The organism is Mycobacterium sp. NGS24 (assembly GCF_059813065.1).
Genome location: NZ_JCALDW010000027.1, coordinates 1 through 57,671 on the forward strand (window position 1 = coordinate 1; position 57,671 = coordinate 57,671).

General features: G+C 66.9%; 40 protein-coding genes and 1 pseudogene (1 of these 41 running past the window's edge). 14 read left to right on the plus strand and 27 right to left on the minus strand.

Annotation, left to right across the window (positions count from 1 at the left end; translation table 11 throughout):
• Together AC5Y6Y_RS23825 and AC5Y6Y_RS23830 are read right to left on the minus strand one after the other, a co-directional pair.
• A partial coding sequence (locus AC5Y6Y_RS23825) for a ComEC/Rec2 family competence protein (RefSeq protein ID WP_499930590.1) occupies nt 1-1,480 on the minus strand: 1,480 nt, incomplete at its 3' end.
• A 74-nt stretch (nt 1,481-1,554) separates the two neighbouring features.
• Nucleotides 1,555-2,406 (minus strand): helix-hairpin-helix domain-containing protein, encoded by an 852-nt coding sequence (locus tag AC5Y6Y_RS23830; RefSeq protein ID WP_499930553.1) that lies wholly within the window; start codon nt 2,404-2,406, stop codon nt 1,555-1,557.
• A 190-nt stretch (nt 2,407-2,596) separates the two neighbouring features.
• Between AC5Y6Y_RS23830 and AC5Y6Y_RS23835 the strand changes: the two genes are divergently transcribed.
• Genes AC5Y6Y_RS23835 through AC5Y6Y_RS23845 form a run of 3 tightly spaced genes read left to right on the plus strand, consistent with a single transcriptional unit; the run spans nt 2,597 to nt 5,296 of the window.
• Nucleotides 2,597-3,754 carry an acyl-CoA dehydrogenase family protein gene (locus AC5Y6Y_RS23835; protein ID WP_499930555.1) on the plus strand — a complete coding sequence of 386 codons (1,158 nt, stop codon included), beginning with the start codon at nt 2,597-2,599 and terminating at the stop codon, nt 3,752-3,754.
• A 7-nt stretch (nt 3,755-3,761) separates the two neighbouring features.
• On the plus strand, nt 3,762-4,868 hold the full coding sequence (locus AC5Y6Y_RS23840) for an acyl-CoA dehydrogenase family protein (protein WP_499930557.1): 1,107 nt from the start codon (nt 3,762-3,764) through the stop codon (nt 4,866-4,868).
• A 5-nt stretch (nt 4,869-4,873) separates the two neighbouring features.
• Entirely contained in the window at nt 4,874-5,296 is a 423-nt protein-coding gene (locus AC5Y6Y_RS23845; protein WP_463824826.1) for a PPOX class F420-dependent oxidoreductase, read from the plus strand.
• Nucleotides 5,297-5,300: 4 nt separating this feature from the next.
• Here AC5Y6Y_RS23845 and AC5Y6Y_RS23850 read toward each other — a convergent pair whose 3' ends face one another.
• A complete protein-coding gene (locus tag AC5Y6Y_RS23850) occupies nt 5,301-16,367 on the minus strand; it encodes an SDR family NAD(P)-dependent oxidoreductase (RefSeq protein WP_499930559.1) in 11,067 nt (3,688 codons plus the stop codon).
• Between the two features lie 216 nt (nt 16,368-16,583).
• Between AC5Y6Y_RS23850 and AC5Y6Y_RS23855 the strand changes: the two genes are divergently transcribed.
• From AC5Y6Y_RS23855 to AC5Y6Y_RS23880, 6 genes are all read left to right on the plus strand, one after another.
• Complete coding sequence (locus AC5Y6Y_RS23855; protein ID WP_499930561.1) at nt 16,584-18,005, plus strand: condensation domain-containing protein; 1,422 nt, start codon at nt 16,584-16,586, stop codon at nt 18,003-18,005.
• 139 nt (nt 18,006-18,144) lie between these two features.
• Nucleotides 18,145-21,132 (plus strand): MMPL/RND family transporter, encoded by a 2,988-nt coding sequence (locus AC5Y6Y_RS23860; protein ID WP_499927915.1) that lies wholly within the window; start codon nt 18,145-18,147, stop codon nt 21,130-21,132.
• A 52-nt stretch (nt 21,133-21,184) separates the two neighbouring features.
• The gene (gene pe / locus AC5Y6Y_RS23865) at nt 21,185-22,285 is read left to right on the plus strand and encodes an acyltransferase PE (RefSeq protein ID WP_463824943.1); all 1,101 of its coding nucleotides are present in this window, start codon (nt 21,185-21,187) and stop codon (nt 22,283-22,285) included.
• A gap of 25 nt (nt 22,286-22,310) precedes the next feature.
• Nucleotides 22,311-23,357: an NAD(P)H-dependent amine dehydrogenase family protein gene (locus AC5Y6Y_RS23870; protein ID WP_463824830.1), complete on the plus strand. Its 1,047-nt coding sequence runs from the start codon at nt 22,311-22,313 to the stop codon at nt 23,355-23,357.
• A 249-nt stretch (nt 23,358-23,606) separates the two neighbouring features.
• A complete protein-coding gene (locus AC5Y6Y_RS23875) occupies nt 23,607-24,026 on the plus strand; it encodes an MmpS family transport accessory protein (protein ID WP_499927928.1) in 420 nt (139 codons plus the stop codon).
• Complete coding sequence (locus AC5Y6Y_RS23880) at nt 24,023-26,929, plus strand: MMPL/RND family transporter (protein ID WP_499927912.1); 2,907 nt, start codon at nt 24,023-24,025, stop codon at nt 26,927-26,929. The genes AC5Y6Y_RS23875 and AC5Y6Y_RS23880 overlap by 4 nt, the downstream gene beginning before the upstream one ends.
• 98 nt (nt 26,930-27,027) lie before the next feature.
• On the opposite strand, the gene AC5Y6Y_RS23885 is transcribed toward AC5Y6Y_RS23880, so the two are convergent.
• From AC5Y6Y_RS23885 to nadD, 5 genes are read right to left on the minus strand one after another with little or no spacing between them, the layout of a single operon-like run.
• On the minus strand, nt 27,028-27,858 hold the full coding sequence (locus AC5Y6Y_RS23885) for a DegV family protein (protein WP_499930563.1): 831 nt from the start codon (nt 27,856-27,858) through the stop codon (nt 27,028-27,030).
• 49 nt (nt 27,859-27,907) lie between these two features.
• Nucleotides 27,908-28,672: a diglucosylglycerate octanoyltransferase gene (gene octT, locus AC5Y6Y_RS23890; RefSeq protein WP_499930565.1), complete on the minus strand. Its 765-nt coding sequence runs from the start codon at nt 28,670-28,672 to the stop codon at nt 27,908-27,910.
• Nucleotides 28,662-29,333 (minus strand): glucosyl-3-phosphoglycerate phosphatase, encoded by a 672-nt coding sequence (gpgP, locus tag AC5Y6Y_RS23895; protein WP_463824834.1) that lies wholly within the window; start codon nt 29,331-29,333, stop codon nt 28,662-28,664. Before gpgP ends, octT begins: the two co-directional genes overlap by 11 nt.
• Nucleotides 29,330-29,710, minus strand: a complete 381-nt coding sequence (gene rsfS, locus AC5Y6Y_RS23900) for a ribosome silencing factor (protein WP_463824835.1) — start codon at nt 29,708-29,710, stop codon at nt 29,330-29,332. Before rsfS ends, gpgP begins: the two co-directional genes overlap by 4 nt.
• The gene (nadD, locus tag AC5Y6Y_RS23905) at nt 29,707-30,372 is read right to left on the minus strand and encodes a nicotinate-nucleotide adenylyltransferase (RefSeq protein ID WP_499930567.1); all 666 of its coding nucleotides are present in this window, start codon (nt 30,370-30,372) and stop codon (nt 29,707-29,709) included. Before nadD ends, rsfS begins: the two co-directional genes overlap by 4 nt.
• 44 nt (nt 30,373-30,416) lie before the next feature.
• Here nadD and AC5Y6Y_RS23910 point away from each other — a divergent pair, with 44 nt between their 5' ends.
• From AC5Y6Y_RS23910 to AC5Y6Y_RS23920, 3 genes are all read left to right on the plus strand, one after another.
• A complete protein-coding gene (locus tag AC5Y6Y_RS23910) occupies nt 30,417-30,650 on the plus strand; it encodes an AbrB/MazE/SpoVT family DNA-binding domain-containing protein (protein WP_499930569.1) in 234 nt (77 codons plus the stop codon).
• The gene (locus AC5Y6Y_RS23915) at nt 30,634-31,062 is read left to right on the plus strand and encodes a type II toxin-antitoxin system VapC family toxin (RefSeq protein WP_463824838.1); all 429 of its coding nucleotides are present in this window, start codon (nt 30,634-30,636) and stop codon (nt 31,060-31,062) included. Before AC5Y6Y_RS23910 ends, AC5Y6Y_RS23915 begins: the two co-directional genes overlap by 17 nt.
• Before the next feature lie 114 nt (nt 31,063-31,176).
• The gene (locus tag AC5Y6Y_RS23920; RefSeq protein WP_499930592.1) at nt 31,177-32,169 is read left to right on the plus strand and encodes a class I SAM-dependent methyltransferase; all 993 of its coding nucleotides are present in this window, start codon (nt 31,177-31,179) and stop codon (nt 32,167-32,169) included.
• Nucleotides 32,170-32,171: 2 nt separating this feature from the next.
• Here the strand turns inward: AC5Y6Y_RS23920 and AC5Y6Y_RS23925 are convergent, their stop codons facing one another.
• The 6 genes from AC5Y6Y_RS23925 to AC5Y6Y_RS23950 all read right to left on the minus strand — a co-directional run bounded on the left by AC5Y6Y_RS23925 (nt 32,172) and on the right by AC5Y6Y_RS23950 (nt 41,691).
• A complete protein-coding gene (locus tag AC5Y6Y_RS23925) occupies nt 32,172-33,614 on the minus strand; it encodes a vWA domain-containing protein (RefSeq protein WP_499927899.1) in 1,443 nt (480 codons plus the stop codon).
• A complete protein-coding gene (locus AC5Y6Y_RS23930; protein WP_463824840.1) occupies nt 33,614-34,489 on the minus strand; it encodes an AAA family ATPase in 876 nt (291 codons plus the stop codon). The genes AC5Y6Y_RS23925 and AC5Y6Y_RS23930 overlap by 1 nt, the downstream gene beginning before the upstream one ends.
• Before the next feature lie 16 nt (nt 34,490-34,505).
• Nucleotides 34,506-35,765, minus strand: a complete 1,260-nt coding sequence (locus tag AC5Y6Y_RS23935) for a glutamate-5-semialdehyde dehydrogenase (RefSeq protein ID WP_463824841.1) — start codon at nt 35,763-35,765, stop codon at nt 34,506-34,508.
• A 101-nt stretch (nt 35,766-35,866) separates the two neighbouring features.
• Nucleotides 35,867-37,273, minus strand: coding sequence for a mechanosensitive ion channel domain-containing protein (locus AC5Y6Y_RS23940; protein WP_463824842.1), 1,407 nt, complete (start codon nt 37,271-37,273; stop codon nt 35,867-35,869).
• Nucleotides 37,270-39,453 (minus strand): adenylate/guanylate cyclase domain-containing protein, encoded by a 2,184-nt coding sequence (locus AC5Y6Y_RS23945; RefSeq protein ID WP_499930571.1) that lies wholly within the window; start codon nt 39,451-39,453, stop codon nt 37,270-37,272. Before AC5Y6Y_RS23945 ends, AC5Y6Y_RS23940 begins: the two co-directional genes overlap by 4 nt.
• Before the next feature lie 195 nt (nt 39,454-39,648).
• Nucleotides 39,649-41,691, minus strand: a complete 2,043-nt coding sequence (locus tag AC5Y6Y_RS23950) for an NAD(+) synthase (protein ID WP_499930573.1) — start codon at nt 41,689-41,691, stop codon at nt 39,649-39,651.
• 139 nt (nt 41,692-41,830) lie between these two features.
• Here AC5Y6Y_RS23950 and AC5Y6Y_RS23955 point away from each other — a divergent pair, with 139 nt between their 5' ends.
• Nucleotides 41,831-42,664 (plus strand): NAD-dependent protein deacetylase, encoded by an 834-nt coding sequence (locus AC5Y6Y_RS23955; RefSeq protein ID WP_499930575.1) that lies wholly within the window; start codon nt 41,831-41,833, stop codon nt 42,662-42,664.
• Here the strand turns inward: AC5Y6Y_RS23955 and AC5Y6Y_RS23960 are convergent.
• A complete protein-coding gene (locus tag AC5Y6Y_RS23960) occupies nt 42,648-42,812 on the minus strand; it encodes a hypothetical protein (RefSeq protein ID WP_463824846.1) in 165 nt (54 codons plus the stop codon). The genes AC5Y6Y_RS23955 and AC5Y6Y_RS23960 overlap by 17 nt on opposite strands.
• A 205-nt stretch (nt 42,813-43,017) precedes the next feature.
• A complete protein-coding gene (locus AC5Y6Y_RS23965; RefSeq protein WP_463824847.1) occupies nt 43,018-44,280 on the minus strand; it encodes a cytochrome P450 in 1,263 nt (420 codons plus the stop codon).
• A gap of 82 nt (nt 44,281-44,362) precedes the next feature.
• On the opposite strand from AC5Y6Y_RS23965, the gene AC5Y6Y_RS23970 reads away from it, so the two are divergent.
• Entirely contained in the window at nt 44,363-45,007 is a 645-nt protein-coding gene (locus AC5Y6Y_RS23970) for a TetR/AcrR family transcriptional regulator (RefSeq protein WP_463824848.1), read from the plus strand.
• Between the two features lies 1 nt (nt 45,008).
• Here the strand turns inward: AC5Y6Y_RS23970 and proB are convergent.
• The 11 genes and pseudogenes from proB to AC5Y6Y_RS24025 all read right to left on the minus strand — a co-directional run.
• Nucleotides 45,009-46,127, minus strand: a pseudogene (gene proB / locus AC5Y6Y_RS23975) (glutamate 5-kinase).
• Nucleotides 46,124-47,560 carry a GTPase ObgE gene (obgE, locus tag AC5Y6Y_RS23980; RefSeq protein WP_499930578.1) on the minus strand — a complete coding sequence of 479 codons (1,437 nt, stop codon included), beginning with the start codon at nt 47,558-47,560 and terminating at the stop codon, nt 46,124-46,126. Before obgE ends, proB begins: the two are co-directional and overlap by 4 nt.
• A gap of 52 nt (nt 47,561-47,612) precedes the next feature.
• Nucleotides 47,613-47,873, minus strand: coding sequence for a 50S ribosomal protein L27 (gene rpmA, locus AC5Y6Y_RS23985; protein WP_463824851.1), 261 nt, complete (start codon nt 47,871-47,873; stop codon nt 47,613-47,615).
• A gap of 13 nt (nt 47,874-47,886) precedes the next feature.
• Nucleotides 47,887-48,198, minus strand: coding sequence for a 50S ribosomal protein L21 (gene rplU / locus AC5Y6Y_RS23990; RefSeq protein ID WP_463824852.1), 312 nt, complete (start codon nt 48,196-48,198; stop codon nt 47,887-47,889).
• Between the two features lie 183 nt (nt 48,199-48,381).
• Nucleotides 48,382-51,300, minus strand: a complete 2,919-nt coding sequence (gene rne, locus AC5Y6Y_RS23995) for a ribonuclease E (protein ID WP_499930580.1) — start codon at nt 51,298-51,300, stop codon at nt 48,382-48,384.
• 316 nt (nt 51,301-51,616) lie between these two features.
• A complete protein-coding gene (gene ndk / locus AC5Y6Y_RS24000) occupies nt 51,617-52,027 on the minus strand; it encodes a nucleoside-diphosphate kinase (RefSeq protein WP_499930582.1) in 411 nt (136 codons plus the stop codon).
• A gap of 34 nt (nt 52,028-52,061) precedes the next feature.
• Nucleotides 52,062-52,391, minus strand: a complete 330-nt coding sequence (locus tag AC5Y6Y_RS24005; RefSeq protein ID WP_463824946.1) for a DUF4233 domain-containing protein — start codon at nt 52,389-52,391, stop codon at nt 52,062-52,064.
• Between the two features lie 50 nt (nt 52,392-52,441).
• Nucleotides 52,442-53,878 carry a bifunctional tetrahydrofolate synthase/dihydrofolate synthase gene (folC, locus tag AC5Y6Y_RS24010; RefSeq protein WP_499930584.1) on the minus strand — a complete coding sequence of 479 codons (1,437 nt, stop codon included), beginning with the start codon at nt 53,876-53,878 and terminating at the stop codon, nt 52,442-52,444.
• On the minus strand, nt 53,875-56,535 hold the full coding sequence (locus tag AC5Y6Y_RS24015) for a valine--tRNA ligase (RefSeq protein WP_499930586.1): 2,661 nt from the start codon (nt 56,533-56,535) through the stop codon (nt 53,875-53,877). Before AC5Y6Y_RS24015 ends, folC begins: the two co-directional genes overlap by 4 nt.
• A 60-nt stretch (nt 56,536-56,595) precedes the next feature.
• On the minus strand, nt 56,596-57,237 hold the full coding sequence (locus tag AC5Y6Y_RS24020; protein ID WP_463824857.1) for a LysM peptidoglycan-binding domain-containing protein: 642 nt from the start codon (nt 57,235-57,237) through the stop codon (nt 56,596-56,598).
• 142 nt (nt 57,238-57,379) lie between these two features.
• Nucleotides 57,380-57,671: the final stretch of a DUF937 domain-containing protein gene (locus tag AC5Y6Y_RS24025; RefSeq protein ID WP_499930588.1), read on the minus strand. It continues 296 nt past the right edge of the window; only the last 292 of its 588 coding nucleotides appear in the window; its start codon lies off the right edge, out of view; its stop codon occupies nt 57,380-57,382.

Here is a 57,671-nt window from a genome sequence, read left to right on the forward strand (position 1 = left end):
CGATCGCCACGGAAACCGACCAGGCCGTGAGGGAAAGGGCGCCGGCCAGCGCCCCGCAGACCGCGGCAACCCGAAACCAATGCCATCGCCACATCACCACCACCAGCACGCTGGTGCAGCCGACCACCAACAGGCCCGCGACGCCCGTCGGCACTGGCACCGCGGCACCTGGCACGCCGGCGGCCCAGTGCGCAACGCGTAGCGCCCACCACACCTCGGGCCCGGTGAACCGGATCAGCAGCTGCGACGCCGCCGGCCAGCACACCGCCAGCACCGCCGCGGCCGTGCCCAGCACAGTGATCGCGGCTATGACCGGCGCCACCACCAGATTGGCGACCACCGCGACCAGGCTGAACCGGCCGGAGATCGCTGCGACCAGTGGCGCGGTCACCACCTGAGCCGCCGCGGCAACGGCCAACGCGTCGGCCAACGGCTTCGGACAGCCGCGGGCGGTCAACCGGCGCGACCAGGCGGGCGCGACGACAACCAACGCGGCGGTGGCGATCACCGACAGTGCAAAACCGACGTCAACAGCCAGTTGCGGTGCCACCACCAGCAGCAACAACACCGTGGTGGCCAAAGCCGGAATGGCTTGCCGGCGTCGCGAGGTCAGCATCGCGGTCAGCGCGATCGCGCCCATCACGGCCGCCCGCAGCACGCTCGGCGTCGGCTGCACGACGATGACGAAAGCGATCAGTGCCAGCCCGGCCAGCGCCACGGCGGCCCGGGGCCCGATCAACCGTGCCGAAAGCAGCACCGCCGCGCAGACAATCGTGACGTTGGCCCCGGAGACCGCCGTGAGGTGCGTCATGCCGGCCGCGCGGAACTCACCGTTGGTTGCGGCACTGACCTGTGAGGTGTCGCCCAGGACCAGCGCGGGCAGCATTGCGGCCTCGTCCGCGGGCAACACCTGGTGTACAGCCACGCTGAAACGACGGCGGACGGTGTGTGCGGCCTGTTGCACAGAATTCGCACTGCCGACCGTCGGATGGCCCGTGGCAGTTAGCACCGCAACCGTCAGGTCACGACGGGTGGGCTGAGTGATCCGTGCGGTGAACCGCACCGGCTGGCCCACCGACAGCTCGCCGAACCCACCGTCGGATTCTGAAGCGCGCGCGAAAACGACTGCACGGCCTGATATTTCGGCGTCGCGCAGCCGCAGCAGGGTGGCTCGGAACATCAGCCGGCCGGACCGCAGCAACAGCGGGCTCTCGCTCGGGCTGACCGTCACCGGCTCGACGGTGCCGAATGCCGCGGTGATCGGGTGGTGACCGAGCGCGTCGGTACGCAGCGCGATCGCCAGCCCGTAGCCGGTACCCACCACGCCGACCGCGACCAGACCGGCACCGACGAAAGTCGTTCCGCGACCCCGCCGCCACCACACCAGACCCGCCGTCGCCGTCAACATCGCGCAGCAGCTGGTCAGCGCCGCACCGATGGGCCAGACGATCCCACCGGCCGTCACGATCCAGGCGGTCATGGCAGCCGGCACCAGCCGCACGTCCAGGCGCGACGCCGGGTCCGGCACCAACCCCACGGTCGGACGCTGCCGAGTCAAACACGAACCAGGGCGCGCAGTTTGTCCAGCCGCGCCGGCCCGATCCCGTCGACCTCCCCGAGCTGGTCGACGCTGGTGAACCTGCCGTTGGCCAGGCGCCCGGCCACGATCGCGGCCGCGGTGACCGGTCCGACCCCGGGCAGGGCGTCCAGCTGTTCCACGGTCGCCGTGTTCAGGTCGAGCGCCTGCTTTGCAGTACCGGGTTTGCCTGAGGTGGTCGCGACCTGCGATGGCACCGGTCCGGCTGGGCTGCCCGTGCCGACGGAGCTGCCGAGCACCGACGGTTTGCCCGACGGTGGCGCCAGGCCGACGACGATCTGTTCGCCGTCACCGAGCGGGCGGGCCATGTTGAGCCCGATGGTGTCTGCGCCGTCGACCGGCCCGCCGGCGGCCTGCAGTGCGTCGGCGATACGCGCACCTGGCGCCAAGGTCACCAAGCCGGGCTTGCGCACCAGGCCAACGACGCTGACCACGACTGGACCCACCGGTGGGCCGGGGCTGCCCGAGGACCTCGGCCCGGTCGACGAAACCCGTTCCACCGGCGGCAGTTTGGCCGAAGTGACCGGCGCCGGCCGGTCACGCACCAACGTGAAGACGGTGATCAGCACCGCCAGCGCGGCGATCACCGCCAACCCGACGGCACCGGCACGACCCGGATCGGCGCGCACCCGTTCCATCCAGCCGCGTCCACCAGAGGGCTCAGGAAGCCAGCGCGGCAACAACGAGTTCGGGTCGTCTTCGGTACCTGCTTCGCTGTCTTCAGCCTCGGATTCGGCTGCGTCGGAGTCGGTACCCGGGCCGGACCCGAACCGCCGGTGCAGTCGCTCCGCGGGAGGTTCTGTTCGCATGCGCCGACCGTAGGCGCGCCCACCGCCACACCAGCCCGAAAATCGGCACCTCAACACCCGGTTGTGGACTAACCCGAGGCTGTGCACGGGCGCCGGAACGGATGGGTCAAGATGGAACCGGCGCGAACGATCCGGGCCGGACGTCCACCGTCTCTCGACGAGCTCACGTTCACCGACACAGGAGGCTGCAATGAAGCTGGCGCTCACATCCGAGGAAGCCGCGTTCCGCGACGAACTTCGTACCTTCTTCACCACCGAAATCCCCGCCGAGATCCGGGACCGGGTTCGCCAGGGCGGATCGCTGACGCGCGAGCAGATCGTGACCAACCACAAGCTGTTGCACGAGAACGGGCTCGCCGTGCCCGGCTGGCCGGTCGAGTGGGGCGGCAAGGATTGGACACCCACCCAGTCGCAGATCTACAACGACGAGATGCAGCTGGCCAGTGTGCCCGAGCCGCTGAACTTCAACACCAAGATGGTCGGACCGGTGATCGCCGAATTCGGGTCCCAGGAGATCAAGGAACGGTTCCTGCCGCCCACGGCGGCGCTGGACATCTGGTGGTGCCAGGGCTTCTCCGAGCCCGAAGCCGGCTCAGACCTCGCCTCGCTGCGCACCACCGCGGTCCGCGATGGCGACACCTACGTGGTCAACGGGCAGAAGACGTGGACGACACTGGGTCAGTACGCGGACTGGATCTTCTGCCTGGTGCGCACCGATCCGCAGGCACCCAAACGGCAGGCGGGAATCTCGTTCCTGCTCATGGAGATGGACACCCCGGGTATCACGTGGCGCCCGATCAAATTGATCGACGGGGGCGTCGAAGTCAACGAGGTGTTCTTCTCCGATGTCCGGGTTCCCGCCAATCAACTTGTCGGCGAAGAGAATCAGGGCTGGACGTACGCGAAGTTCCTATTGGGCAACGAACGCACCGGCATCGCGCAGGTGGGTCGCACCAAGGTGCGGTTGGCCGAGGTGAAGCGGCACGCGGCGGAGAGCGGGCTGCTCGACGACCCGCTGTTCGCCGCGCGGCTGGCCGAAGCCGAAAACGAGGTGCTGGCACTGGAACTCACCCAGGCCCGGGTCGTCTCCGGTTCGTCGGGCGGTAAACCGAACCCAGCTTCGTCGGTGCTCAAACTGCGCGGCAGCCAGTTGCAGCAGCTGTCCACCGAGATGATGCTCGAGGCGGCCGGTGCCGACGCGCTACCGATCGACGGTGACGAAATCGCTTCGCCGGCTTGGGCGCAAACCAGTGCGCCGCACTACCTGAACTACCGCAAGACCTCGATCTACGGCGGTAGCAACGAAGTTCAACGCAACATCATCGCGTCCACCATTCTGGGATTGTGAGGCAGTCATGGACTTTCAGTTGAGCGAAGAGCAGGTGCTGTTGCGCGACACCGCCCGGGAGCTGTTGTCGCGCAGCTACGACACGGAAAGCCGCAACAAGGTGGTCGACACCGAGCTCGGCTGGAGTCGTGAGGTGTGGAGTCAGTTGGCCGAGACCGGGATTCTGGGTCTCGGTTTCGATCCGGAAGAAGCCGGCCAACTGGAGATCGCCGTGGTCCTCACCGAAGTGGGGCGCCGCCTGGCGCCGGAGCCGATCGTGCACGCTGCCCTGGCCCCGGGTGCGCTGATCGCCGAACTCGGCAGTGCTGCGCAGAAGGAACTGCTCGACGAGGTCGCCGCGGGTCAACGGCTGCTGGCGTTCGCCCACCTGGAGCCCGGACAGCGGGGTGCGTCGGCGGAGATCGCCACTCGCGCTGTGCAGCAAGGTGATTCGTGGACTGTGAGCGGACGCAAGAACCCGGTGCTGGCCGGGCACTGCGCCGAGACGCTGGTGGTCAGCGCGACGTTGCCGGACGGCGGCACCGGCCTGTTCCTGGTCGACGCCGACAATGCCACCCGACGGTCCTACGCCACCTTCGACGGCCAGCGCGGCGCCCAGATCGACCTGGACGACGCCGCCGCCGAACCGCTGGGCGATGCCGCCGACGCCTCGGTGGCGATCCGCAACGCCGTCATCCGGATTCAGTCTTCGCTGTGTGCCGAAGCGCTGGGGGCGATGGAGGAAGCGCTGCGGCTGACCACTGAATACCTAAAAACCCGCAAACAATTCGGGGTCACCTTGAACAAATTCCAGGCGCTGACGCAGCGCGCCGCCGACATGTATGTCTCGCTGGAGTTGGCGCGCAGCATGAATCTGTACGCGGCGATGTCCATCGCCGACGGCAACTACGACCCGGTGATCGCCGCGCGCGCCAAGCTGCAGATCGGGCGCTCCGGCCGGCACATCGGGCAGGAGGCGATCCAACTGCACGGCGGCATCGGCATGACCGCGGAATACCCGGTGGGCCACTACACGGCGCGGCTCACCGCGATCGACAACACGCTGGGCTCCACCGGAGATCAGCTGCGGGTGCTCATCGACAACGTCGGCGAATACGACCTGGCAAAGTTGTAAATCGCATGGCCGAACTGTCCGACCGCGTCATCGCCTTCCTGTCCGAAGGCACTCGGACGGGCATGCTGGCCTTCACCGCCAGCGACGGCCGCCCGCTGGTGGCGCCGGTCTGGTTCGTCGTCGACGACGGCGCACTGGTGTTCACCACCGACAGCAGGACCGCGAAAGGGCGTGCGCTGCAGCGTGATCCACGGGCCACGATCTGCGTCGACGACCCGCACCCGCCCTACTCGTTCGTGCAGGTTCAGGGCCAGGCTTCGGTGAGCGACGATCCGCAGCAGCTGCTGGACATTGCGACCCGAACCGGCGCCCGGTACATGGGCGCCGATCGGGCTGCTGAGTTCGGCCGGCGCAACGCCGTGCCCGGCGAGCTGGTGGTGCGGCTGCGGCCCACCAAGGTGATCGCCGGGTTCGACGTCAGCGACTGACGCGTCAGTCAGCCGGCCCCGGTGCTGATTCGGACTCGCCGTCCGCGTCCTCGGCCTGCGGGACTTCCCCGTCCGTCTCCGGCAGCTGCTCGGCCAGATACTCGGCCAGCGACCGGATTGTCGGGTAGTCGAAGACCGCCGTGGCGCTGATGGTGAACGCCCCGCCGAACTGCGCGTGCAACCGGTTGCGCAGTTCCACCGCCATCAGCGAGTCGGTACCCAGGTCCAGGAACCGGCTGCTGGCCGCGGGCGGCTGCGCAAGCCGCAGGAACTGTTGCACCTCGTGCTGCAGGTACTCGCTGATGAAGTCGGCGCGTTGCGCTTCCGGCACTTCGTAGAGCTGACGCAACAATTCGCTGTCGCCGGGTGTCGCTGTGGCATCACTGGGCAGCAGGTGGTCGAGGATCGGCGGCCGGGCACCGCCGAGCATCTTGGCGAGCCGTTGCCAGTTGGCCTTGATCACGGTGACCTGCCCGGTGCCGTGGGCGAGGATCTCGCCCAGCGCACTCAGGGCCGCGCTGGGCTCCAGCGGAAGCAGGCCCTGTGCACCGAGATTGGCGCGCGCCGCATGTGACGTGGCCATGCCGCCCTTGCCCCACGGACCCCAGTTGATGCTGGCTGCGGGCAGACCTTGGGCCTTGCGGTAGGCGGCGAGTCCGTCCAGCAGTGCATTGGCCGCTGCATAGTTTGCCTGTCCGGGCGAGCCCAGCACGCTGGAGGCCGACGAATACAGCAAGAAGAAATCGAGGTCGTCGTCTGCCGTCAACCGATGCAAATGCCACGCCGCCAATGCTTTCGGTTGCAGGGTTGTCTGGAAGTGCGCCGCGTCCTGCTGGGTCAGCAGCGCGTCGTCGAGCACACCGGCCAGATGGGCCACCCCGGCCAGCGGCGGCAGCTCCGACCGGATCCGCCCCAGCAACTCGGCGGCCGCAGACTCCTCACCGACGTCGGCGGCGAAGGTGTGGATCCGGCACCGGTACCGCTCGGTGATGTCGGCGATGGTCCGCTGCGCCTCGGCATCGGGCTCTCGCCGGCTGGTCAATACGATGTCGCCGGCGCCGAGCTGCGCCAGGTGGGCGGCTGTGTGCAGCCCGAGCGCTCCCAGACCACCGGTGATCAGGTAACTCCGATCACCGTGCAGCTGAAGCGGTTTGGGCATCTGTAGCACGATCTTGCCGATGTGACGTGCCTGCTGCATGCGGCGGAAGGCGGTCTTGGCTTCGGTCAGCGGATAGATCTCCACCGGTAGCGGCGACCACTCGCCGTTGCCCAGTCCCTCCGACACCTCGACCAGCAGACGCTGGATGTGCGCGGGGTCGGACACGATGGTGCCGTCCAGCGCGACGATCTCGTAGGCGATGTCCGGCCGTTCAGCCGCCATCTGTTCCGGCGACCAGATGTCGCGCTTGGCGATTTCGGCGAATCGTCCGTTGCGCGCGGTGGCCCGCACGGTGGCAGCGACGAACCCGTCATTGGTCAGGCTGTTGAGCACCACGTCGACACCGGCTCCCCCGGTGTCGGCGAGGATCTGGTCGGCGAAATCCGTACTGCGCGAGTCATAGACGTACTGCACGCCCAGTTTGCGCAGCATGGCCCGCTTATAGGTGCTGGCGGTGGCGAAGACCGTGGCACCGTGCTGTTGGGCCAACTGGACCGCGGCCAGCCCGACCCCACCGCTGGCTGCATGCACCAAGACCCGGTCGCCCGGCCGCAGCTTGGCCCAGTCGAACGCGAGTCGCGCGGTGAGTGCGGCGGCGGGAATGCTGGCCGCGTCGACCGCGCTCAGTCCCTTCGGAACGGGCGCCAGCAACTGCGCCGGCACGTTGACCCGGCTGGCGAACGCGCCCTGCATGAAGCCCATCACGCGTTGGCCGACCGCGAGTCCGGTTACGCCGCTGCCCAATTCGGTGACGATGCCGGAGAAGTCGCCACCGATCAGCCCCGGGTCGCCGGGATACAGGCCGAGCACGTTGAGCACGTCCCGGAAGTTGAGGCCGGCGGCCTCCACCTGGATCTGCACCTGACCCTCGCTGGGCGAGGTGACCTCTGACTCGGTCAGACGCAGGTTGTCGATCGCACCGCGCTCGGTCGGCGCCAGCACGTAGTCGCCGGCGCGGGGTACCGCGAGATGTCCGCTGCGGGCCCACGGCATCAGCCGCGAAACCAGGTACTTTCCTTGCCGCAGCGCGAATTCGGGTTCCTCGCCGGGGGCGGCGAGCAGTCTGGCCAGCGCGGACACCGCTTCCTCGGACCCGTCGTGGTCGACCAGGCGGCAGCGCAGGATCGGTTGTTCGGCGACGATGGTCCGTCCCAGCCCCCACAGCGCGGATTGCACCGGGTCGACGGGCTCACCCGGTTCTGCGGCGACGGCTCGTTCGGTGACGATCCACAGTCCGCCGGTGAGTTTCACCGTTTCGTCAGCCAGCAGCGGTTGCACCACGTCGATCACTTCGCCGATCTCGGTCTGCAGGCGCTGCGCGAACTCGGCGCTGGACTCCTCGCCGGCCGGTCCGGAGCTGCCGCGCAGCACGATCCCGGAAATCGGCATTCCGCGGTCCTGGGCCTGCGCGATAAGCTGCCGCCACTGTTCGGCGTCGGCGTTGCGATCCACGCGCAGGCAGCCGGGCAACTCGGTGGCCAGCTCGTCGAATCCGGCGACAAGCCACGTGCCGGAGATGCTTTCATCACCATCGGAGGGCGGCGGCACCTCGTGCCAGCCCAGGGTGTACAGCAGTCTGGTGGCGTCACCTCCGAGCCCACGCAACAACGCCTCGCGGGGCGCGCGCTTCACGGTGAACTCGCGGATTCCACCCAACAGGCGCCCGTCCCGGTCCACGAAATCGAGGTCGAAGACCTGTGTTTCGTTGTCCAGTGCATTGCCGTGCCACTTCGCCCGGCAGAAGAACCGGCGTGGCATCCGTTCGCGCAGCATCACTCGGCCGTACCGCAGCGGCAGAAACAGGTCGGCCACGCCGTGCTCGGCTGCCAGCAGCGCGGGGAACGCCGGGAAGGCGACACCGGTGCACAGGTCCAGCAGCACCGGATGGATCGGTTCCCCGCCGAGGTGCTCGCTGAGTTCGTCGCCGACGACGACATCGCCGATCGCCTCGCCTTCACCCACCCACAATGACTTCAGGGACGTCGACCAGGTTGGCCCCCAGGCCAATTCCATGTCGGCGAAGGTTTCGAACAGCTGTTGCGGCCGGGTGCGGCTCAGCTGCTCGGTCGCCGCTTCGACGGAATCCTCGGTATCCAGCGCCGACTCGTCGTCCACGCCGGTCACGACGGTCCCGTCGGCGTTCAGCGACCAGTCGACATCGCGCACCCCGTAGGGGCGGCTGTGCACCTTGAAGGTGAAGCCGCTGCCATCCTCGGTCGGGGTCAGCGTCAGCTGCACCTCACGAGAACTCTTCTCCGGCAAGATGATCGGCTCGTAGAAGAAGACATCCTGCACCCGCGCCGGCGGGCCGACGGCGGCAAGGGCCATCGCCGCGTACGTCGCGCCCGGGACGACGACCGTGCCGTAGATGACGTGATGAGCCAGCCACGGCTGCGATTTGACCGACAACCGGCTGGTGTAGACGGCGTCACCGGAGGCGAGGTCTTTTGCGCTGCCCAGGATCCCGGACGCCGCGACACCTTCGCCGCCGCCGATGATGCCGGAGGTCTTGGGCCAGAAGTGCCGGCGCTGAAACGGATAGGTCGGCAGTTCGAGCCGGCGGCGCGGCGAGTGATACAGCTTGGCGAAATCCGGACGATGCCCCGAAACATAGGCTGTGGCAAGCGCTTCGGCGATCTGGCGCCGCGCGTCGGTGCCCTTGCGCAGCGAGACGATCGCGCGGGGCGCGGTCGCGTGCTCGGGCCACACCTGCACCGCGGCCGCGGTCAGGATCGGCTGCGGACCCAGTTCCATCAACACCGTGCATCCCAGCTGCGCCACCGTGCGCACGCTTTCGGCAAACTGCACCGGCTGACGGGAGTGCCGCCGCCAGTACTGCGCGTTGAGCGGGGTTTCGGCGCTGAGTACCGCGCCGGTGCGGTTGCAGACCAGCGGTCGAGTCGGAACCGCGAACTGGAAACCCGCCGCATACGACTCGAACTCGTCCAGCGCGGGTTCCAGCAGCTCCGAATGGAAGGCGTGGCTGGTGTCCAGCCAGTTGCAGCGGATCCCGTCCTCGCTGAGGGCTTCGACGACCTGCTCCAAGTCCTCGCCCGGGCCCGACAGCACCGTGTTAGGGCCGTTGTAGGCGGCGACCGAAACCCGCGGCGACTTGTCGGCGACGGCCTCGACGTGTCCGGCATCGGCGAAGACTGCGACCATTCTGCCGCCGGCCGGCAGATTGCCGAACAACCGACCGCGTTCGGCCATCAGCCGGGCCCCGTCCTCGAGGCTGAACACCTCGGCCACGCAGGCGGCCGCGTACTGGCCCACGCTGTGCCCGAGAACCACGTCGGGCTCGATGCCCCACGACTGCCACAGCCGGGCCAGACCCATCTCGACGGCAAACAACGCCGGCTGCGCGAAAGACGTGTGCCGCAACGTTTCCGAACTGTCCCGGTCGGTGGCGAACATCACCTCCAACAGTGGCCGCGGCAGCAGGTCATCGACCGCGGCGGCGCACCGCTGCAGGACGTCGGCGAATACCGGTTCGGCAGCGAACAACTCGCGTGCCATGCCCGGGTACTGGCTGCCCTGCCCGGTGAACAACCACGCCGTGGTCGGCGGGTCGGCGCATTCGCCGCGCAGCACCCCCGGTCGCAGCCGATTCTCGGTCAACTCGACCAGCTGGTCGCGGGCGTTGCGCACCGGGTCCCCGCCCGGGTCCAGAACCAGCGCGGCCCGGTGTTCGAACTGTGAGCGGCCCACTCCGGCGGTGAAGCAGACGTCGGCGATGTCGACCTCAGGATGCGCGTCGAGCCATTCGCAGTACCGCTGCGCCAACGCCGTCAGCGCCTGCGGGGAGCGCGCCGACAGCGGCAACACCTTGACCTGTTCATCAGGGGTGTCCGCCTCCGGCGCCACCACCCCGTCGTCGTCGGTGGCGGCCAGGTCGTCGACAACCGGCGGCGCCTCCTCGATCAGTACGTGCGCGTTGGTGCCGGTGAAGCCGAACGAGCTCACCCCGGCCCGCCGCGGCCTGCCGTTGGTCTGCCACGGCATCGGCTCGTCCACCACCCGCACCGGTAGCGAACTCCACGGGATATGCGGCGACGGGTTCCCGAAATGCAGTAGGTGCGGCAGCATTTCGTGCTGCATCGACAGCACGACTTTGATCAGTCCGGCGACGCCCGCAGCGGACTCGAGGTGGCCGATGTTGGTCTTGACCGATCCGAGCAGCAGGGGCCGGTCCGGGGTGCGGCCGGTACCGTAGGCGGCCGCGGCGGCCTGCACCTCGATCGGGTCACCGAGCGCGGTGCCCGTCCCGTGCGCCTCGAGATAGTCGACGTCGCCGCCGCTCAAACCGGCGCGCGCCAGCGCCGAGGCGATAAGGCGTTGCTGCGCACCGCCGTTGGGCACTGTGAGACCACTGGAAGCGCCGTCCTGGTTGACCGCGCTGCCGCGGATCACCGCGCAGATCCGGTCCCCGGCACGCTCAGCGTCGCTGAGTCTCTTGAGCACCAGAATCCCGCAGCCTTCGCTGCGCACGTACCCGTCGGCCGCGGCGTCGAAGGTCTTGCAACGACCGTCGGGCGAGAGCATCCGGGCTCGGGAGGCGGCGACGATGGACGCGGGGCTCAGCAACACGTTGACCCCGCCGGCCAGCGCCAGATCGCAGTCACCGGAGTGCAGTGCCTGGCAGGCCTGGTGGACAGCCACCAGCGACGAACTGCAGGCAGTGTCCACCGCCACCGCAGGGCCCTCCAGCCCGAGCGCGAACGCCACCCGGCCCGCGATGGCGTTGAGTGCATTGCCGGTGATGAAGTGGGCTTCGATGCTGTCCACCGAGTCCCGCGACAGCAGATGCGAATACTCGTTGGCGGCCACCCCGACGAAGATGCCGCTGCGGCTGCCGCGCAACGCCGTCGGCGAATATCCGGCGCGCTCCAAACCCTCCCAGACGATCTCCAGCATCAACCGCTGCTGAGGATCGATCCACACGGCCTCGCGCGGGGAGATGCCGAAGAACTCCGGATCGAATTCCGCGATGCCTTCCAGGTACCCCCCGTTGCGGCTGTAGATCTTGCCCGGCGTCTCGGGATCCGGGTCGTAGAACTCGTCGATGTCGAACCGGTCCTCGGGGATCTCACGGATCGCGTCGACACCGCCGGACAACAGGTCCCAGTACGCTTCGGGATTGGGCGAACCCGGAAAGCGGCACGCCACCGCGACGATCGCGATCGGCTCGTCGGCGGCTCCGGACGTCAACGACGTCGGCTGGGTCGGCGCCGCGGCCGCCGAGGGCTGGGCACCCAGTCGCAGTACGTCGCCGAGCAGGTAGTCCGCCACGTCGACCAGGCGCGGATGATCCATCGCCAGCGTCGCCGGCAGATCCCTGCCGACGGCCTGCTCGACCCGCCGCCGCAGTTCGACGGCCATCAACGAGTCCATACCGAGGTCGAAGAAGCCGGCCTCCTCGCGGATTTCGGACCCGTCGGTCCGGGTCACGTCCGCCACCACGTCGCGCAGGAACTCGACCAGAATCTTCTTGCGCTGCTGCACCGGAGCCGCGGTCAGCTGCTCGACCAATCGAGTGGGACCGGATGCCCCCGATGCCGCTGCCGCCGTTCCGGACTCGGGCACCTCGCGCTCGAGCTCCGCGAGGAAGGACCGCCGGCCACCCAGCTGGTACAGCGGCAGGAAGCGGGCCCAATCAACCCGTGCCACAACGCCGTTCGGGGTCTCCGATGCCGCCGCCATGACCTCGGCCATCCCGGCCAGCGCGTCAGCGGACGACAGAGCTTTGACGCCGCGCTGCTCGAGACGGGCGCGGGCGTCCTCGTCGGCCATGCCGGACGCTCCGGACAGCCCGGACATCCAGGGACCGAAGTTCACGCTCATGGCGGGCACGCCCTGTTCGCGCAACCGCCACACCAACCCGTCGAGGAAGGCGTTGGCGGCACTGTAGGCGGTCTGGCCGAAGCTGCCCCAGACCGCGGCGATCGAGGAGGTGCACAGGAAGAAGTCCAGTTTCTGGTCCTCGGGCAAATCCGCCACAGCCTCACTCAAATGCCAAGCGCCCCAGACTTTTCCAGCAAAGACACGGTCGACTTCGGTGTCCTCGAGAGTCTGCAGGGGTGTGTTGCCGATCTCGCCGGCGGCGTGCACGATGCCTGCCAGCGCGGGCAGCTCGGACTGCACGGTGGCCATCAGGCGGGCCACGTCGTGCGGGTCGGCGACGTCGGCCGCGACCACCCTGATCTGGCAGTCATGCTCGCCGCTGATGGCCTCGATGCGCTGCCGGGCACCGTCACCGGGCGCCCGCCGACCGGTCAACACCAGCTGCCGGGCACCGCGCGACGCCAGGTATCCGGCAATCTCCAGACCGACGGCACCCAGCCCACCGGTCACCAGATACGTTGCGTCAGAACGGAGTTGCAGCGGCGCGGCGACCGGCAGGCCGGGCCGACGGTGCAGCCGGGGAACGTAGACAGCCTGGTCGCGCAACGCGATCTGGTCTTCTCGGACCGCCGAGTTGGGTGAGGTCACGGCCAGCTGGTCGATCAGTCGGGACCACTCGTCGGTGCTGCCGTCGGGCAGGTCTGCCAGCCCGCCCCACACCTGCGGATGCTCCAGCGCGGCCGCGCGACCGAATCCCCATAGGCAGCTCTGCACCGGCGACACGACGTCGGCGTCGACGACCCGCTGCGCACCGCGGGTGACCAGCCAGATAGGGGTACGCAGTTCGGCGGCAACGGCGGCGCGGAACAGGTGTTTGGCTCCGCCGAGCACCCGGTGCTGCATCCGCAGCAGCGAACGCATCGACGGCGCAGTGGAGACACCGCCGCGTTCCAGGGCAGCCAGGCACAGGATGCGCAGCGAGGGTTCCTCGGCCACCGCGGCGCGCAACGCGGCTTCGAGTCGGTCGCGGTCCGCGTCGGAGGCCGGCAACCCGAGGATCCGGTACCGGTGACCCCGCGCGGTCAGCGCCTCGGTCAAGGACGCGGCGAGTTCGGCGTCGTCACCGATGAGCAGCCAGGCCGAGCCCTCACCGGCGCCCACCTTGGCCACCGCAGACTTCTGCCAGCGCATCTCGTAGCGCGCGTCGACGATCGACTGCACCGCCCGCTGGCGATTATGCTGCGCGGCAAACTTTTTCAAAATTTCCGCAGTCTGTTGGTTGCCGCTGTCACCGTCGAGCAGCGCGGCGAGTTCGTCGATCCGGCCGTCCTCGAGCAGGCGCACCGCCTCGGTCCGCGCAGCGGGGGCGGCGGTCTCGGCGACCGAGGCGCGGCTGTCCCGGTACCAGTACGGGCGGCGCTGGAACGGGTAAGTGGGCAGGTCGAGCTTGTGGGTGGCCCCATGCTGCAGCGCGCCGAAATCAGGCAGGTGCCCCGTGGTGTAGGCGCTGGCCAGGGCTTCGGTGATCTGGCGGTGGTCGGCACCGTTGCGGCGCAGCGACGCGATCGCGCGCGGCGCGGTGGCCGGGTCGGGCCAGACCCGCAGTGCCGCGGCGGTGAGCACCGGCTGCGGCCCGACCTCCAGCAGTGCCGCGCAGCCGAGGTCGGCCAAAGTGGCCACGCTCTTGGCGAATTCGATCGGCTGGCGCGCATGACGACGCCAGTAGCGCGCGTCCAGTTTCACCGTCCTGCCCAGCGCGGCACCGGTGCGGTTGCACACCAGCAGACGCTGCGGCGAGCGGTATTCGAAACGGCTTGCGTACGACTCGAATTCGTCGAGGGCCGGATCCAACAGCGCCGAGTGGAACGCGTGGCTGGTGTCCAGCCAGTCGCACCGCACTCCGTCGGCGGTCAGCGCGGCCACCGCCCGGTCCAGATCCTCGGCAGGTCCCGACAGCACGGTGTTGGCGCCGTTGTAGGCGGCCACCGAGAGTCGGGGGAATTCGTCGGTGAAGCTCTCCACCCGCTCGGCGGCGGCGAACACCGCAACCATCCGGCCACCCGCGGGCAGGTTCCCGAACAGACGGCCGCGTTCGGCGAGCAGCAACGCGCCGTCTTCGAGGCTGAAGACACCGGCGACGCAGGCCGCCGAGTACTGGCCCACGCTGTGCCCGAGCACGACGTCGGGCTGAAGTCCCCACGACTGCCAGAGCCGGGCCAGACCCATCTCCACCGCGAACAGGGCGGGCTGGGCATAGCTGGTCTGGCGCAAGGTGTCTGATCCGTCGGGCGCGAAGATGACGTCCAGCAGCGGCTGGTCCAGCACGGCGTCGACCACCGCCGCGCACCGGGTCATCGTCTCGGCAAACACCGGTTCGGTCTCGAACAACTCCCGGGCCATGCCGGCGAACTGGCTGCCCTGGCCGGGGAACAGCCAGGCCGTCTTCGGGACGTCGGCAGCGGACTCACCGCGCACCAGGCCGGGGGCCGGTCGGTCGTCGGCCAGCGCGCCCAACAGCTCACTCGCGGACTCCACCGAATTCACCACCAGCGCGGCGCGGTGCTCGAAGTGGGAACGACCCACACCGGCGGTGAAGCACAGATCGGTCAGAGCGGCCTCGGGATGCGCGGTCATCCACTCGCGATACCGCTGCGCGAGCTGCACCAGGGCGGCCGGGCTGCGGGCCGACAGCGGCAGCAGGCTGAACCGGCGGACCTCACTGTCGTCGATCACGGCGGGTGCGGGCACCCGAGCGGGTGCTTCTTCGAGGATGACGTGCGCGTTGGTCCCGGAGAACCCGAACGAACTGACCCCGGCGATGCGCGGCGCGCCGTTGCGTTCCCAGGCGGTGGCCTCCTGCACGACGCGCACCGCGAGCCGGTCCCACGGGATGTGCGGCGACGGTTTGCGGAAATTCAGGTGCTTGGGCAGCGCCTCGTGCTCCAGCGCCAGGATGACCTTGATCACACCTGCGATTCCGGCGGCCGCTTCCAGGTGCCCGATGTTGGTCTTCACCGACCCGATCAGCAGCGGGCGGCCCGGGTCGCGACCCTTGCCGAGCGCCGCACCGGCGGCCTGCACCTCGATCGGATCACCCAGCGAGGTCCCGGTCCCGTGCGCCTCCAGGTATCCGACGTCACTGGCTGCGACGCCGGCGCGGTGCAGGGCCTCGGTGATCACCCGCTGCTGGGCGACCCCGTTGGGAACCGTCAGACCACCCGAAGCGCCGTCCTGATTGATCGCGCTGCCGCGAATCACGGCCCGGATACGGTCGCCATCGCGGATCGCGTCGTCGAGCCGTTTGATGACGATGACGCCGCAACCCTCGCCCCGCACGTAGCCGTCTGCGGCCGCGTCGAACGTCTTGCAGCGTCCGTCCGGCGCAAGCATGTGCGCATGCGAGAACGTGATCATGGTCGCGGGGCTGAGCAGCACGTTGGCCCCGCCGGCCAGCGCCAGGTCACACTCGCCCAACCGCAGCGCCTGGCACGCCTGATGGATCGCCACCAGCGACGAGCTGCACGCGGTGTCTACCGTCACCGCCGGGCCCTGCAGCCCCAGGCGATAACTGATCCGGCCGGCTGCCGCAGCAGCCGCCGTGCCGATCGCCATGTAGGCCTCGATCTCGGCGTAGTCGAGTTCGTCGGACGCCATGCCCAGGTAGTCATGGGTGGACAGACCCATGAACACCCCGGTGTTGGAATTGGCCAGCGCCATCGGGGCGGTACCGGAATGCTCCACCGCCTGCCATGCCGTCTCCAGCAGCAGCCGATGCTGCGGGTCCATCAACCGCACCTCGCGGGTCGACACCCCGAAGAACGGCGCGTCGAACCCCGTCACGTCCTCGATGAATCCTGCGCGGCGCGCAACCATTTTTCCCGGCGCGTCCGGATCGGGGTCGAAGAACTCATCGACGTCCCACCGGTCCCGGGGCACGTCGGAGACCGCATCGCGGCCCTGCCGCAGCACGTCCCAGAACTCGTCTGCATCGGCAGCACCGGGGAACCGCGCCGCATAACCGACGATTGCAAACCCTGATGTCGGCCCCGTCGGTTCCGCCACGATTGCCATGCATTGCCCTCTCTGGTCGGCCGGCCCGGTTGCGCTGCAGCCGCACCCTTCCCGCGCCCAGTATGGCAAGCGAGCGGATCCGCCACGCCGCGACTAAGCAACGTCACAGGTTGCGACCCCGTTCCGGCCGTGCTCACCGGTGCCATCGGGGAACGGTTATGTTGATCTGGGTAACAGCGCGGCCGCACCGGGGTAGCGCAGACCCGGGAGGAAATATTGCGCATCGGGAAAATCACGATCGGCACCATCAATCAATGGAGCTTTCGGCCCGGGACGGTTATCTCCTGGCACCCGACCGATGCAGCGCGGGAAAAGGCACGGCAGGCTCCGGTCAGTTCGGTTCCGGTCAGCTACATGCAGGCCCAGCATCTGCGGAATTATCACGAGCGCACCTCCGCTGGACTCGACTTTTCCCGGCTCATCCTCGCCGGCTGCGAGGTTCCCGGTCACTGCGATATCGACATCATGGATCGTGCACTCAACGCCTACCTGCGCCGCCACGACACCTACCGCAGCTGGTTCGAATGCACCGACAGCGGTGATCTGGTCCGCCACACCCTCGCCGATCCGACGGACATCGAATTCGCTCCGGTCAATCACGGTCAAATGGATGCCGACGAGATTCGGCGGCATGTGATCTCCACACCGAATCCCCTGGAATGGGGTTGCTTCAGCTTCGGCATCGTGCAGAGTGACGACCAGTTCACCTTCTATGCCAGCATCGACCACGTCCACGGGGACGCGACGCTGATCGGCATCACCATGCTGGAATCTCACGCGATGTATCAGTCGCTGACCGCCGGCAACGGACCGCTCGCCTTGCCCGAGACCGGCAGCTACGACGACTTCTGCGTCCAGCAGCGTGACTTCACCGCGCAGTTGACCGAGGATTCGCCACAGGTGCGCGCCTGGATCGACTTCGCCGAGAACAACGGCGGCGGCTTTCCCGAATTCCCGCTTCCGCTGGGCAATCCGCTCAAGCCGTCCGACAGCGACATGGTCACCCTCCAACTGATGGACCCGGAGCAGACGGCCCAATTCGAATCCGCGTGCGACGGTGCCGGCGCCCGGTTCATCGGCGGCCTGTTCGCCTGCATGGCCCTGGTCGAACATGAGTTCACCGGTGCCCTGACCTACTACGGCCTGACCCCGCGCGATACCCGCCGCACGTCGGAGAATTTCATGACCCAGGGCTGGTTCACCGGCTTGGTCCCGATCACCATTCCGATCGCCGCGGCATCGTTCGGGGACGCGGCGTGGGCCGCGCAGAATTCCTTCGACTCGGGCCTGGACATGGCGAAGGTCCCGTTCTACCGGGTGCTGGAGTTGGCCCCTTGGCTCAACTGGCCCCGGCCGAATTTCCCGGTCTCGAATTTTCTGCACGGCGACGCGGCTCCGCTCAACGCCGTGTTGGCCGCCGCCGACATGGGTTATGCCGACAACATCGGGATCTACTCCGACGGCCGGTATTCCTATCAACTGACCATCTACATATTCCGGTACGGGCAGGGCACTTCGATGGCGGTGATGTTCCCCGACAACCCGGTCGCGCAGAAGTCCGTCGCCCGCTACCTGCAGGCGATGAAGTCGGTGTGCACCCGAGTTGCTGAGAGCGGTGATTGGGGCCGCGTTGCGTAGTGTGGGGTAGTTCGATGCATAGCGCTGTCCCGAAATGCCCGGTCTCCGATCCGGCGCGGTGCGACGTTTCGCGCGGAATGGCAAGTGGGACAACGAGTGTCGCTGGGGGGCGCACGCTGGGACCGGAGGTGGGGACGCAGTGCGACGGCTAGCCGATGTAGTGGTGCGCTGGCCCTGGCTGGTGATCGGGCTGTGGGTTGCGATCGCCGTCGCCCTGCCGCTGACGATGCCGTCGCTCAACGAGATGTCCCAGAAACATCCGCTGTCCATCCTGCCCAGCGACGCGCCGTCGGCCGTCACCGCCCGCAAGATGACCGAAGCGTTTCACGAGTCCAGCTCGGAGAATTTACTGCTGGTGGTCCTGACCAACGACCGCGGGCTGGGACCGGCCGACGAAGCCGTCTACCGCAAGCTGGTGGCGGATTTGCGCGGCGACGCCAGAGATGTCGTGATGGTGCAGGACTTCATCGGCACCCCGCCGCTGCGGCCGGTCTTGACCAGCAAAGACAACAAGTCGTGGGTGCTGCCGGTCGGACTGGCCGGCGAGCTGGGCACACCCCGGTCCTACGCCGCGTTCGGACGCGTCTCCAACGTCGTCAAACACAACGTCGCCGGAACGCCGCTGACCGCCAACCTGACCGGGCCGGCAGCCACCGTCGCCGATCTCACCGCCGCCGGCGACCACGACAGACTGCCGATCGAGATCGCCATCGGGGTCCTGGTGCTCGCCGTCCTGCTACTCGTCTACCGCAACCCGGTCACCATGTTGCTGCCGTTGACGGCGATCGGGATGTCGCTGCTCGTCGCGCAATGCCTGGTGGCCGGGTTCTCCCAGCTGACCGGGTTCGGCGTGTCGAACCAGTCCATCGTGTTTCTGAGCGCGATGATCGCCGGCGCCGGCACGGACTACGCCGTCTTCCTGATCAGCCGATATCACGACTATCTAAGGGACGGCGCCGATTTCGACGACGCGGTGCGCCGGGCCTTGATCTCCATCGGGAAAGTGATCGCCGCGTCCGCCGCCACGGTGGGCGTCACCTTCCTCGGCATCAGTTTCGCCCGGATGGGGGTGTTCTCGACGGTCGGTGCGTCCTCGGCGATCGGGATCGGCGTGGCGTTTCTGGCCGCGGTGACCTTGTTGCCGGCCATTCTGGTGATCGCCGGACCACGTGGCTGGGTCCGGCCCCGGCGCGATCTCACCGCCCGGTTCTGGCGGCGGTCGGGAATCCGCATCGTGCGCCGTCCGACCGCCCATCTGGTGGGCAGCGTCCTGGTGCTGATCGCGCTGGCGAGCTGCGCAGCCCTGGTGCGCTACAACTACGACGACCGCAAGGTGGTGCCGGCGTCGGCCCCGAGTTCGATCGGGTACGCCGCGCTGGAACGCCACTTCCCGGTGAACCAGTCCGTCCCCGAATACATCCTGATCCAGTCGCCGCACGACTTGCGCACCCCGAAGGCGCTCGCCGACTTGGAACAGATGGCGGACCGGGTCAGTCAGTTGCCCGACATCGCCAGGGTCAGCGGCATCACCCGGCCCACCGGCGTGGTGCCGCAGGAGTTCCGCGCCACCTACCAGGCGGGTGCCGTCGGTGCCCGACTCGGCGGCGCGTCCGACGTGATCAACGACCACAACGACGACCTGAGCAAGTTGGTCAGCGGCGCCAATACGCTGGCCGCCAACCTCGGCGACGTGCGCGGCCAGGTCAGCCAGATGGTGGCCAGCATGCAGGGTCTGACCGATGCGTTCGCCTCCATGAAAACGCAGTACGGCGGCGAGAAGCTGGTGCGGGAGGTAGTGACCGCGGCCAAGCTGGTCAACAGCATCAACGCCCTGGGCAACTCGATGGGAGTGAACTTCAGCGCCGTCCGGGACATGTTCGCCTGGATCGGGCCGGTATTGGCGGCACTGCAGAACAACCCGGTCTGCGACGCCGACCTCTCCTGCAGTGACACCCGCGTCCAGTTCCAACGACTGGTCGGGGCACGTGGGGACGGCAGCCTCGACCAGATCAACGAGCTGGCCGGACAGCTGCAGACGTTCCAGGACCGGCAGACCCTGAACGCTTCGGTGGACCGGCTGCGCGCCGTCCTCACCGGCTTCACCCGAGCGATGCACTCATTGGGACTGGACCAGCCCGGCGGCCTGCAGTCGGGCCTGACCAATCTGCAACAGGGCGCCGACCGGTTCGCCGGGGGTAGCCGCCAGCTGGCCGACGGCGTGGAACAACTGGTCGACCAGGTCCGACAGCTGGGTGACGGGCTCGGGGAGGCGTCGGCGTTCCTGTTGGCGATGAAGAACGAAGCAGCCGATCCGTCGATGGCGGGATTCAACATTCCGGCCCAGCTGCTGCATCTGGAGGAGTTCAAGAAGGCCGCCAAGATGTTCATCTCGCCCGACGGTCGCTCGGTGCGCTACCTGGTGCAGACCAAACTCAATCCGTTCGGCGCCGAGGCGATGGACCAGGTCAACGCGATCACCGACGCAGCGCGAAGCGCCCAGCCGAACACCGCTCTGGCGGACGCTTCGATATCGATGGCCGGATATCCCGTCACCTTGCGCGACACCCGCAACTACTACGAGCGCGACATCCGCTACATCATCGTGGTGACCATCCTCGTCGTGCTGCTGACCCTGATGGCGTTGCTGCGCGCGGTGGTCGCGCCGCTGTATCTGGTCGGTTCGGTGATCATCTCCTACCTGTCGGCGGTGGGCATCGGCGTTGTGGTGTTCCAATTTCTGCTCGGTCAGCACTTGCACTGGAGCGTTCCGCCGTTGGCGTTCGTGGTGCTGGTCGCGGTGGGGGCCGACTACAACATGCTGTTCGTCTCCCGGATGCGCGACGAGTCGCCGCACGGCATGCGCTACGGCGTGATCCGCACCTTGACCTCGACCGGCGGCGTGATCACCGCGGCCGGTCTGATCTTCGCCGCGTCGATGTTCGGTCTGCTGTTCTCCAGCATTGGCACGGTGATCCAGGCCGGATTCGTGATCGGTGTCGGGATCCTGCTGGACACCTTCCTGGTGCGCACCGTGACGGTGCCCGCCATCGCTACCCTGGTCGGAGCGGCGAGTTGGTGGCCGTCCCGGCTCAGGTCGCGGGAGTCACCGGGCGAGCGGGTCGACTAGGAGCGGGTGTATGCACAACTACGGGACTGAGCCGGACGGGCGGGGTATGCCGATGAAGAAGCTGCTCGCAGGGGTCACCGCGCTGGTAACCGTCTGCGCCACAGGATATTTCGGCGTCGGCCTGGCAAATGCCGACGAACCACCGGCCGACCCGCCGACCCCCGGTGGTAACGCCTACGCACTGGGTGGCGCCCACGTGCTGGGCATCCCGTATGACGAGTACATCCGTCGCGAAGGCGACGAATGGTTCCCGGGTCTGCGACGCCAGATCGTCAATTACCCGGCCGGTCAGGTACAGGGCCACGTATTGGGCCGGATCTTCCCGGGCATCGGCCAATTGGACGAGTCCTTTCCCGGCCTTGGTGCGGACGGTCCGAGTGTCGGCGAGTCGGTGGTGGTCGGTGAGGACAATCTCTACTCGGCGATCCGCGCCGGCGGCCCGGGCACCGCGATCGGACTGTCCGAGGGTTCACTTGTCCTCAACGCCGTGCAGGCCCGGCTCGCCAACGATCCGACTGCTCCCCCGCCGGACCAGTTGACGTTTGCCACTTTCGGCGACCCGGTCGCGCGGCACGCCTTCGGGCAGAGTTTCCTGACCGCGATGTTCCCGGTCGGGTCGGTGGTACCCGCGTTGGACTACACCATCCCGCCGCCGGTGGAAAGCCAATACGACACAAGCGTTTTCGTCTCCGCCTACGACTCGATCGCCGACTTCCCGGACCGGCCGGACAACTTGCTGGCCCTGGCCAACACGCTGGTGGGCCTGGCCACCGGGCACACCGCGGTCGCCTTCACCAACCCCAGCATGGTGCCGCCGCAGAACATCCGCACCACGGTCAACTCCCGGGGCGCCAAGACAACGACATACCTGATCCCCGAGCGGCATCTGCCGCTGATCCTGCCACTGGGCTACCTCGGGGTGCCGGACGAACTGCTCAGCCAGATGGACGCCGAACTGACCCCGATGGTCAACGCCGCGTATTCGCGCAACGACGATCCGCTGACCGCTCCGATCCAGGTGGACCCGGTGCGTGGGTTCGACCCCGCGGCCGTCACCGCCCCGGCCACCCAGGCCACCTTCGGTGGCGGCGCGGATCCGATGTCGCAGATACTCTCCGGGGCGCTGGCCGTGTTGGGTCAGGGCCACCACTGAGCAGGCGCGTGCAAAGGAGAACCCGATGACTGACCGTCCCCTGCGCGTGATCCAGTGGACGACCGGCAACATCGGGCGGCGTTCGTTGCACGCCATCATCGGCAGGCCCGACCTGGAACTGGTCGGGGTCTACGCGCACGGCGCCGACAAAGTCGGTGTCGATGCCGCCGATCTGTCGGGCTGGCCGAAACCCACCGGCATCCAGGCCACCAACGACATCGACGCGCTGCTCGCGCTCGGTGCCGACGCCTGTTGCTATAACCCGTTGTGGCCCAACATCGATGAGTTGGAGCGGCTACTGGAGTCGGGGGTGAACGTGTGCTCCAGCGCGGCGTGGATCACCGGTGGCAAACAGACACCGCAGGACCGCGAGCGCATTCTGCAGGCCTGCCAGCGCGGCAACTCGACGATCTTCGGTAGCGGCGCGCACCCGGGCATGACGAACATGGTCGCGATGGTGCTCAGCGGGTCCTGCGAGCGGGTGGACGAGATTCGCATCACCGAGTCGGTGGACTGTTCGACCTACGAGTCGGCCGGAACCCAGACCGCGATGGGCTTCTCGCAACTCCCCGACACGCCGGGATTGGCCGAGAGCGTGCGGCGGGAAAGCGAAGTGTTCGCCGAATCCGCCGCGATGATGGCCGACGCGATCGGCGCGCGGCTGGACCGGATGACCTTCGACGTCACGTTCACCGCCGCGACCGGCGACAGCGATCTGGGTTTCATGACCATCCCCGCCGGGACCGTCGCCGGCGTACACGGCTACCACCGTGGCTGGGAGGGCGAGCGCAACGTGGTCAGCGTCGGGTTCAACTGGACCATGGGCGACCACGTGGTTCCGCCCAAGCCTCTGGAGCACGGGCACGTCATTCAGGTGTTCGGGTTGCCCAACATGCGTACGGTGCTGCACTGTCTGCCGCCACGGGACTGGAAAGAACCCGGGTTCATGGGCCTGGGCATGATCTACACCGCGCTGCCGGTCACCAATGCGGTACCGGCGGTGGTGGCCGCCAGACCGGGCATCGTCACACTCGCCGATCTGCCACCCATCACCGGCCGGTTCGCACGCTAGGGTCACTGCCGGGTTGGTTGTCGCCGCCGCGCCCCGGCTGTGCCGTTGGACACGTCGCGGCCACCCCGAGGAACGCTCGCGTGCACTAAGGGTTAGCATACTTAGCCGAGCAAAGATTCTCCTCGGCAATGTCCGGCGGGCGGGAAGCAAGCTCTTCGATCAGATGTTGCATCGTGCGATCGGCGTGCGGAAGGCGGTGGCTGGGCGGTGGCGTTGAAGACTGGTTCGCTCGGAGGTACCGCTGCCCGCCTGCTCAAACGAGCGTGGATCCCGTTGGTCCTGGTGGTGGTGCTCGCCGTCGCGAGCCTGGCCGTGTCGCGGCTTCACAAGATATTCGGCTCCCAGGATCTCAATGCCAACGCCGGCGCCGGGATCGAGATCGTGCAGTTCAACCCCAAGGTCGTCACGTACGACATCTACGGCTCGCCCGGCGCTACCGCCAACATCAACTATTGGGACGCCGACGCCAACACCCACCAGGTCAATGCCGCGACGTTGCCGTGGTCGTTCACCATCTCGACGACGCTGCCCTCGGTGAGTGCCAACATCATGGCACAGTCCGACGGCAGCCAGATCGGCTGCCGTATCACCGTGGACGGAATCGTCAAGGAGCAGAAGAACTCCGACGGCGTCAACCCGCAGACTTTCTGCCTGGTGAAGTCCGCATGAGCAACCTCGAAGACACCCGGGGTGCGGCGACCGGCCCGATCAACGTGCAGGACCGCGCCGACACCACCGCGCCCGCTGCCCGCCCGCACCGCCCCGCCATCCCGCACGCCATCCGCCTCTTCGCGATCCCGATCATCCTGGCCTGGGTGTTCGTCACGGTGCTGGTGAACGTCGTCGTCCCGTCACTGGAAGTCGTCGGCGAGCAGCATTCCGCCCCGATGACCCCGCTGGACGCGCCGTCGATGAAAGCGATGATGCGCCTGGGCCACAACTTCAAGGAGTTCGACTCCAACAGCACCGTGATGATCGTGCTGGAGAGCCAGGGACCGCTGGGCGACGAGGCGCACCGCTACTACGACAACCTGATTCGTCAGCTTCGCGAGCAGCCCAAACACGTTCAGCACATCCAGGACTTCTGGGGCGACCGGCTGACCGCGGCCGGCGCCCAGAGCGCCGACGCCAAGGGCGCCTACGTGATGTTGAATCTGGGTGGCAATCAGGGCACCACCGAAGCCAACGAATCGGTGGAAGCGGTACGCAAGGTCATCGACAAAAACGCGGTGCCGGCCGGGCTGAAGGTCTACGTCACCGGCCCGGCTGCGCTCAGCGACGACATGCATGTGATAGGCAACGCCAGTCTGGCCAAGATCACCCTGTTCACGCTGGGCGCGATCGCCATCATGCTGCTACTGGTCTACCGATCCATCGTCACCACGCTGATCCAGTTGTTCATGACGTTCGTCGCACTGGCTTCTGCGCGCGGCGTCGTCGCGGTATTGGCCTACCACAACGCATTCGGGCTCACCACGTTCGCTGCGAACATCCTCACCATGCTCGCGATCGCCGCCGGTACCGACTACGGAATCTTCCTGGTCGGGCGATATCAGGAAGCGCTGCGCGCCGGTGAGGACCGGGAAACCGCCTACTACACGACATTTCGCGGCGTGGCCCCCGTGGTGCTGGGCTCGGGTTTGACGATCGCGGGCGCCACCTACTGCCTGAGTTTCGCGCGGCTCCCCTGGTTCAACACCATGGGTGCACCGGTGGCGATCGGGATGCTGGTGGTGGTGCTGGCCGGCGTCACATTGGGTCCCGCGGTGGTCTTCGTGGGCAGCAAGCTGCACCTGTTCGAGTCCAAGCGGGCAGCCAAGCAGGGACGCATGTGGCGACGGGTCGGCACCGCGGTGGTGCGTTGGCCCGCACCGGTTCTCGCGGTCAGCACCGCGGTCGTCCTGATCGGCATGGTTGCGTTGCCGAGCTTCAAGACCAGTTACAACGACCGTTTCTATCTGCCGACCGCCGCCCCGTCCAACCAGGGCCAGGAGGCCGCGAACCGGCACTTCTCCGAGGCGCGGATGAACCCGGACATGTTGATGGTCGAGGCCGACCACGACATGCGCAACCCGGCCGACATGCTGGTGCTGGACCGAGTCGCCAAGAACGTGATGCGCACCGTGGGCATCGCGATGGTGCAGGACATCACCAGACCGCTGGGCATCCCAATCCAGCACAGCTCCATACCTTTTCAGAACAGCATGCAGAGCCAGACCACGATGCAGAACATGGCCTTCCTGCAGGACCGAATGGCTGACATCACCAAGATGGCCGACCAGATGCAGTTCATGATCGAAACGATGCAGCGCATGTACAAGGTGACGCAGGATCTCTCCAGTGCCGCCGACGACAGCGCCAAGACCACGGCCGAAACCGCCGAGATCACCAACCGACTGCGCGACCACATCGCCGACTTCGACGACTTCTGGCGTCCGATCCGCAGTTACTTCTACTGGGAGAAGCACTGCTTCGACATCCCGATCTGTTGGTCGTTGCGGTCACTGTTCGAGTCGCTGGACGGATTCGACCAGCTCGCAGGACAATTCGACGAACTGACCAAGGACATTCAGCGGACCGCTGCGGCCACCCACCAGATGCTGGTGTTGATCCCGCCGATGATCACCACCATGAAGACGACGAAAGCGTTGACACTGACAATGCAGGCCACGTTCAAGGCCATGCTCGATCAGATGAAGTCGCTGAGCGACACCGCGATTGTGATGGGGCAGAGTTTCGACACTGCCAAAAACGACGACATGTTCTACCTGCCGCCGGAAGCGTTCGACAACCCGGACTTCCAGACCGGCCTCCGGATGTTCCTGTCGCCGGACGGAAAGTCGGCACGCTTCTTCATCACCCACCAGGGTGATCCGATGTCGCCCGAAGGCATTGCCCGGGTGGATGCGGAGCGCACGGCCGCGCAGGAAGGCCTCAAACAGTCCTCGCTGTCGAATGCGCTGGTATATCTCGGTGGTACCGCCGCCACCTTCAAGGACATGCATGACGGCGCCAAGTACGACCTGATGATCGCCGTGGTGTCGGCCCTGACGCTGATCTTCATGATCATGCTGCTGCTCACCCGCAGTGTGGTTGCGTCGATGGTCATCGTCGGAACCGCGGCCAGTTCCATCGCGGCGTCCTTCGGGTTGTCGGTGCTGATCTGGCAGGACCTGTTCGGCATCCGGATCCACTGGATCGTAATGGCGTTGTCGGTGATCATCCTGTTGGCCGTCGGGTCGGACTACAACCTGTTGCTGGTCTCCCGGTTCAAAGAGGAGATCCACGCCGGGCTGAAAACCGGGATCATCCGGTCGATGGCCGGCACCGGCGGAGTGGTGACGGCGGCCGGACTGGTGTTCGCGTTCACCATGGCTTCCATGCTGGGCAGTGACCTGCGAGTGCTCGGCCAGTTCGGGTCCACCGTCTGTATCGGTCTGCTGCTGGACACTCTGATCGTGCGCACCTTGCTGATGCCGTCGATCGCCACGCTGCTCGGGCGCTGGTTCTGGTGGCCGCAAGTGGTGCATCCGCGCGGCGACAACGCCCGACGCACCTTCGCCCGGACGTGACCTCGCAGCCGGTCAGGTTGTGCTGACCCGGTAGACCTCGATCTGTTCCGGAACGCCCTTGAGTTGTTGCGGCCCAAGGCTTTCTGATGCGCCGAAAACTATTCGGCCAGTTGGAGACACACCGCAATCGCTCCGTCGCCGACGTGCAGCGCAAGCACCGGACCCAACGGCGTGACGATCGCCGGTTCACACTTCGGTAGCCGTTCGGCCAGCGCCGCCGCCACGTCCTGCGCGCCCGCCGGGTTGGCGACATGGTGCACCGCGAGCGCAGCCGGGTGCTCCCCCACCAATTCACACACCTGATCGACCAGCGCCGTGAGAGCGCCCCGGGTAGTCCGGATCCGTTGTGCCAGAACCAGATTTCCATCGTCGATGTGCAACAGTGGCTTGAGCGACAGGGCGGTGCCCAACCACGCCTTGGCACCGCCGATCCGGCCGCTGCGGCGCAGATTGTCCAGCCGGTGCACCACCATATAGGCGTGCGTCCGCGACACCCCGGACGCTGCGGCAGCGGCGACGGCAGCCAGATCCTCGCCCGCCGCAGCGGCGCGCGCGGCGGCCAGCGCCAGGAATCCGGTGCCCATTGCCGTCGATTTGGAATCGATCACCCGTACCGCCGGTCCGAGGTCGGTGGCGACGAGTTCGGCGGCCCGGTAGGTTCCGGACAGTCCCGACGAAATATGCACTGCCACAACGCCGTCACCGCCGCTGTCGGCCAGCGCCTGTTCGTAGGCGCCCCCGAGCTCGGCAGGAGTCGCTGCCGCGGTGGTGGCGTTGCGCTTGTGGATGTCGGCGGGGATGTCGTCCACGCCGTCACGCAGGTCGGCGTCATCGAGCAGGATGTGCAGCGGGACCTCCCGGATACCCCACGTGTCGCGCAGATCGACCGGAATCCGCGACGAGCTGTCAGTGACCACGACGACGGTCACCGGCGCTGCTCCTTCCCATCGCTACGCTCTGCATCGTCACCGGCGCGGATCACGGTCGGCGGGATTTCTCGCTCGGCGCGCCAGTCTTCTGCACGGCTTCGGCCAGCGCCTTGAGCATCAGTTCGGCGACCGCCTGATGCGCTTCGAAGTTCCAGTGAATGCCGTCGGGATTTCCTCGCCCGCTCATGATCTCATCCGCGACAGCGGCTTTGAGGTCCACCAACGGAACATCATGCTGTTGGGCCCATTCGGTGATCGCTGCGACGGTTCCCGCGCGCCCGTGGTGCGCCTTGCCGTATGTCTCGGCGATGTGCACCGACGGCAGCGACGCCACAATCGGAATGCCAGGCCGGTTGAAATCGATTGCACCGCGGGTCTTTTCCAGGTAATAGGCGGTCAACCGGGGAGGAAGGGCGGGCCTGGCCACCGGCGAAAACCGTGGCTGGAGCCAGCCGTATCCGTCGCGGACCCAGCGCCGCAACCGGGGCGGGCGCACGTACCGGATCAACTCACGCAACGCGGTCGGCCACACCGACGGCAGTGAGTCCATCCCACTGGTGGCGAAGATCACCGCGCCGGCCCGGGGCAGCGCAGCCCAGGAGCGGGGGTCCTGAGTCGCTGCCCACCACACGTCACGACAGGTCCACCCGATGCGGCCGATCAAGTCGACATCCCAACCCAGTTCAGCGGCAACGATATTGGGCCAGATGCGCGGATCGTCTGCTGGCAGGCCACCGGTGGGCCCGTAGTAGGACAGCGAGTCGGCGAAGATCAACAGGGTCGGTTTACCGACCGGTCGGTATTCAGAGGACATCGTTGGACACCTGCGCCGAGGCGTTCCACACGTCCAACCGCCACCCGATCTCGTCGAAGCCGGCGCCACCCTCGGAATGCCCGGACAGTTGCACCCAACTGCAGTTGCCCATGCCACCCAGGATCGGCCAGTTGGCGACCGGCAACTTCAACAGCGCCGCCGACAGCGCGGCGATCAGGCCGCCGTGCGCGACCAGGACCACGGGGCGCTCCGGGGCACCCGCATCCCCCCACTCGGGCGCGCCGGCGACCAACTCCGCGACCAGCGGCACACTGCGGGCGGCGACGTCGACTCTGCTCTCCCCGCCGTGCGGTGCCCAGCGGGCGTCTTCGCGCCACGCCAGCCGGGCCCCCGGAACGTCGGCGTCAATCTGGCTGTGCGTCATACCCTGCCACTCGCCGAGGTGGGTCTCACGCAGTCGCGCGTCCACCCGCACCGGCAGTCCGGTCTGCTCCCCCAGGCTGGTCGCGGTGTCATAGGCGCGGCGCAAGTCCGACGACACGATCAGCAGCGGCTGCAATTTGCCCAGCACCTCTGCAGCCGCAACCGCCTGAGCGCGGCCCAGCTCACTCAGGTCCGTGTCGAGCTGACCCTGCATGCGGCTGCCCAGGTTGTAGTCGGTCTGCCCGTGTCGGAGCATCACCAACCGGCGCGCGGTCATGGCGCGTCCACCTCCGGGTCGGACAGGTCCACCGGAACCACGGGGCAGTCTGCCCATAGCCGGTCCAGCGCATAGAAGTTGCGGTCGTCCTGGTGCTGGATGTGCACGACGATGTCGCGGTAGTCCAGCAGGGTCCAGCGGCCTTCCCGCGCCCCCTCGCGGCGGGCCGGTTTGTGACCGGCCTGGCGCATCTTCTCTTCCACTTCGTCGACGATCGCATTGACCTGGCGCTCGTTGGACGCCGAAGCGATCACGAAGCAGTCGGTGATGACCAGCTGGCCGGAGACATCGATGACCAGCACGTCGTCGGCGAGCTTGGCGGCCGCAGCGTGGGCGGCCACCGTGGCCATGTCGATCGCTTCCTGATTTGCGCTCATGTGCTTTTACCGGCGGCCAGGCTGCGGGCGGCCGGGTCCTCGCTTTCCTCGGGTGCCCGGTAGAGATGCCGCTTGGAGACGTACTGCACGACGCCGTCGGGCATCAGGTACCACAGCGGCCGGCGCTGCGCGGCGCGCTCCCGGCAGTCGGTCGACGAGATGGCCAGCGCAGGAACGGTGATCAGCGTCAGCGCATCCTTCGGCAGATCGCTCAGCACGCCGGTGATGTGGTCCTGGCTCAGCTCGTAGCCCGGCCGGCTGACCCCGATGAACCGCGCCAGCTCGAACAGTTCCTCCCAGCGTTGCCAAGACAGGATCGAGGCCAGCGCGTCGGCTCCGGTGATGAAGTACAGCTCGGCATCGGGGTTCAGGGTGCGCAGTTCCCGCAGCGTGTCCTTGGTGTAGGTGGGACCGCCGCGGTCGATGTCGACGCGGCTCACCGAGAAGCGGGGGTTGGATGCGGTGGCGATCACCGTCATCAGATACCGGTCCTCAGCGGCGGACACGTTGCGGGATTTCTGCCACGGCTGGCCGCTGGGCACGAACACCACTTCGTCGAGCGCGAACGCATGGGCCACCTCGCTGGCAGCGACCAGGTGGCCGTAATGAATGGGATCGAACGTCCCACCCATCACTCCCAGCCTGCGCAGCCGCGTTTGCATGGTGTGCCAGCTTACTGGAGCAGCGGTCACGGTATTCTCTAGGCATGCGTGCAACCATTGACAAGGCAGGTCGATTGGTTATTCCTAAGCCATTGCGGGATCAGCTGGGCCTGCGACCGGGCGAGGTGGAGGTGTCGGCCGACGGTGCGGCCCTGCGAGTCGAACCCATCGCCGGGGAGTCGCTCGGGGAGCGGGACGGCCGTCTGGTGATTCCGGCGGGTGGGGCCGACATCGACGACGCCGTGGTGCGGACGCTGCGCGATGCCGGCCAGCGCTAGATCCGGCACGCTGCTGGTCGACACCAGCGTCGCGGTTGCGCTCGTCGTCGCCGACCATGCCCAGCACGAGCAGACCTTCCGCGCGCTGCGCGGGTGCGACCTGGGGTTGGCGGGACACGCCGCTTTCGAAACGTTCTCGGTGCTCACCAGGTTGCCGCCGCCGGCCCGCCGGACCGCGGCGACCGTCGCACGATTGCTCGCCCAGACATTCCCGGAAACCAGATATCTCGGTGCGCGCGCGGCCACCGCACTGCTTGACGATCTGGGAACGATCGGCATCGCCGGCGGCACCGTGTATGACGCCCTGGTCGGCGCCTCGGCCAATGAGCACCGCCTACCACTCGCCACCCGCGACCGGCGGGCACTGGAGGTTTACCGCGCATTGAATGTGCAGATCGAGTTGCTCAGCTGAACCGAGACGTCCTTTTGGTGCGATGGCGCCCCATCGGGAGCTTCGATCGTGTACAAGGAGTCTGTGGAAAATTCGCTGCCAACAACAGATCAGGCGCAGCAGTGGCGAGACGCCATGACCAAGCGGGTCTACACCCGATCGGTGGTCACCGGTGAGATATCGCTGCCGGCTATTCCGAGCATGCTCGAGGAATACGTGCAGATGTGCAGCCGGATCTTCAGCGGGGTCGGACGGGAATTCAACGAAGACGAGCTGGCCCATCTGCGCAAGGTCCTGGAAGGCCAACTGGCGGAGGCCTACTCGATATCGCAACGCTCCAACATCGTGATCTCCTACAACGCACCCGTCGGGCCGACGTTGCACTACCAGGTCAACGCTCGATGGTTCACCGTGGCCGAGGCTTACGAGAACTGGATCGCCACTCGCGAGCCACCGTTGTTCGGCACCCAGCCCGACGCCCGTGTCTGGGCGTTGGCCGGCGAAGCCACCGATCCCACCACACATCGGATACTCGAAATCGGTGCGGGCACCGGACGAAACGCGCTGCCACTGGCCCGGCGCGGGCATCCGGTCGATGTGGTGGAGCTGACGCCCAAGTTCGCCGAAATCATCCGCACGCAGGCGCGTCAGGAACAGCTCGACGTACGCATCATCGTGCGCAATGTTTTCGAGACCACCGATGACCTGCGGCGCGACTATCAACTGATCACGCTGTCCGAGGTGGTGTCCGATTTCCGGACCACGCAGCAGTTACGCGGCCTGCTCGAGCTCGCCGCCGAATGCCTGGCTCCCGGCGCGCAGTTGGTGTTCAACGCATTCCTGACCCGCAACGGTTTCGAACTCGACAGTGCCACACGTGAATTCGGGCAACAGGCGTACACCAGCATTTTCACCCGCCAGGAACTCGACGACGCAGTGGCCGGTCTGCCTCTCGAACTGATCTCCGACGAGTCGGTGTACGACTACGAGCAGGCCCACCTGCCGCCCGGTGGGTGGCCGCAAACCAGTTGGTATGCAGCGTGGGTCAGCGGATTGGACGTGTTTCCCGTCGAGCGCGAGAACAGCCCGATCGAGATGCGCTGGTTGGTGTTCCGCAAAACCAGCTGAACTCAGACGGGCAGCAACTGGTCGATCACGGCTGCCAGCTGCTTGGCCGACCGGCATTCGTGCATGGTGATCACGTCCTGGTAGCGCGGTACGGCCGAATCACCGCTGCCCCAGAGGTGTTTGGGCTCCGGGTTGAGCCAGTGCGCATGCCGGGCGGCGGTGACCATGTCGTCGAGCACGTCCACCGCCGGGTTGCGGTAGTTGGTGCGGCCGTCGCCGAGGATCAACAACGAACTGCGCGGCGACAGCACATTCGGGTTGCCCTGCATGAATGTGACGAATGCATTGCCGTAGTCGGAGTGCCCGTCGCGGGCATACACACCCGCCTCGCGGGTGATCCGCTGAATAGCCACCGCCAGATCGGCCTCCGGACCGAACATGTGCGTCACCTCGTCGGTGGTATCGATGAAGGCGAACACCCGGACGCGGGAAAACTGCTGTCGCAGCGCATGAACCAACAACAACGTGAAATGACTGAACCCGGCGACCGACCCGGACACGTCGCACAACACCACCAGTTCCGGGCGCGCTGGACGGGGCTTCTTGAGCACCACGTCGATCGGCACGCCGCCGGTGGACATCGACTTGCGCAGCGTCTTGCGCAGGTCGATCGATCCCGCGCGGGAGCGACGCCGCCGCACAGCCAGCCGGGTCGCCAGGGTGCGCGCGAGCGGCGCGACCACGCGGCGCATCTGGCGCAGCTGGTCACCCGACGCGCGCAGGAACTCGACGTTCTCGGAAAGCTGCGGAATGCCGTACATCTGCACATGCTCCCGGCCCAGTTGCTCGGCGGTCCGACGCTTGGTCTCCGCGTCGACCATCTTGCGCAACTGCGTGATGCGCTGCGCAGCAAGCGCTTTGGCGATCTGTTCCTGACTCGGGGTGGGCTCGTCGCCGTAGGGGGCGAGCAACCCGGCCAGCAGCTTGCCCTCCAACTCGTCCAGCGCCATCGCCTTGAGCGCCTGGTAGGAGGAAAACGACGGGCCGCGGCTGGAATTGTATTTGCCGTAGGCCTCCACGATGCGGGCGATCATCTGCACCAGCCGCTGGTCCATGTCGGCGAGTTCAGGGTGCTCGGTGAGCAGGTCCAGCAGCAACTGGCGCATTGCCTCGACATCGTCGGGCGGCAGCGCGTCCGGGTCTTCGGACCCGTCACCTTCAGTGACCACGGCGCGGGCGCCCAGCGCGGCGGGAAACCACAGATCGAACATGGCGTCGTAGGTCTCCCGATGCTCCGGTCGGCGCAACACCGCACACGCCAACCCTTCGCGCAGCACCTCACGGTCACCCAACCCCAGCGTGGCCATCACCCGTCCGGCGTCCACCGTCTCCGACGGGCCCACCGAAATCCCGCTGCCGCGAAGCGCTTCCACGAACCCGACCAAGTGTCCGGGCAACCCGTGTGGGGCGAGTGGCCGGCTGGGCCGGATGCGTCGGGTAGCCATCAGTTGAGCCTTAGTTCTCCGGCCGCGCGCTGCTGGTCGGACTGGTGTTTGAGTACCACCCCGAGGGTGGCGGCGACGACCGCGTCGTCGATGGTGTCCATCCCCAGCGCCAGCAGCGTGCGGCCCCAGTCGATGGTCTCGGCTATCGACGGCACCTTCTTGAGCTGCATCCCGCGCATCACCCCGATGATGCGCACCAGTTCCTCGGCGAGGTGTTGCGGCAGTTCGGGCACCCGGGACAGCAGGATCCGACGTTCCAGCTCCGGGGTCGGAAAGTCGATGTGCAGGAACAGACAACGACGTTTGAGGGCCTCGGACAGTTCGCGGGTGGCGTTGGAGGTCAGCACCACCAACGGTGTTCGCGTCGCGGTGATGGTGCCGAGTTCGGGGACGGTCACCGCGAAGTCTGAAAGCACCTCCAGCAGCAGACCTTCGATCTCGATGTCCGCCTTGTCGGTTTCGTCGATCAGCAACACCGTGGGTTCGGTGCGGCGGATCGCCGTCAGCAATGGCCGTTGCAGCAGGAACTCCTCGCTGAACACGTCGTCCTTGGTGGCCTGCCAGTCACCCGAGCCGGCCTGGATTCGCAGAATCTGCTTGGCGTGGTTCCACTCGTACAGCGCGCGGGCCTCGTCGACGCCCTCGTAGCACTGCAGACGGACCAGACCGGAGTCGGTCGCCTGCGCAATCGCCCGCGCCAGTTCGGTCTTGCCGACCCCGGCCGGGCCCTCCACCAACAACGGCTTGCCGAGCCGGTCGGCCAGGAAAACCGCAGTGGCAGTAGCGGTGTCGGGCAGGTAACCGGTCTCGGCCAGCCGGCGCGAGACGTCGGCGATGTCGGCGAACAGCGGCACGGGCCGCGCGGGCACGCTCATCTAGGACTCCTAGGGTTCAGGCCGGACGGGTGTGGCCGTCACCCCACACAATCCACTTGGTCGAGGTCAGCTCCGGCAACCCCATCGGGCCGCGGGCGTGCAGCTTCTGGGTGGAGATGCCGATCTCGGCGCCGAACCCGAACTGCTCACCGTCGGTGAACGCGGTCGACGCGTTCACCATCACCGCCGCGGCGTCCACCTGCTCGGTAAAACGTTGCGCGGCAGCAAGATCGGTGGTCACGATGGCTTCGGTGTGCCCGGTGCCGAACTCGTTGATGTGCGCGATGGCACCCTCGACACCGTCGACCACGGCCACCGCGATGTCCATCGCGAGATATTCCCGACGCAGGTCCTCCTCGCCGGCGTCGAGATGCACGGTGACGCCGGCGTCCTGCAGGACACTGAGCAGCCGCGGCATCGCCTGCCCGGCGATCGCGGCGTCGACCAGTAAGGTCTCCGCGGCGTTGCAGACACTGGGCCGGCGCGTCTTGGAGTTCAGCAGGATTCGCTCGGCGACGTCGAGGTCGGCGGCGTGGTGGACGTAGACGTGACAGTTGCCGACGCCGGTCTCGATGGTGGGAACCTGCGCGTCCCGCACCACCGCTTCGATGAGTCCGGCGCCGCCGCGCGGGATGGCCACGTCCACCAGGCCGCGCGCCTGGATGAGGTGCGTGACGGTGGCCCGGTCGGCCGAGGACAGCAGCTGGACAGCGTCGGCCGGCAGGCCCTGGCCGACCAACGCGCGACGCAGCACGGTGACCAGGGCCTCGTTGGATCGCGCGGCTGAGGAGCTGCCGCGCAGCAGGGCCGCGTTGCCGGACTTCAGGGTGAGACCGAACGCGTCGACCGTGACGTTGGGGCGGCCCTCGTAGATCATCCCGACCACGCCGAGCGGAACCCGCTGCTGGCGCAGCTGCAAACCATTGGGCAGGGTGGACCCGCGCAGCACCTCGCCGACCGGGTCGGGCAGTCCCGCGACCTGACGCAGACCGGCGGCAATGCCGTCGATCCGCTGCGGACTCAATGCCAGCCGGTCGAGCATCGCGGCCGGAGTGCCGGCTCGCCCGGCGACGTCCAGGTCCTCGGCATTGGCGGCGAGGATCGCCTCGACGTCGGCCAGGATCTCGTCCGCCGCAGCGTGCAACGCGCGGTCTTTGACCACCGTGGGCGTTGCGGCCAGAACGCGGGCAGCCACCCGGGCGCGTCGGGCGGCATCGTGCACCTCCAGGCGCAGATCGGGTGCCGGCACGCTGCGGGCGTGGGCTTGCACACTCATTAGCCCAGGGTATCGGGCTTAATGCCACTCAGTCGGGCTGGGTCAGCCGGACTTCTGCTTCGACCACCGTTACAGGGTGCTGAGGTCGGGCCCCTGGAGGGTCAGCTGACCCTCTCCCGCCGGGAGATGCGCCGCGCGGTACTTTGCCGTTCCTCGATGATTCGGCCCAGGTCCTGGAGCAGCATCGGCTTGTTCATCACGATCTTTTCCAGGTGTTCGCGGTCGATCTCCAGCGCGGTCACTTCGTCGAGCGCATACGCACCCGCCACGTTGGGTTGCCGAGTCAGCGCGGTGACACCGATGAAAGAACCTTCATCCAGAGTCGAGACCGGCACCATCACGCCGTCCTCGTCGGTCACGGTCAGTCGCACTCTGCCGGCGATGAGGAAGGTCATCGCAGTGGGCACCGCTCCCGGGTACTGCACGACCTCGTCCGCGCCGTACCGCACGATTCTGGCGTACGGGGCGAGGAACTGCTGGTCGGTCAGGGTGAGCCGCAGCTCGCTCGCCACCACGGTGCGCAGGGCTTCCATGACCCGGGCGGGCGTCGAGAAATCATCCTCGGCGCCGTCGAGGTGCAGTTGCTGCCGCCGCGCGGTGTACCAGATCCAGCGCAGGAAGGTCGACTGCGTGGCTCCTTCGTCGGCCGGTGAGGTGACCATGAGCGTGGTGCGGTATCCGCCGCCGCCCAGGGCGATCGAGGCCGGAACGGTACCGGCCTGGATGAGCGGCAGCCCGCTGGCGACCGTCGACAGCATGGCGCACACCTGGTCCGGCGGGTCCGTGGTGGCGAAGGTGGTGGTGATCGAGCACTTGTGCGGGCCCGCCGGGCGGCTGAGGTTGGTGAACGCCGTGCTGGCCAGCATCGAGTTCGGCATGATCCGCAGTCCGCTGCCGGTCTGAATGTGTACGGCCCGCCAGTTCACTTCGATGACGCGTCCCCGCGCCGTCTGGGTGTCCAACCAGTCGTTGATCCGGAACGGCTGTTCGAACAGCATGAACAAACCCGACACGATCTGGCCGACGGAGTTCTGCAGCATCAACCCGATGACCACCGACGTGATGCCCAGGGCGGTGAAAACGCCGCCGACGCGGACGCCCCAGATGTAGGACAGGATCACGGCCAGGCCGAGCCCGATCAGCGCGAAGCGAGCGACGTCGAGGAAGATCGCCGGAACCCGCTTGCGCCAACTCTCTTCGGGCGCACCTTCGAACACGGTTGCATTGAGCCCGGATAGCAACAGCACCAGGACCAGGAACCCGAACAGCGTGGTGAGTAAGCGAACCGGGGCGTCGCCGGCCGGAATCTGGGAAGTCTTGACCAGCAGCAGCAACAGCGCACCGAGCGGCAGCAGCCAGTTGCGCACCATGCTGACCTGCCGAGTGAGCCGACTCCGTCGGCGAACGAGCGAGTGTTGCAGTTCGGTGAGCAGGATCAACCCGAGCGGAAAGCCGATCGCCACCGCAAGTGCCCAGTAGAACCACGAAGAATGCAGCGGATTCGTCATTGTCGCTCGATCAGCCGGTAGATCGTCTGTTCGGTACCGCCAACCAGGATGGTGCCGGCCGGTGTGAACTTACGGGTGTCACGCATCGCCTCGTACACCTGTGCCGCCACATAGATGCCGGGTTGCGGTGCGCCGCTGTGCATCTGGTATGCGAGGCTCACCGCCGCGCCCCACATGTCGTAGACGAGTCCGGACTGGCCAACCAGTCCGCTGACGACGTTTCCCGTGTTGATGCCGACGCGCAGGCCCAGCACGTGCCGACTCTTGCTGTTGAAACGCTCGATGACCCGCCGCATTTCGAGCGCGAATTCGATGCTGCGGTGGATGCTGTCGAGCCGCGGTGTGATGACGCCGCAGCTGGCGAGATAACCGTTGTGAAAGGTTCGAATCCGTTCGACGCCGCGGGCTTCGGCCGCCGCATCGAACTGACGGAACAGATCGTCGACGACTTCGACCAGTTCCTGTCCGGTCAGGTCGTTGGAGATCTCGTCGACCCCGACGATGTCGGCGAAGATGATGGCAACGTCCTGATGCATTTGCGCGACGGTGGCCTCCCCCTCGCGATAGCGCTGGACGACGGACTCCGGCATCAATGCCAGCAGTAGCCGGTCGTTTTCTCGGCGTTGCTCGTTGAGAAGCTCTTCCTTGATCGCAAGATTGCGACTCATTTCATTGAAAGCATTGGTGAGATCTCCGATTTCGTCACGCGACGTGATCGGGATCGTGACCTCGTAGTCACCGGAACTGATTTTCTGGGTGCCCAGCTCCAACCGCCGCAACGGGCGAACAGCGGCCTGCGCAATGAGCATCGAAGCCACACTGATCACAAAGATCATCGCCGTGACCGCGACCGCCAGCGTCTTGCTGAACCGTCCCAACCGCGCGAAGGCGTCCGAATCATCCCGGGTTGCCAGGATCGCCCAGTGCAGGTCGGAGTTCGGAATGTCCAACGGCGCATAGGCTTCCAGCTCTTGGTTGCCGGTGTAGTCGGTGCCGCGCATGACGCCGGTCTCGCCGCGCAGCGCGGCCTGCACGCCGGCACTCTTGACCGGCTGCACCAGCGTGGTGCCGCCCAGTTTCATCGCCCGGTCCGGGATTTCGGACGACGTGCCGGTGGCGATCACCTGATGCCGGTACTCTTTGGGATCTTCCAGGAAAAGCCGCGAATCCGAACGCATCAGGCCATCGGGACCGGTCAGGTACGTCTCGGTCGCCGCACCCATCCCGGCGGCTTGCCAATGCTTGTCGGCGGTCATGATCTTGTTGATCTTGGCGATCGGCAACGGCAACGCCATCACGCCGTCGATCTTGCCGTCGATGCCGATGGGTGAGACCGCCCACGCGGTCGGAGCGCCCAGCGCGGGCTGGTAGGGCTGGAAGTCGGTGATCCAGACGTACTCGACATCGTTGGACCGCAACGCTTTCCGGTACGCATCACGCAGATTGGATTCCCGATAGGGCCCGGTCAGGATATTGGTGCCGAGGTCCGGCCCCTTGCGGACCGAGTACACGACATTGCCGTCCAGGTCGAACAACAGCGCATCCCGGTAGTCGAACCGGTTGACGATGTCACGCATGTAAAAGTCGTAGCGCGCGTTGGCCGCCGACCAGGCGCTGCCGTCGCCGGCATCCAGCACCGGCTCCGAGTTGGGGCGCACCGCGGCGGTGTAGTTGGCCTGCAGGTACTTCTGGGAGTTGGTATTCGGCAGGACTGCGTTGAGATCGATCTCCTCCCCGGTCACCTGCCTGACGGGCTTGATCATCTGGTTGTCGTAATAGCTCGTGATCGCCTGCTGCTGGGCGGGGTTGATCGTCGCGGTAGCCAGTTGACTGAACCCCGCGGTGAGCGCCAGCACAGCCTGGTTGACGCTGAATCCGCCGCTGTAGACGTCCAGAGAGTTGGCCACTTCCGAGAACAGCGCGTCGATCTGGCGCTTCTGGGATTCGCGCAACTCGATGAGCCGCTCGGACTCGACTTCCCGCAACGCACTGCGGCCGGAGAGAGCACCGATGAGGCCGATCACCGCCACCGACAGGATGCTCGAGAGTAGTAGGGCGACAAGTATTTTTGACTGGATACTTACCCGGGAGCGGATGCGAGACAGGAACCCGGTGGCGCGCTTCTTACCCGGAGCACTCTCAATCTCCGGTGCTGCCTCTGTTGGCTCAGCCGACGTCAATCGGCTTCCCTTCTGCCGCCGGTTCGTTACGGGTCTCCGATCTTGGTGCACACTAGTTCGCGGGCTGCCGCTAGCGGGACTCCGCGCAGAAGTGAGGCCTTGCTGTGTCCGCGCCTTCACCGAAAGGTGATGCGGAGTCGGCCTGTGATTTACCCGCGGTGCTCGTGTGGTGGTGACGTCAGGAGTGCGGGAAGCTCAGTCTTCGGGGATCTCTCGCTCGATCTCGTCGAGCCAGATCCGTGCCGACATGTCCGACGGCGCACGCCAATCCCCGCGCGGCGAGAGTGACCCGCCGTGAGACACCTTGGGGCCATTGGGCAATGCAGAGCGCTTGAATTGGCTGAACGAGTAGAACCGCTTCGCGAAAACCTCAAGCCAGTGCCTGATTTCGCTCAACGAATAGGAGGGGCGATTCTGCTGGGGAAATCCGGGCGGCCATTCGCCTTGGTCGGGATCGTGCCAGGCATGCCAGGCCAGGAAGGCGATCTTGGAAGGCTGGAATCCGTACCGCAGTACTTGGAAGAGCGAAAAGTCCTGCAGTGCATACGGTCCGACCTTCTCCTCGCTGCTCTGCAGGTCTTCCTCCTCGCCGGCAGGCACCAGTTCCGGGGTGATCTTGGTGTCGACGACCGACTGCAGCACATCGGACACCTCCTGCTCGAACTGCTCGGACGAGATGACCCACCGGATCAGGTGCTGAATGAGCGTCTTGGGTACGCCGCCGTTGACGTTGTAGTGCGACATCTGATCGCCGACGCCATACGTCGACCACCCCAGTGCCAGCTCCGAAAGGTCGCCGGTGCCAAGGACTATGCCGCCGCGCTGGTTGGCCAAGCGGAACAGATAATCGGTGCGCAGTCCCGCTTGCACGTTCTCGAAGGTGACGTCGTAGACCTTCTCGCCGCGGGCGAACGGGTGGCCGATCTCCTCGAACATGCGGTTGGCGGTTTCGCGGATGTCGATCTCCTCGAAGGTGATTCCCAACGCTTCACCGAGTTTGATCGCGTTGTTCTTGGTGTGATCGCCGGTGGCGAAGCCGGGCAAGGTGAATCCCAGGATGTCGCTGCGGGGACGCTCCTCCCGGTCCATCGCCTTGGCCGCGACGATCAGGGCGTGGGTGGAATCCAGACCTCCGGACACACCGATGACGAGCTTCGGATAATCCAGTGCGCGTAGCCGCTGCTCGAGGCCCGACACCTGGATGTTGTAGGCCTCATAGCAATCCTGTTCCAGCCGTTCACGATTGGCCGGGACGAAGGGAAACCGCTCGATGTTGCGCCGCAAGCCGATGTCGCCGTCGGGTGGGTCGAGCCGGAAGTCGATGCGACGGAACGAGTCGGCGGTCGCCCGGTGGTGGCGACGGTTGTCGTCGAAGGTGCCCATCCGTAGCCGCTCGGAGCGCAGCAACTCCAGGTCGACGTCGGCGACCGACCGGCGCGGCCCCTTGGGAAAGCGCTCCGAACACGCAAGCTCGGTGCCGTTCTCCCAGATCATCGTCTGACCGTCCCAAGCCAGGTCCGTTGTCGACTCGCCCTCCCCCGCCGCGGCATAGAGGTACGCGGCCAGGCACCGCGCCGATGCGGACCGCGCCAACAGGCAACGGTCCTCAGCACGCCCAATGGTGATCGGACTGCCGGAAAGATTGGCCAGCACCGTCGCGCCCGCCAGCGCCGCCTCAGCGCTGGGGGGGACCGGAACGAACATGTCCTCACAGACTTCGACGTGCAGCACGAGGCCTGGCACATCGGAGGCGGCGAACAGCAGATCGGCACCGAACGGGGCTTCGACGTCCCTGAATCGGATCGTGCCCCGCTCACTGTCCCCGGGCGCGATCTGCCGATGCTCGTAGAACTCCCGATAGGTCGGCAGATAGGACTTGGGCACCACCCCGAGCACCGCGCCGCGGTGAATGACGACAGCGGTGTTGTAGATGCGGTGCAGTCGCCGCAGCGGCGCGCCGACGACCAGCACGGGCAGTAGGTCCGCGGACGCCGCAATGATGTCGAGCAACGCTTCCTCGACTGCGTTCAGCAGGGCATCTTGCAGCAGGATGTCCTCGATCGAATATCCCGTCAGCGTCAGCTCCGGAAAGATCGCCAGCCCGACACCCTCCTCATGACTGGCGCGCGCCAACTCCAGTACTGACTTGGCGTTAGCTGCCGGGTCGGCAATTGTGGTCTGGTGCGTGCATGCGGCGACGCGCACGAACCCGTGCTGATATGCGGAATAGAAGCTCATCGCCCCTCATTGTCACGTGGCCCACTACTACGCCCGATGTTGCCCCCGCAGAGTTCGGGCAAACATCCGAACCGCGAAGGGCTGCTCGAGCCGTGGTCGCCGGCTCGGCGGGCCCCCGCAGCGTTCTATCCTCGAAGGGGTGGAATCCCCCGAACTGGTCGCGCTGCTGAGCGGTCGGCGCGTGGCGGTACTCACCGGCGCGGGGCTGTCCACCGATTCCGGCATCCCCGACTATCGGGGTCCGGACTCGCCGCCCAGCAATCCCATGACGATCCGCCAGTTCACCTCCGACCCCGCGTTCCGGCAGCGGTACTGGGCGCGCAACCACGTCGGCTGGCGACACATGGACGACACCCGGCCCAATGCCGGGCATCGGGCGCTGGCCGCGTTGGAGCAGGCGGGCGCGGTGACCGGGCTGATCACCCAGAACGTCGACCTGCTGCACACCAAGGCCGGCAGCCGGCACGTCATCAATCTGCACGGCACCTATGCGCAGGTGGCCTGTCTGGACTGCAGCTTCACCATGAGCCGCGAGGCGCTGGCGGACGAACTCGAAGCGCTCAACCCGGGCTTCACCGAACGTGCCGAAGCCGTCGGTGGGTTGGCGGTGGCTCCGGACGCCGACGCCGTCGTCGAAGAGACCGACTCGTTCCGCTACCTGAACTGTCCGCGGTGCGGCGGCATGCTCAAACCCGACATCGTGTATTTCGGTGAGAGCGTACCGAAAGACCGTGTCGCTCAATCCTATTCACTTGTCGATCAGGCTGATGCCCTATTGGTAGCAGGTTCGTCGCTGACGGTGTTCTCCGGGTACCGATTCGTGCGCCACGCCGCCGCCACCGGCACGCCGGTGGCGATCGTCAATCGGGGTCGCACCCGGGGTGACGACCTGGCTGACGTCAAGGTCGACGGGGGCTGTTCGGAGATGTTGAGCTTGTTAGTCACCGAACTGAGCGTCAACGCGCCCTTCTGACCTCGGCGACGAACTGGCGGCCCTGGTTGTCGATCACCTGCCAGGAGTAGGGACCGATGACTCGCGGATAACCCAGGTTGTGAACGGCCATCCGGGCGTCGTGCTCGTACCGGATGTTGTCGACGCGCAGTCCGTTCGATGTTGTCAATGCCCACATGGTCTTCTCCGAATCTCTGGCATGTGCGACCGGTCAGGGTGACCAACTCGCTGATGTGACGAGCTTCTCGGAAGCGACTGTGCGGATTCTCAACAGATTCTTGGCGACGACCAGACCGGCGACAGCGCCGTGGTCGGACGGGTCAGGAGCACAGCCCTACAAGCGTGCGCGACTGTACTCCTGTTGCGCCGAGCTGTCAGAAAGTGCAGGGCATGCGCCGGATGGCGTGAATGAAATTGCCGACGACGTAAGACGGTTCGCCGGCCTGAATTTCCGGCACCTGGCGCAGTAGTTCGCCGAACAGGGCACGCAGCTGTGCTCGCGCCACGTGCGCGCCGAGGCAGAAGTGCACGCCACCACCGCCGAAGCCCACGTGCGGATTGGGATTGCGGCCCAGGTCCAACCGTTCGGGATGGTCGAAGGCGTCGCGGTCCCAGTTTCCCGAGGCGTAGAACATGGCGACCTTCTCCCCGGCCCGGATGGTCTGACCACCGAGTTCGTAATCCTTTGCCGCAGTACGGCGAAAGGTCATCACCGGGGTGGCCCACCGGATGAACTCCTCGACCGCTGTGCCGATGCGGTTGTCGAAATCACTGGAAAGCCAGTCTTTTTGGTCGGGAAAGTCGGTGAGCGCCTTCAATGCGTGACTGGCGGTCTGGCGGGTGGTGTCGTTGCCGGCCACGGCGAGCAGGACGAAGAAGGCGGCCACCTCCGCGTCGGTCAGGCGATCACCGTCCACTTCGGCGGTCACCAGGCTGCTGAACAGATCGTCCCCTGGCTGTTCGCGGCGCTGCGCGGCCAGCGCTCCGGCCACCTGGTGCAGGTACAGCTGATTCTGGAACAGCAACTCGAGCGGGTTGCGACCGTCGAGGAATTCGGGATCAGCCCAGGAGACCACGGCGTCGGCCGCGCTTGCCACCTGGTGGCGCTCGGATTCCGGGATGCCCATCATGTCCGACAGGGTGCGGATTGGCAGTTCTTTGGCGCAGATGTCGACGAAATCGGCGCCGCTGCCGGCGGCCCGCAGTTCCTCGACGATGACCTTGGCGTTGTGCTTGATGGAATCTTCGATACGCCGGACCTGTCGGGGGGTGAACGCCGCGCTGGCCAGCTTGCGAAGTTTGGTGTGCCGCGGCGGGTCCATCGCCAGGAAGGACTGCGACGCCTCCAGCAACTCTTCGGGGATGTCGGCGAACATGACGCCCTTGCCGGACAGGAACACCTCATTGGTGCGACTGACCTCGACGATGTCCGCACGGCGGGTCACCGCCCAGTAGCCGGGATCGGCCGGATTGTCGATCAGGTCGCCTTCTACCGGCGGCTGCCAGCTGACCGGCCGCTCGGCTCGCAATGTAGCGAAAGATCGTTCCCGGTCGGCGGCCGTCGTCGACCAAAAAGCCTTGGAGGACAGGTCGATCGCATCATAAGGGCGGGTGGCGGGCTGCACAGATGTGCTCATGGATGCGTCCTTCCGTTGATTCGACGATATGCTTAGACACTTCGTCTAGTCAAGACGTCCATGGGTCGGTTATGCTCGTCGAATGCCGGCCGTGACACGCAAATCCCAGGGCAATCGCCAGCAGGAGCGTGAGCAGCGGCAAGAGCAGATGGAACGCCGGCTGTTGGAGGCCACCGAACGGCTGATGCGCGACGGCACCAGCTTCACCGAACTCAGCGTCGATCGCCTGGCCACCGAGGCCGGCATCTCGCGGGCCAGCTTCTACATCTACTTCGAAGACAAGGGCCACCTGTTGCGCCGCCTCGCCAATCAGGTACTCGACGACCTGACTACCAGTGGAGAGCGCTGGTGGGACGTGGCCTGGCGGCATAATCCCGATGACGCCCGGGTGGCAATGGCCAGCATCATCGCCAATTTCCGTCGTCACCAACCAGTTCTGGTGGCGCTCAACGAAGTCTCCGGTTACGACCCCACGACCGCGCAGGCCTACCGCGACCTGCTGAACAACGTCAGCGGGCGCTTGACGCGGGTCATCGAAGAAGGCCAGGCCGACGGGTCGATCCGTCCGCAGCTGCATGCGGTGACCACCGCCAGCGCATTGACCTGGATGGTCGAGCGGGCCTGCCACCAGAACCTGCCGGTCCAGCCGTCGGAGTACGACACCCAGCTGGCCGCGACCCTGACTGAAATAGTCTGGGGCTCACTGTATCTGCAGCCTGCGCAGTGACCTACTGAAGTTGTTGCACGACTACCAGATCGTCGGCGTGTACCGCCGGACGGCGTAAATCACCGGGTAGGTCCGAGGTGGAACGGCCGATCATGCCGGCCAGTTCACCCGCGTCGTACGCGACCACACCCCGGGCCACCACCACCCCTTCCGATCCGCACAATTCGACGACGTCGCCGCCGAAGAACTTGCCCGAAACCCCGGTGATGCCGGCAGGCAGCAACGAACGCCGTTGCGTCACAACGGCGCGCACCGCGCCGTCGTCCAGGACCAGTGACCCGGTGGACTCGGCGGCATACCGCACCCAGAATCGCCGCGCCTACATCCGTGCGGCGCGCGGCGCAAACACCGTGCCCACCGACGCGTCGGTGAGCGCCTGAGCGACTTCGGCTGCCGGAGCAAGCAACACCGGCAACCCGGCGTCGGCGGCCAGCAGCGCCGACGACATCTTCGATGCCATGCCGCCGGTGCCCAGATGACTGCTCTGCCCGGCGACCACTCCGGTCAGATCCTGCGGACCCCGCACCTCCGGAATGAACCTGGCAGTGGCGGACTTTCGCGGATCCGCATCGTAGAGCCCGTCGATGTCGGACAGCAGCACCAACGCGTCGGCACCCACCAGATGCGCCACCAGCGCCGAGAGCCGGTCGTTGTCGCCGAACCGGATCTCGTTGGTGGCCACCGTGTCGTTCTCGTTGACGATCGCGACCGCGTGCAGTGCCCGCAACCGGTCCAGGGTGCGCTGAGCGTTGTTGTGCTGCACCCGCATCGAGATATCGTGCGCGGTCAACAGCACCTGCCCCACGGTGCGGCCGTAGCGGGCAAAAGCGGCGCTCCAGGAATTCACCAGGGCCACCTGCCCGACGCTGGCCGCGGCCTGTTTGGTCGCCAAATCCTTGGGCCGACGCGATAATCCGAGCGGCTCGATGCCTGCGGCGATGGCACCCGAGGACACGATGACGACGTCGGTGCCCGCCTTCATGCGGGTCTCGATGGCGTCGGCGAGGACCGCCAACCGGCCGGCGTCGAACATGCCGGTCTCGGTGGTCAGTGCGGTGGTGCCGACCTTGACGACGACACTGCGCGCCGTTCGGATGGCCTCGCGGTGCTCGCTGATCACGACTCGTGCTCGCGGCGTTGGCGCCGAGCGGCCTTTCGCTCCGCGGCGCCGACGCGATCATTGCGCTCCAGCCGGACATCGGTGCCCCGACCGGTCAGCGGAACCTGCACTCCCGCGGGAGTCTGCGGTTCCCAGTCGAACGTCATCTCACCGATCGTCACCGCGCAGCCGGGCCGCGCGCCCAGTCGCAGCAGTTCATCCTCGACGCCGAGGCGGGCCAGGCGGTCGGCGAGATAGCCGACGGCCTCGTCGTTGTCGAAGTTCGTCTGACCGATCCAGCGCTCGGGACGCGCACCGGTCACCACAAAGCCACCCGCGCCGTCGGGTTCGACGGTGAAACCGCTCGCATCGACAGGAACCGGACGGATCACCGGCCGGCGCGGCACCGGCGCCGGCCGCGCCGCATTGTATTCCGAGACCATCTTCCACAGCCCGAAGATCAACGGCTGCAAGCCTTCCCGCGTCGCCGTGGAGACCAGGAACACCGGCCAGCCGCGTTCGGCGATCTCGTCGAGGACGAACTCGGCCCACTCACGCGCCTCGGGAACGTCGATCTTGTTCAGCACCACCGCACGCGGACGCTCGGCCAGGTCACCGAGCACCGCATCGCCCTGCAGAGTGGGCGTGTACGCGGCGAGTTCGGCTTCCAGCGCATCGATGTCGGAGATCGGGTCGCGACCGGGATCTGCCGTCGCACAGTCCACTACGTGCACCAGCACCGCGCAGCGCTCGATGTGCCGCAAGAAGTCCAGACCCAGGCCGCGGCCCTCCGAAGCGCCCGGAATCAAACCCGGCACGTCGGCGACGGTGAACGCATGCTCGCCGGCCGACACCACGCCCAGGTTGGGCACCAGCGTGGTGAACGGGTAGTCGGCGATCTTGGGTTTGGCCGCTGAGATCACCGATACCAGCGAAGACTTTCCGGCCGAGGGAAACCCGACCAACCCGACGTCGGCGACGGTCTTGAGCTCGAGGGTGAGATCCCGGGCCTGCCCGGGCTCACCGAGCAGTGCGAAGCCGGGCGCCTTGCGGGCACGCGAGGCCAGCGCGGCATTGCCCAGACCACCGCGGCCGCCGGCGGCGGCTTCGAACCGGGTGCCGATGCCCACCAGGTCGGCCAGCAGTCGGCCGTTCTCGTCCAACACCACGGTCCCGTCGGGAACCTTGACCTCCAGATCGGCACCCGCGGCGCCGTCGCGATTGTTGCCCGCCCCCTGCTTGCCGGACGGCGCGGTGACATGCGGTCGGAAATGGAAGTCCAGCAGGGTGTGCACCTGCGGGTCGACGACGAACACGATGCTGCCGCCGCGGCCGCCGTTGCCGCCGTCGGGCCCGCCCAGGGGCTTGAACTTCTCGCGGTGGACGGACGCGCAGCCGTTGCCGCCGGAACCCGCGCGTGCGTGAATGACCACCCGATCGACGAATCGAGCCATCGGGCTTCCCCTCAATAAGCCGGCGGGCGCGCCCGCGGCACTCGGGCCCGGACTAGTCCGAGCTGGGCCCGACGATGCTGACGGTCTTGCGGCCGCCCTTGACGCCGAACTGGACCGCCCCGGCCGCCTTTGCGAACAGGGTGTCGTCACCGCCGCGCCCGACGTTGACGCCGGGGTGGAACTTGGTGCCGCGCTGGCGGATCAGAATTTCGCCGGCCTTGACGACCTGACCGCCGAACCGCTTGACGCCCAACCGCTGAGCTGCGGAATCCCGGCCGTTGCGTGAGCTGGAAGCGCCCTTCTTGTGTGCCATGTCTGCCGCCCTTTTACTTGATTCCGGTGACCTTGAGGACCGTCAGCTGCTGACGGTGTCCCTGACGCTTGTGGTAGCCGGTCTTGTTCTTGAACTTGTGGATCCGGATCTTGGGGCCCTTGGTGTGCTCGAGCACCTCGCCGGTGACGGCGACCTTCGCGAGCGCATCGGCGTCGGTGGTGACGTCGGCGCCGTCCACGACCAGGGCGACCGGCAGCGACACGTTCGAGCCCGGCTCGGATTCGATCTTCTCGACCTTGACGACGTCGCCGACGGCAACCTTGTACTGCTTACCGCCGGTCTTGACGACTGCGTAGGTAGCCATCGGTCTCACTCCTGCCTGTTCTGCTGCCTGCGTTGGCTCGCGCGCGTGCCAGCGACTCTGCGCGGTGGGTGGTCTGGTGCGGGCTTGCGTGTCCCGCTGTCGTCGGCCAGCGTCCGCACGGCCTGACGACAACTGTCCTAGGGTACGTGACCAGCGGCTACAGGGTCAAACCGACCCCGGCCGTCAGTCCCCGTGGATGGGTGGCCCGGCCGGCCGGCCGGCCGCACGCCGCCGGCGCGGTGCGACCGACACCGGCGCGGACACCTGCTCGACGCCGGTGGCGACGCTGACCACGTCGTCCTCGTCGTCGTCGCTGTCCTCGTCTTCACCGTCCTCGTCGTCGTCGCTGTCCTCGTCGTCGTTGTCCTCGAGGTCTTCGTCGTCGAGTTCGTCGACATCTTCGTCGTCGAGGCCCTCGTCATCGTCATCGAGGTCCTCGTCGTCGTCAGCATCTTCCTCGTCGTCCGTGTCGTCATCGTCCGTGTCGTCATCGTCCGTGTCGTCGTCGTCCTCGTCGGTGTCTTCGATGTCCTCGAAGTCTTCGACGGCGGCATCAGCATCCGCAACCGCGCCCTCGGTGGTCTGCTCGGCCTCGACAGATGCGTCCTCGCCCGCGTCGTCGGCGTCATCGTCGTCGTCACGCGACGATGCGGCCATCGCCTTGAACATCGGGTGTTCTCCGGGCGCGTGCGTGGGGACCTTCGCCACCACTGCCTTCTCCACGGATTCTTCGGACCGGTTCTTCTTCGACCGCCGGTTGCGACGGCCGCTGGTCTCGGACTTGCGCCCGGTCGCCGGGGCCGAGTCGACCGGATCGGCGTGCAGCAGAATCCCACGGCCGGCGCAGTTGGGACACGATGACGAGAACGCCTCGATCAACCCGGTGCCCAACCGCTTGCGGGTGAGCTGGACCAGGCCCAGCGAGGTCACCTCCGACACCTGGTGGCGGGTGCGGTCGCGGGCCAGCGCCTCGGTCATCCGGCGCAGCACCAGGTCGCGGTTGGATTCGAGCACCATGTCGATGAAGTCGATGACCACGATGCCGCCGATGTCGCGCAGCCGCAGCTGTCGCACGATCTCCTCGGCCGCCTCCAGGTTGTTCTTGGTGACGGTCTGCTCCAGGTTTCCCCCGGAACCGGTGAACTTGCCGGTGTTGACGTCGATCACCGTCATCGCCTCGGTCCGGTCGATCACCAGCGTGCCGCCGGAAGGCAACCACACCTTGCGGTCCATGGCCTTGGCGAGTTGCTCGTCGATGCGGTGCACCGCGAACACATCCGGCCCGTTGCCGTCCGCCGGCTCGTACTTGTTGAGCTTCGAAACCAGCTCGGGAGCAACAGAATTCACGTACTCGTTGATGGTTGTCCAGGCCTCGTCGCCGGACACGATCAGGCTGGAGAAGTCTTCGTTGAACAGGTCCCGGATGACCTTGACCAGCACGTCGGGCTCTTCGTACAGAGCGACCGCGGCGCCGGCCGCCTTCTGCTTGGTCTCGGCGGCCTTGGCGTCGATCTCGTTCCAGCGCTCCTGCAACCGGGTGACGTCGCCGCGGATGTCCTCTTCTTTGACTCCCTCGGATGCGGTGCGGATGATGACCCCGGCGTCCGACGGCACCACCTCGCGCAGGATCTCCTTGAGCCGTTGACGTTCGGTGTCGGGCAGTTTGCGGCTGATACCGGTCGACGAAGCTCCCGGCACATAGACCAGGAAACGTCCGGCCAGCGACACCTGCGTGGTCAGCCGCGCGCCTTTGTGCCCCACCGGGTCCTTGCTGACCTGCACCACCACGTAGTCGCCGGGCTTGAGGGCCTGTTCGATGCGGCGGTCGGACCCGCCCAGACCGGCGGCCTCCCAATTGACCTCGCCCGCGTAGAGCACGCCGTTGCGGCCACGGCCGATGTCGACGAACGCCGCCTCCATCGACGGCAACACGTTCTGCACGATGCCCAGATAGATGTTGCCGACCAGCGATGCCGAAGCCGCAGAGGTCACGAAGTGTTCCACCACGATGCCGTCTTCGAGCACCGCGATCTGCGTGTAGCGGTCGCCGGGGTGCGGCGGCTCGGTACGGACGCGGTCACGCACCACCATCACCCGATCCACGGCCTCACGGCGGGCGAGGAATTCGGCTTCGGTCAGGACCGGCGGGCGCCGCCGGCCGGCGTCGCGCCCGTCCCGGCGGCGCTGACGCTTGGCTTCCAGACGGGTGGAACCGTCGATTCCCTTGATCTCGTTGGAACCGGAACCGCTGCCGTTGTCGCCGCCCTGCTTGCCGCCACCGCTGCGCGGTGCCCGCTCGTGCACGACGGTGTTGGGCGGATCGTCCGGCGAAGGACTGTCGTCGCCTTCCTCGGCGGCTCCGGACTTGCGTCGTCTCCGGCGCCGCCGGCGGCGGCTACCGCCGTCGGCCGAACCGTTCTCGTCGTCGCCGTTGTCGGAGTCATCGGACTCGTCGGCGTCGTCGGAGTCCTCGTCCTGGTCGGCACCGTCCGCCTCGCCAGCACGCTGGTCGCCGCTGGGGCCTGCGGAGTCCCCGTTCGGGCTGTCCTGGGGACCGTCGCCGCCCTGCTCGCCACGACCGCGACCACGGCCACGACGTCCCCGGCGACGCCGCTTGTTGGCCGGACGATCTCCCGCTCCCTCGTCGTCAGCATCGCCGGCGCCGTCACTGTCGTCGGAATCGTCGGCGGAGTCGTCGGTGGACTCGTCGTCATCCACTGCCTCGTCGACTCTGGCCTCGACCCGCACCGGCTGGGGGGCGACGAACAGCGGCATGTACGGCGGTCGCTCGACGACGGCTTCCGCGGTTTCCAGCATCAGCCGCGATTCCGGCTCGGCACCGGCATCGGGTGCCGCAGCGGTCGCGGGGGCGTCGGGGACGGTGTCGGGCTGGGCCGCCAGGAGATCCCGAACCCGTACCGCGTCGACCTGGTCCACGCTGGAATGCGCGCTGCGGATTCGTCCGTCCAGCGCGGCCAGGGCATCGAGGACCCGCCTGCTGGTGGTCCCCAGGGTGCGCGCGAGCGAATGGACTCTCAGGCGGTCCGGCAGTTCCTGTGTCGGCTCATTTGTCTGGTCTGAAGATGGGGCACCGTCTACCACGTTTCTCCTCAGGCCCCCGGGCGCGTCCTATCGACGCGGCCACGCGAGGGCTTCGCTATGGGTCCGGGTCACTTCTCCCGGACTTGTGATGGTCTCGCGCCGAGCGACCCAGATCGGACCCACTCGGCACCGTACTGAATGACGGCTTGACATGCTGCGCCGCATAGCGGACTGGCGATGGTCGCGCTTGCCCAAGTCTTCATTCGGGTGTCCGCCGCCAGTTCGACGCCGTTCACCCAAGAGTCAGTATCCCACACCCGGGAATGAAGTCCGTCACCCCGGAGACCGATGGCCGGCAAACCGGCCTGAGAAGCGGTTAGGAGCTGGGGAACCAGAGGCCGATCTCGCGTTGCGCCGATTCGGCCGAATCGGACCCGTGCACCAGGTTGAACTGCGTTTCCAGCCCGAAATCACCGCGAATGGTGCCGGGTGTGGCCTTGTCCACCGGGTCGGTGCCACCAGCGAGTTGCCGGAACGCCGTGATGGCGCGGGGCCCCTCGACGACCGCGGCCACCACCGGTCCCGACGTGATGAACTCCAGCAGCGACCCGAAGAACGGTTTGTCCTCGTGCTCGGCGTAGTGGCTGCGGGCCAGCTCGTCGTCGACGTTCCTGAGCTCCAGCGCCGCGATGGTGAGGCCTTTGCGCTCGATGCGGCTGAGTATTTCGCCGATCAACTGCCGTTGCACACCGTCGGGCTTGATCAGTACCAGGGTCCGTTCGCTCACGGTGCCCAAGAGTAGAGGCCCGCCGGTCCTGGCACTAATCCGGCGGCGGTTCGAGGGCCTGAGCCGCCTGCCGGCGTTGCACCTCGGCCCGCAGATAGGCGATCAACGCCCACACCCCGGTGAACAGCAGCCCGATGAAGCCGACGGCCGGATCCAGCAGGAAGCCGGCCACCAGCGCCAGCTGGAACCCCAGATTGACCCAGATCGCCCAGGGCTTGCGCTGCAGTCCGGACAGCACCACCAGCAGCACGGCCACCCCGATCAAATAGCTCAGTGACGCCGCGTGCAAGCCGCCACCGACCGCGCCCACCACCGGTATCGCCAGCAGCACCACGATCGCTTCCAGGATCAGGGTCCCGGCCATCACCCCGGCGAAGCTCTTCCACGGGTCGGGCCGCGGCGGCCCCTGTTCAGTCACTGCGGATCACGCCCGAACAGGGTTCGTGCCGCCCCGGCGGTGACCACCGACCCGGTGATGATGATCCCGGCTCCTGACGCGATCCCGTCCTCGGCACCGGCATCGTCGACCAGGGCGGTCGCGGCGTCGATGGCGTCGCGCATGTTCTCGGCCGTGACCACCCGGTCCGGACCGAACCGCTGCTGCGCCGCCAGCTCGAGCGCCTCGACGTCCAGCGCGCGTGGTGAGCCGTTATTCGTGACGACGACGGAATCGAGCACCGGTTCCAGGGCCGCCAGAATGCCGTCGGCGTCTTTGTCGGTCAGCACGCTGAGCACGCCGACCAGCGTGCGGAAGTCGAATTCGTCGGTCAGCGTCCGGGCCAGCGCGGCAGCCCCGGCGGGATTGTGCGCGGCGTCGATGAAAACCGTTGGGGCGCTGCGCATCCGTTCCAGCCGTCCCGGGCTGGCGACGGCGGCGAAGCCGGCCCGCACGGCGTCGATGTCGAGTTGGCGCTGGGCGCCGGCGCCGAAGAAGGCCTCGACCGCGGCCAGCGCCAGCGCCGCGTTGTGCGCTTGATGTTCGCCGTGCAGCGGCAGGTAGATATCGGAGTACACCCCGCCCAGGCCCTGCAGTTCCAGCACCTGGCCGCCGATGGCGACCTGACGTTGCAGCACCGCGAACTCCGAATCCTGTCGGGCCACTGCGGCATCGGCGCGCACCGACTGCGCCAGCAGCACCTCCATGGCTTCGGGCGTCTGCCGGCCGATGACCGCGACGGTGTCGGGCGCGCCGTCGGGCGCGCGGGTGATGATGCCCGCCTTCTCCCCCGCGATCCCGGCGATGTCGTCGCCGAGATAGTCGACGTGGTCGACGCTGATCGGGGTGATGACCGCCACCGGCGCGTTGATCACGTTGGTGGCGTCCCACCGGCCGCCCATGCCCACCTCGACGACGGCGACGTCGACGGGCGCGTCCGCGAACGCGGCGAACGCCATTGCGGTGAGCACCTCGAACTTGCTCATCGCCGGGCCCCCGGTTGCCTGCGACTGTTCGTCGACCATCTGCACGAACGGCTCGAGCTCCCGGTAGGTTTCGACGTAACGCGCCGGGGTGATCGGCGTGCCGTCGATCGAGATGCGCTCGACCGCGGACTGCAGATGCGGGCTGGTGGTGCGCCCGGTGCGCATCTGCAACGAGGTGAGCAGCGCATCGATCATGCGGGCGACTGAGGTCTTGCCGTTGGTGCCGGCGATGTGGATGGCGGGATAGCTCAGTTGCGGCGAACCGAGCAGATCCATCAGCGCGCTGATCCGGGTCAGGCTGGGTTCGATGCGGGTCTCCGGCCAGCGCTGGTCCAGCAGGTGTTCCACCTGTAACAACGACGCGATCTCGTCCGGGGTCGGCGCCGCGTCGGTGGCCTGATCGGACCAGTCGGATGCCTCGGAACTCACCGCAGCGCCGCCAATCGCGCGGTGATGCGGTCGGATTCCTCCTGCGCCAACTGCTGTCGGTCGCGAATCTTACCGACGACGGCTTCGGGCGCCTTGGCCCGGAAGTCTGCGTTGGCGAGCTTGGCGGCGGTGGACGCCAGTTCCTTTTGCGCCGCCGCCAAGTCCTTTTCGAGCCGACGCCGTTCGGCGGCGACGTCGATGGTGCCCGACGTATCCAGCTCGACGACCACCGTCCCCGCGCTCAGCCGCACCTCCAGCGACACCGAGGCCGCGAAGTCCGCACCCGGTGAGGTGAGCCAGGCCAGTGACGTCACGGCGGGCACCTGCTCGTTCAGATCGACGTCCTGGACACCGACCAACCGGGCCGGCACCTTCTGCCGATCGGCCAGACCCTGGTCGCTACGGAACCGGCGCACCTCGGTCACCAGTTTCTGCATGTCGGTGATCCGTTGTGCGGCAACGTTGTCCAGCTCGATGTCGGACGAACTCGGCCATTCGGCGATGACCAGCGACTCCTGACCGGTGAGCGCCTGCCACAGCGCCTCGGTGAGGAACGGAATCACCGGATGCAGTAGCCGCAGCAGGGCGTCCAGCCCAGCGGCCAACACCGCCGCAGTGTGCGGATTACCTTGCGCGAGTTGCGTTTTGGCCAGTTCGACGTACCAGTCGCAGAATTCGTCCCAGGCGAAATGGTACAACGACTCGCAGGCGCGGCTGAACTCGTAGCTGTCGAAGGCCGAATCCACCTCGGCCCGAACCTGTTCCAGCCTGCCCAGAATCCAGCGGTCGGCGTCGGTCAACTCGTCGAGGGCGGGGAAAGGTGCCCGGAAGGCTGCTGCCGCGCCGTTCATCAGCGCGTACCGGGTGGCGTTGAACAGCTTGGTGCCGAAGTTGCGCGACGCGCGGACGGCGTCCTCGCCGATCGCCAGGTCACCCCCGGGACTGGCCCCCCGCGCCAACGTGAACCGCAACGCATCCGCGCCGTATTTGTCGATCCAGTCCAGCGGGTCGATGACGTTGCCCTTGGACTTACTCATCTTGCGGCCGAATTCGTCGCGGATCAGACCGTGCAGGAACACGTCGGTGAACGGCACCTGGGGGCCGCGCTGACCGGCGAGGGTGATGGTGTCGTCGCCGCCGACGAACGTGCCGAACATCATCATCCGGGCCACCCAGAAGAACAGGATGTCGTAGCCGGTGACCAGAACGCTTGTCGGGTAGAACTTTTCCAGTGCGGCGGTCTGTTCCGGCCAACCCAGAGTGGAGAACGGCCACAGTGCCGAAGAGAACCACGTGTCCAGCACGTCGGGGTCCTGCTCCCACCCGTCGGGCGGTGTCTCGTCGGGACCGACGCACATCTGCTGGCCGTCGGGCCCGTACCAGATCGGGATGCGGTGACCCCACCACAGCTGGCGCGAGATGCACCAGTCGTGCATGTCGTCCACCCACGCGAACCACCGCGGTTCAAGACTGGCGGGGTGAATCACGGTGTGCCCGTCGCGAACCGCGTCGCCGGCCGCCTTGGCCAGCGACTCCACCCGGACCCACCACTGCAGCGACAACCGTGGCTCGATCGGCTCACCACTGCGCTCGGAGTGCCCGACACTGTGCAGATAGGGCCGTTTTTCGGCCACGACCCGGCCCTGCGCTGCCAGTGCCTCGCGCACCGCGACCCGGGCCTCGAAGCGGTCCATGCCGTCGAACTGCGTCCCGGTGCCGACGATGCGCCCCTTGGTATCCAGGATCGACGGCATCGGCAACTGATGCCGCAATCCGATCTCGAAGTCGTTCGGGTCGTGGGCGGGGGTGACTTTGACTGCGCCGGTACCGAATTCGGGATCCACATGCGCGTCGGCAACGACGATCATCTCGCGGTCGACGAACGGGTGCGGCAACTTGGTCCCGACCAACTGACGGTAGCGCTCGTCGTCGGGGTGTACCGCAATGGCGGTGTCACCCAGCATCGTCTCGACCCGGGTGGTGGCGACCACGATGTGGGGTTCGGCGTCGTCGAGGGAGCCGTAGCGGAACGACACCAACTCGCCCTCGACGTCCTGGTAGTTGACCTCGAGATCGGAGATGGCTGTCTCCAGCACCGGTGACCAGTTGACCAGTCGCTCGGCTTGATAAATCAGCCCGGCGTCGTAGAGCCGCTTGAAGATCGTCCGTACCGCCCGCGACAGACCTTCGTCCATGGTGAACCGGTCACGGCTCCAGTCCACGCCGTCGCCCAACCGGCGCATCTGGCCGCCGATCGCGCCGCCGGACTCCCGCTTCCAGTCCCACACCTTCTCGACGAACAGTTCACGGCCAAAGTCTTCCTTGGTCTTGCCGTCGACCGCGAGTTGTTTCTCCACCACGCTCTGGGTGGCGATGCCGGCGTGATCCATGCCCGGCTGCCACAGCACCTCGTAGCCCTGCATGCGCTTGCGACGGGTGAGCGCATCCATCATGGTGTGCTCCAACGCATGACCCATGTGCAGCGTGCCTGTCACGTTGGGCGGCGGCAGCACGATCGAGTACGGCGGCTTGTTGCTGTGCGGGTCCGCGGTGAAGTAGCCGGCATCCAGCCACTTCTGGTAGATGGCGCCCTCCATCGCGGCCGGATCCCACGACTTGGGCAGCTGGTCGTCGGCGGGGCGGGGGCTGGCGGTCACCGCACAATTCTAGGAACCGCCAGCCGCGCCGCCGGGTTGGGCCTCCGAGACCGGAGCCGATTACGGAATCGTGAGCACCTGACCGGGGTAGATCAAGTCGGGGTTGGGGATGCCGCTGGCGTCCGCAATCAGCTGGTACTTGCTGCCGTCGCCGTAGAAGCGCTCGGCAATGGCCCACAGCGTGTCGCCGGACTCGACGGTGTGGGTACGGGCAGCAGGCTCGGCCGGGGGCGGTTCGGCGGGTGCCTCTTCGTGGGATTCAGCGACGGCGTTCTGGGCCGGCTCGTCTGAACCCCACCAACCGCCCTTGGCGGACTCGGAACCGGACTTCTCTGCCTCGGCGACCGGCTCGGGGGGCGGGGGCGCGTCGGTCTCGGTTTTGGTCGACCACGCGGCTTTACCGTCACCGGCGTAGAGCACCAGGTTGCGGTCGTCCTGCAGGACCAGCCGGACCTGCTTCTTGCCCTTGGTGTCGCTGTGCCACACCGGCTTGTCCGACGTGTAGAGCACGAAGTTGCCATCGGTCTGCACCTCGGCGCGCACCACATTCTGACCGTTGGTCCCGGTGTCCCACAACGGCTTTCCCCGAGCGGCCAGCACCAGGTTGCCGTCGTCCTGCAGGGTCAGGGTGTAGGCGCCGTTGTTGGAGACCAGCGACTCCCCTCTGACCAGCTTCTGTCCTTCGGTGAGCGTGTCTGACATGACTTACCCTCTCCATCCCTGTCGTTTCCAAGTACGGTCGACACCTGCCGACCGTCCGTCCTGGTACCCCTGAACCCAGTCTTACCCATCTTGCTGCGCCCGAAACAGGTTTGCACTCAGCGCAATCCTGTTGTCGCACAAGCTATTTCTTGCCACCGAGGAGGCCGCCGAGGATGTCCCCGAGGCCACCGCCCTTATTGCCCAGCACACTGCCCAGGATGCCGCCGAGTGACTTGTCGTTGCCGCCGCCGAGGATGCTGCCCAGGATGTCGCCCAGCCCGCCACCGGACGTCCGTTGCTGCGACGCCGTGGTCGCGGCGGCGCCGTCCGATCCAAGTTGTTTGCCTATGTACGCCAACACAATTGGCAGCACGACCGGCAGTAGTTGCTTGAGCAGGTCCCTGTTGCCCGCGCCCCCGCCGGCTAGCGCCGCC

Excerpts from the sequence above, each read along its gene's own strand:
- AC5Y6Y_RS23830 (WP_499930553.1), bottom strand. The coding sequence starts at position 2,406 with ATGCGAACAGAACCTCCCGCGGAGCGACTGCACCGGCGGTTCGGGTCC.
- AC5Y6Y_RS23835 (WP_499930555.1), top strand. The coding sequence starts at position 2,597 with ATGAAGCTGGCGCTCACATCCGAGGAAGCCGCGTTCCGCGACGAACTT.
- AC5Y6Y_RS23840 (WP_499930557.1), top strand. The coding sequence starts at position 3,762 with ATGGACTTTCAGTTGAGCGAAGAGCAGGTGCTGTTGCGCGACACCGCC.
- AC5Y6Y_RS23845 (WP_463824826.1), top strand. The coding sequence starts at position 4,874 with ATGGCCGAACTGTCCGACCGCGTCATCGCCTTCCTGTCCGAAGGCACT.
- AC5Y6Y_RS23850 (WP_499930559.1), bottom strand. The coding sequence starts at position 16,367 with ATGGCAATCGTGGCGGAACCGACGGGGCCGACATCAGGGTTTGCAATC.
- pe (WP_463824943.1), top strand. The coding sequence starts at position 21,185 with ATGAAGAAGCTGCTCGCAGGGGTCACCGCGCTGGTAACCGTCTGCGCC.
- AC5Y6Y_RS23870 (WP_463824830.1), top strand. The coding sequence starts at position 22,311 with ATGACTGACCGTCCCCTGCGCGTGATCCAGTGGACGACCGGCAACATC.
- AC5Y6Y_RS23880 (WP_499927912.1), top strand. The coding sequence starts at position 24,023 with ATGAGCAACCTCGAAGACACCCGGGGTGCGGCGACCGGCCCGATCAAC.
- octT (WP_499930565.1), bottom strand. The coding sequence starts at position 28,672 with ATGTCCTCTGAATACCGACCGGTCGGTAAACCGACCCTGTTGATCTTC.
- gpgP (WP_463824834.1), bottom strand. The coding sequence starts at position 29,333 with ATGACCGCGCGCCGGTTGGTGATGCTCCGACACGGGCAGACCGACTAC.
- rsfS (WP_463824835.1), bottom strand. The coding sequence starts at position 29,710 with ATGAGCGCAAATCAGGAAGCGATCGACATGGCCACGGTGGCCGCCCAC.
- nadD (WP_499930567.1), bottom strand. The coding sequence starts at position 30,372 with ATGCAAACGCGGCTGCGCAGGCTGGGAGTGATGGGTGGGACGTTCGAT.
- AC5Y6Y_RS23910 (WP_499930569.1), top strand. The coding sequence starts at position 30,417 with ATGCGTGCAACCATTGACAAGGCAGGTCGATTGGTTATTCCTAAGCCA.
- AC5Y6Y_RS23915 (WP_463824838.1), top strand. The coding sequence starts at position 30,634 with ATGCCGGCCAGCGCTAGATCCGGCACGCTGCTGGTCGACACCAGCGTC.
- AC5Y6Y_RS23920 (WP_499930592.1), top strand. The coding sequence starts at position 31,177 with ATGACCAAGCGGGTCTACACCCGATCGGTGGTCACCGGTGAGATATCG.
- AC5Y6Y_RS23925 (WP_499927899.1), bottom strand. The coding sequence starts at position 33,614 with ATGGCTACCCGACGCATCCGGCCCAGCCGGCCACTCGCCCCACACGGG.
- AC5Y6Y_RS23930 (WP_463824840.1), bottom strand. The coding sequence starts at position 34,489 with ATGAGCGTGCCCGCGCGGCCCGTGCCGCTGTTCGCCGACATCGCCGAC.
- AC5Y6Y_RS23935 (WP_463824841.1), bottom strand. The coding sequence starts at position 35,765 with ATGAGTGTGCAAGCCCACGCCCGCAGCGTGCCGGCACCCGATCTGCGC.
- AC5Y6Y_RS23940 (WP_463824842.1), bottom strand. The coding sequence starts at position 37,273 with ATGACGAATCCGCTGCATTCTTCGTGGTTCTACTGGGCACTTGCGGTG.
- AC5Y6Y_RS23950 (WP_499930573.1), bottom strand. The coding sequence starts at position 41,691 with ATGAGCTTCTATTCCGCATATCAGCACGGGTTCGTGCGCGTCGCCGCA.
- AC5Y6Y_RS23965 (WP_463824847.1), bottom strand. The coding sequence starts at position 44,280 with ATGAGCACATCTGTGCAGCCCGCCACCCGCCCTTATGATGCGATCGAC.
- AC5Y6Y_RS23970 (WP_463824848.1), top strand. The coding sequence starts at position 44,363 with ATGCCGGCCGTGACACGCAAATCCCAGGGCAATCGCCAGCAGGAGCGT.
- obgE (WP_499930578.1), bottom strand. The coding sequence starts at position 47,560 with ATGGCTCGATTCGTCGATCGGGTGGTCATTCACGCACGCGCGGGTTCC.
- rpmA (WP_463824851.1), bottom strand. The coding sequence starts at position 47,873 with ATGGCACACAAGAAGGGCGCTTCCAGCTCACGCAACGGCCGGGATTCC.
- rplU (WP_463824852.1), bottom strand. The coding sequence starts at position 48,198 with ATGGCTACCTACGCAGTCGTCAAGACCGGCGGTAAGCAGTACAAGGTT.
- AC5Y6Y_RS24005 (WP_463824946.1), bottom strand. The coding sequence starts at position 52,391 with ATGGCCGGGACCCTGATCCTGGAAGCGATCGTGGTGCTGCTGGCGATA.
- AC5Y6Y_RS24020 (WP_463824857.1), bottom strand. The coding sequence starts at position 57,237 with ATGTCAGACACGCTCACCGAAGGACAGAAGCTGGTCAGAGGGGAGTCG.